This is a genomic window from Chitinophaga sancti, assembly GCF_034087045.1.
Lineage (GTDB): Bacteria > Bacteroidota > Bacteroidia > Chitinophagales > Chitinophagaceae > Chitinophaga > Chitinophaga sancti_B.
The window spans coordinates 6679913-6737583 of the sequence record NZ_CP139247.1 but is presented as its reverse complement, the minus strand read 5'-3'; the positions used below and the strand labels follow the sequence as shown (position 1 = coordinate 6737583).

Annotated in this window: 49 protein-coding genes (2 of these 49 running past the window's edge); 18 read left to right on the top strand and 31 right to left on the bottom strand. The window is 44.7% G+C overall.

Going from position 1 to position 57671, the window contains the following annotated elements; genetic code table 11:
- Positions 1-1570 carry the 5' portion of a glycoside hydrolase family 97 protein gene (locus SIO70_RS27010; protein ID WP_320576082.1) on the bottom strand. The gene continues 383 nt to the left of window position 1, outside the view, so 1570 of the gene's 1953 nt are visible here — the first part of the coding sequence; the start codon lies at positions 1568-1570; the stop codon falls past the left edge of the window.
- A 25-nt stretch (positions 1571-1595) separates the two neighbouring features.
- Positions 1596-2033, bottom strand: a complete 438-nt coding sequence (locus SIO70_RS27005) for a DUF1349 domain-containing protein (RefSeq protein WP_320576080.1) — start codon at positions 2031-2033, stop codon at positions 1596-1598.
- A gap of 68 nt (positions 2034-2101) precedes the next feature.
- On the opposite strand from SIO70_RS27005, the gene SIO70_RS27000 reads away from it, so the two are divergent.
- A complete protein-coding gene (locus tag SIO70_RS27000) occupies positions 2102-2893 on the top strand; it encodes an HAD family hydrolase (protein ID WP_320576077.1) in 792 nt (263 codons plus the stop codon).
- Between the two features lie 31 nt (positions 2894-2924).
- Here the strand turns inward: SIO70_RS27000 and SIO70_RS26995 are convergent, their stop codons facing one another.
- The 11 genes from SIO70_RS26995 to SIO70_RS26945 form a co-directional block, all read right to left on the bottom strand.
- Entirely contained in the window at positions 2925-3731 is an 807-nt protein-coding gene (locus SIO70_RS26995) for an AraC family transcriptional regulator (protein WP_320576076.1), read from the bottom strand.
- 17 nt (positions 3732-3748) lie between these two features.
- Positions 3749-4708 (bottom strand): aldo/keto reductase, encoded by a 960-nt coding sequence (locus tag SIO70_RS26990; RefSeq protein ID WP_320576074.1) that lies wholly within the window; start codon positions 4706-4708, stop codon positions 3749-3751.
- 92 nt (positions 4709-4800) lie between these two features.
- Positions 4801-5493 (bottom strand): siderophore-interacting protein, encoded by a 693-nt coding sequence (locus tag SIO70_RS26985; RefSeq protein ID WP_320576071.1) that lies wholly within the window; start codon positions 5491-5493, stop codon positions 4801-4803.
- Between the two features lie 3 nt (positions 5494-5496).
- Entirely contained in the window at positions 5497-6795 is a 1299-nt protein-coding gene (locus SIO70_RS26980; protein ID WP_320576069.1) for a TolC family protein, read from the bottom strand.
- A gap of 15 nt (positions 6796-6810) precedes the next feature.
- Positions 6811-8352, bottom strand: a complete 1542-nt coding sequence (locus tag SIO70_RS26975; RefSeq protein ID WP_320576067.1) for a DHA2 family efflux MFS transporter permease subunit — start codon at positions 8350-8352, stop codon at positions 6811-6813.
- 1 nt (position 8353) lies between these two features.
- Entirely contained in the window at positions 8354-9418 is a 1065-nt protein-coding gene (locus tag SIO70_RS26970) for an HlyD family secretion protein (RefSeq protein WP_320576065.1), read from the bottom strand.
- A gap of 78 nt (positions 9419-9496) precedes the next feature.
- Positions 9497-10333, bottom strand: a complete 837-nt coding sequence (locus tag SIO70_RS26965; protein WP_320576064.1) for an AraC family transcriptional regulator — start codon at positions 10331-10333, stop codon at positions 9497-9499.
- 198 nt (positions 10334-10531) lie between these two features.
- Positions 10532-11326 (bottom strand): Cof-type HAD-IIB family hydrolase, encoded by a 795-nt coding sequence (locus SIO70_RS26960; RefSeq protein ID WP_320576062.1) that lies wholly within the window; start codon positions 11324-11326, stop codon positions 10532-10534.
- Between the two features lie 86 nt (positions 11327-11412).
- Complete coding sequence (locus SIO70_RS26955; RefSeq protein ID WP_320576060.1) at positions 11413-12573, bottom strand: MFS transporter; 1161 nt, start codon at positions 12571-12573, stop codon at positions 11413-11415.
- A gap of 82 nt (positions 12574-12655) precedes the next feature.
- Positions 12656-12835, bottom strand: a complete 180-nt coding sequence (locus SIO70_RS26950; RefSeq protein ID WP_320576058.1) for a hypothetical protein — start codon at positions 12833-12835, stop codon at positions 12656-12658.
- A gap of 78 nt (positions 12836-12913) precedes the next feature.
- The gene (locus SIO70_RS26945) at positions 12914-13246 is read right to left on the bottom strand and encodes a cyclic nucleotide-binding domain-containing protein (RefSeq protein WP_320576056.1); all 333 of its coding nucleotides are present in this window, start codon (positions 13244-13246) and stop codon (positions 12914-12916) included.
- Between the two features lie 89 nt (positions 13247-13335).
- On the opposite strand from SIO70_RS26945, the gene SIO70_RS26940 reads away from it, so the two are divergent.
- Entirely contained in the window at positions 13336-15648 is a 2313-nt protein-coding gene (locus tag SIO70_RS26940) for an alpha-L-rhamnosidase C-terminal domain-containing protein (protein WP_320576055.1), read from the top strand.
- Positions 15649-15673: 25 nt separating this feature from the next.
- On the opposite strand, the gene SIO70_RS26935 is transcribed toward SIO70_RS26940, so the two are convergent.
- Positions 15674-17491 (bottom strand): hypothetical protein, encoded by a 1818-nt coding sequence (locus SIO70_RS26935; RefSeq protein WP_320576053.1) that lies wholly within the window; start codon positions 17489-17491, stop codon positions 15674-15676.
- Between the two features lie 156 nt (positions 17492-17647).
- On the opposite strand from SIO70_RS26935, the gene SIO70_RS26930 reads away from it, so the two are divergent.
- The 4 genes from SIO70_RS26930 to SIO70_RS26915 are packed head-to-tail and all read left to right on the top strand — an operon-like array spanning position 17648 to position 21199.
- A complete protein-coding gene (locus tag SIO70_RS26930) occupies positions 17648-17878 on the top strand; it encodes a WGR domain-containing protein (RefSeq protein ID WP_320576051.1) in 231 nt (76 codons plus the stop codon).
- 17 nt (positions 17879-17895) lie between these two features.
- A complete protein-coding gene (locus SIO70_RS26925) occupies positions 17896-18843 on the top strand; it encodes a helix-turn-helix domain-containing protein (RefSeq protein WP_320576049.1) in 948 nt (315 codons plus the stop codon).
- Positions 18844-18896: 53 nt separating this feature from the next.
- Positions 18897-19739, top strand: a complete 843-nt coding sequence (locus SIO70_RS26920) for an oxidoreductase (RefSeq protein ID WP_320576047.1) — start codon at positions 18897-18899, stop codon at positions 19737-19739.
- A gap of 56 nt (positions 19740-19795) precedes the next feature.
- Entirely contained in the window at positions 19796-21199 is a 1404-nt protein-coding gene (locus SIO70_RS26915; protein WP_320576045.1) for a serine hydrolase domain-containing protein, read from the top strand.
- A 141-nt stretch (positions 21200-21340) separates the two neighbouring features.
- On the opposite strand, the gene SIO70_RS26910 is transcribed toward SIO70_RS26915, so the two are convergent.
- The 7 genes from SIO70_RS26910 to SIO70_RS26880 form a co-directional block, all read right to left on the bottom strand.
- A complete protein-coding gene (locus SIO70_RS26910) occupies positions 21341-21682 on the bottom strand; it encodes a hypothetical protein (protein WP_320576043.1) in 342 nt (113 codons plus the stop codon).
- 306 nt (positions 21683-21988) lie between these two features.
- The gene (locus SIO70_RS26905) at positions 21989-23515 is read right to left on the bottom strand and encodes a RagB/SusD family nutrient uptake outer membrane protein (RefSeq protein WP_320576041.1); all 1527 of its coding nucleotides are present in this window, start codon (positions 23513-23515) and stop codon (positions 21989-21991) included.
- A gap of 11 nt (positions 23516-23526) precedes the next feature.
- Positions 23527-26754, bottom strand: a complete 3228-nt coding sequence (locus SIO70_RS26900) for a TonB-dependent receptor (RefSeq protein ID WP_320576039.1) — start codon at positions 26752-26754, stop codon at positions 23527-23529.
- Between the two features lie 93 nt (positions 26755-26847).
- Positions 26848-27897 (bottom strand): FecR family protein, encoded by a 1050-nt coding sequence (locus SIO70_RS26895; RefSeq protein ID WP_320576037.1) that lies wholly within the window; start codon positions 27895-27897, stop codon positions 26848-26850.
- A gap of 60 nt (positions 27898-27957) precedes the next feature.
- Positions 27958-28509: an RNA polymerase sigma-70 factor gene (locus SIO70_RS26890; protein ID WP_320576036.1), complete on the bottom strand. Its 552-nt coding sequence runs from the start codon at positions 28507-28509 to the stop codon at positions 27958-27960.
- Between the two features lie 147 nt (positions 28510-28656).
- Positions 28657-28890: a helix-turn-helix transcriptional regulator gene (locus SIO70_RS26885; protein WP_320576034.1), complete on the bottom strand. Its 234-nt coding sequence runs from the start codon at positions 28888-28890 to the stop codon at positions 28657-28659.
- A gap of 407 nt (positions 28891-29297) precedes the next feature.
- A complete protein-coding gene (locus SIO70_RS26880) occupies positions 29298-30017 on the bottom strand; it encodes a hypothetical protein (protein ID WP_320576032.1) in 720 nt (239 codons plus the stop codon).
- A gap of 176 nt (positions 30018-30193) precedes the next feature.
- Here SIO70_RS26880 and SIO70_RS26875 point away from each other — a divergent pair, with 176 nt between their 5' ends.
- Positions 30194-32083, top strand: coding sequence for an alpha-L-arabinofuranosidase C-terminal domain-containing protein (locus tag SIO70_RS26875; RefSeq protein WP_320576030.1), 1890 nt, complete (start codon positions 30194-30196; stop codon positions 32081-32083).
- A 116-nt stretch (positions 32084-32199) separates the two neighbouring features.
- On the opposite strand, the gene SIO70_RS26870 is transcribed toward SIO70_RS26875, so the two are convergent.
- The gene (locus SIO70_RS26870) at positions 32200-32970 is read right to left on the bottom strand and encodes an alpha/beta hydrolase (RefSeq protein ID WP_320576028.1); all 771 of its coding nucleotides are present in this window, start codon (positions 32968-32970) and stop codon (positions 32200-32202) included.
- A 478-nt stretch (positions 32971-33448) separates the two neighbouring features.
- On the opposite strand from SIO70_RS26870, the gene SIO70_RS26865 reads away from it, so the two are divergent.
- Positions 33449-34807, top strand: coding sequence for an acetylxylan esterase (locus tag SIO70_RS26865; RefSeq protein ID WP_320576026.1), 1359 nt, complete (start codon positions 33449-33451; stop codon positions 34805-34807).
- A 132-nt stretch (positions 34808-34939) separates the two neighbouring features.
- Here the strand turns inward: SIO70_RS26865 and SIO70_RS26860 are convergent, their stop codons facing one another.
- From SIO70_RS26860 to SIO70_RS26830, 7 genes are all read right to left on the bottom strand, one after another.
- Positions 34940-35347: a response regulator gene (locus tag SIO70_RS26860; RefSeq protein ID WP_320576024.1), complete on the bottom strand. Its 408-nt coding sequence runs from the start codon at positions 35345-35347 to the stop codon at positions 34940-34942.
- Between the two features lie 11 nt (positions 35348-35358).
- Entirely contained in the window at positions 35359-36990 is a 1632-nt protein-coding gene (locus SIO70_RS26855; RefSeq protein WP_320576022.1) for an ATP-binding protein, read from the bottom strand.
- 4 nt (positions 36991-36994) lie between these two features.
- Positions 36995-38002 (bottom strand): ATP-binding SpoIIE family protein phosphatase, encoded by a 1008-nt coding sequence (locus SIO70_RS26850; RefSeq protein ID WP_320576021.1) that lies wholly within the window; start codon positions 38000-38002, stop codon positions 36995-36997.
- Complete coding sequence (locus tag SIO70_RS26845) at positions 37995-38408, bottom strand: anti-sigma regulatory factor (protein ID WP_320576019.1); 414 nt, start codon at positions 38406-38408, stop codon at positions 37995-37997. Before SIO70_RS26845 ends, SIO70_RS26850 begins: the two co-directional genes overlap by 8 nt.
- Positions 38389-38790 (bottom strand): STAS domain-containing protein, encoded by a 402-nt coding sequence (locus tag SIO70_RS26840; RefSeq protein ID WP_320576017.1) that lies wholly within the window; start codon positions 38788-38790, stop codon positions 38389-38391. The genes SIO70_RS26845 and SIO70_RS26840 overlap by 20 nt, the downstream gene beginning before the upstream one ends.
- Positions 38791-38793: 3 nt before the next feature.
- On the bottom strand, positions 38794-39663 hold the full coding sequence (locus SIO70_RS26835; protein ID WP_320576015.1) for an STAS domain-containing protein: 870 nt from the start codon (positions 39661-39663) through the stop codon (positions 38794-38796).
- Between the two features lie 448 nt (positions 39664-40111).
- Positions 40112-40312, bottom strand: a complete 201-nt coding sequence (locus tag SIO70_RS26830) for a hypothetical protein (protein WP_320576013.1) — start codon at positions 40310-40312, stop codon at positions 40112-40114.
- Between the two features lie 257 nt (positions 40313-40569).
- Here SIO70_RS26830 and SIO70_RS26825 point away from each other — a divergent pair, with 257 nt between their 5' ends.
- The 4 genes from SIO70_RS26825 (at position 40570) to SIO70_RS26810 (ending at position 47534) form a co-directional block, all read left to right on the top strand.
- Positions 40570-43764: a carboxypeptidase regulatory-like domain-containing protein gene (locus SIO70_RS26825; protein WP_320576011.1), complete on the top strand. Its 3195-nt coding sequence runs from the start codon at positions 40570-40572 to the stop codon at positions 43762-43764.
- 159 nt (positions 43765-43923) lie between these two features.
- The gene (locus tag SIO70_RS26820; RefSeq protein WP_320576009.1) at positions 43924-45849 is read left to right on the top strand and encodes an alpha-L-fucosidase; all 1926 of its coding nucleotides are present in this window, start codon (positions 43924-43926) and stop codon (positions 45847-45849) included.
- 208 nt (positions 45850-46057) lie between these two features.
- Positions 46058-46594 (top strand): DUF1877 family protein, encoded by a 537-nt coding sequence (locus SIO70_RS26815; protein WP_320576006.1) that lies wholly within the window; start codon positions 46058-46060, stop codon positions 46592-46594.
- Positions 46595-46604: 10 nt separating this feature from the next.
- Complete coding sequence (locus tag SIO70_RS26810; RefSeq protein WP_320576005.1) at positions 46605-47534, top strand: AraC family transcriptional regulator; 930 nt, start codon at positions 46605-46607, stop codon at positions 47532-47534.
- A 62-nt stretch (positions 47535-47596) separates the two neighbouring features.
- Here the strand turns inward: SIO70_RS26810 and SIO70_RS26805 are convergent, their stop codons facing one another.
- Both SIO70_RS26805 and SIO70_RS26800 read right to left on the bottom strand, forming a co-directional pair.
- Complete coding sequence (locus SIO70_RS26805) at positions 47597-48091, bottom strand: DinB family protein (protein WP_320576003.1); 495 nt, start codon at positions 48089-48091, stop codon at positions 47597-47599.
- A 68-nt stretch (positions 48092-48159) separates the two neighbouring features.
- A complete protein-coding gene (locus SIO70_RS26800) occupies positions 48160-49206 on the bottom strand; it encodes an AI-2E family transporter (RefSeq protein WP_320576001.1) in 1047 nt (348 codons plus the stop codon).
- Between the two features lie 417 nt (positions 49207-49623).
- Here SIO70_RS26800 and SIO70_RS26795 point away from each other — a divergent pair, with 417 nt between their 5' ends.
- From SIO70_RS26795 to eutC, 6 genes are all read left to right on the top strand, one after another.
- Complete coding sequence (locus tag SIO70_RS26795; protein WP_320575999.1) at positions 49624-51084, top strand: amino acid permease; 1461 nt, start codon at positions 49624-49626, stop codon at positions 51082-51084.
- Positions 51056-51508: a GNAT family N-acetyltransferase gene (locus SIO70_RS26790; protein ID WP_320575997.1), complete on the top strand. Its 453-nt coding sequence runs from the start codon at positions 51056-51058 to the stop codon at positions 51506-51508. The genes SIO70_RS26795 and SIO70_RS26790 overlap by 29 nt, the downstream gene beginning before the upstream one ends.
- A gap of 90 nt (positions 51509-51598) precedes the next feature.
- On the top strand, positions 51599-54796 hold the full coding sequence (locus SIO70_RS26785) for an LpqB family beta-propeller domain-containing protein (protein WP_320575995.1): 3198 nt from the start codon (positions 51599-51601) through the stop codon (positions 54794-54796).
- 123 nt (positions 54797-54919) lie between these two features.
- Positions 54920-56236, top strand: a complete 1317-nt coding sequence (eat, locus tag SIO70_RS26780) for an ethanolamine permease (protein WP_320575993.1) — start codon at positions 54920-54922, stop codon at positions 56234-56236.
- Complete coding sequence (locus tag SIO70_RS26775) at positions 56233-57603, top strand: ethanolamine ammonia-lyase subunit EutB (RefSeq protein ID WP_320575991.1); 1371 nt, start codon at positions 56233-56235, stop codon at positions 57601-57603. The genes eat and SIO70_RS26775 overlap by 4 nt, the downstream gene beginning before the upstream one ends.
- Positions 57600-57671, top strand: the 5' portion of a protein-coding gene (gene eutC, locus SIO70_RS26770) for an ethanolamine ammonia-lyase subunit EutC (protein ID WP_320575989.1). Its footprint extends 702 nt past the window's final position; 72 of the gene's 774 nt are visible here — the first part of the coding sequence; the start codon lies at positions 57600-57602; its stop codon lies beyond the right edge, outside the window. Before SIO70_RS26775 ends, eutC begins: the two co-directional genes overlap by 4 nt.

Here is a 57671-nt window from a genome sequence, read left to right as displayed (position 1 = left end):
ATGCATCTGTAGTACGTCTGAAAGAGCCTTTTTGCTGGGTACGGCTTAAGCGTTTATTGAGGAATACCGGTCCAAAATCCATTGGCGCCACTGCATTGCGTGTGAATGGATAAATGGTAGCGGTTTGCGGATAGTTATCACAGAATGATTGCTGGAAGACGAGGTTTTCTGATGCCAGTACGGCTTCGCTGGTTACATAGTTCGGGTACATCCTTTCCCAGCCCCTTGGCAGGGTGGCGCCATGGAAGTTAATGACCAGACCGAAGTCAGCCGCATCCACTAAAATATCGTGGTACAATTGCATTGTTGCCTGTTTGTCTCCACCAAAGAAATCAACTTTTAATCCTTTAATACCTATTTTTTGTAACCATGCCATTTCTTCTCTGCGCACGTCTCTTTCATTCATGCGGTTCCTGGGCGTAAGCGGAGCATCATTCCATGATCCATTACTATTGTACCATAGTATCAACCCAACTCCTTTTGAGGCTGCGTAACGTGCTAATTCTTCCATTTTCTCCTTACCAATCTGTGTATCCCAGAATGCATCGATCAATACATATTCTGCTTTCAGTTGAACTGCCATATTGATATAAGTCACCTGGTCATTGTAATTGGCACTGCTATCCTGCCATACAATCCAGCTCCAGGCAGCACGTCCGGGAGTAAATATTTTTTTAGAACTGATCACCGGTTTTACGACATCAGTGGCTACTGTAGATTCAACAAGTGGTTTAAGGTCATTACCTACGGTAATGGTTTTCCAGGAAGTCTGTAAAGGTAGGGGCGCACTGGCGCTTACCGGGCCCTGTCCGTTGTTTTCACCGCTTTGGGGAAAAGCGATTGTATACAGACCGTCAGCTGTACCATCACTCAGGTGTGTACCTACATAATTGCCCGCTACGCCTGTTTCGGAAACCAATGCCCATTGCCGGCCGGCTACATGGAACAATGCAGGGAAGGTATATCCTGCTTTATATTGTGAGGCCGTGCCTATAGGCTCATCGAGGGTATAAGTTTCCTCGTAGGAGGGTTTTGTTCTCATCCAGCCGCTCATCGGCAATGCCTGTGGTGTGATAAATGTAGTCGTTGCAGCAGGGAAGTCAAAACCGGTTACTTCTTTTTCTACCGTACAGGCAAGGGCGCCTTTGCCGTTCTGAGGAATACGGTAGGAAAAGGCCAGGTCCCGGTTACTCACACGGAACAGCACCTCTATTGTATCTTTGCCGGCATTGGTAAAAGAACAACGCAGTTCATTCGCCTTGTAATCTACCTTGCTTACTTTTGATCTGTCAAGTGTGTAGTGTTCCTGCACGGGTTGCTTTTTGTTACCAGCCCATTGTAGTTGTTGGGAGAAATCCCCGATACTGCTCACCAGTCCTAATTGCGATGGTTCCAATACCTGTTTGCCGGCATAGGAAACGCTATAATAGATTTTTCCTTCCCGAAGCTGAACATTGACCAGTAGTTGGTTGTCCGGACTTTTAACAAGAACATCGTTTTTCTGAGAAAAGGCGTCAGTACCGGCAAAGGCGGTAGCTATGAGGCATAGTAGCAAAGTACGTTTTATCATATCATGGAAATTATTGACCTGTAATTTAGTTCCCCATTCTAAAATCACTTACACTTTTCTGATCGGGCCTGATGTCTTCAAAATTGCTTGTGGTGCTTTTATCCATTGGACATTGTGCGCTACTCCCCTCCCATATCGTTTGAGAGTAATCGTTTTTATACAATCGTACCATCAGCCAGTTTTGGTTATCCAGGGAGTAATAACTGGCCACCGTTTTGGTATCAGATAATATTTTCATGTAAACGAAACCCTGTTCCACAATGTCATTTTTATTATCGTCGGAAGTACCTTTTGTTCTTACAGTGACCAAACGGTGCTTTCCACGTTCGTACACTTCAAAGCATTGTTTTTGATAGAGACTATCATTGACGTAAATATACAAAACACCGGCATTATAAGTACCAGTTTGGATAAAATTAGGTGTGATTTTGACAGTTAATGTAAAAAAGTTTGGTATTATCAACCTGTGAAAGCATTAGAGTGACGGTAATGTTAAAACTGATTTCCAAATATAGATAGTAACTTTGCAGCATGATTAAGTTAGTAGTTACAGATCTGGATGGTACTTTGTTGAATGACCAGTATGAAGTACCTAAACGCTTTTGGGATATAGCCAACCGCCTGTTTAAGAAAGGAATCAAGCTCGGCATTGCCACTGGTAGACCACATTTCAGTATTACTGAAAATTTTCCTCCTTTGATGGCGCATGTGTATGCCGTATCAGACAATGGTAGTTTTATCATGCATGATAAAAGGGAAATTATGTCAAAACCATTGCCGCATTCTGAATTAGCTGCATTAGTGAATACATCGAGTGGTATTGCCAATACCTATCCTGTACTTTGCGGAAAGGATTATTGGTTCCTGGAAAGCGAGGATAAAGTATTGCTGGAAAAAGTACTGATCTACCAGAAGAATATAAAAATTGTGGAAGACCTGACAAAGGTGGAAGAGCCAATATTAAAAATGTCTGTACTCGATTTAAAAGGTGCTGATCAAAACAGCTATCCTCACTACGTACAATTTGCAGACCGGTTGAAAGTGGCATTGGGTGGATCTCTATGGGTCGATGTGACACGTATGGATGCCAATAAGGGAGAAGCTGTGCAGATGCTGCAGCAGGTGAATGGTATCACTCCTGATGAAACGCTGGTGTTTGGTGACTTTATGAATGATTATGAAATGATGAAGGCAGCCAAATATAGTTATGCAATGAAGAATGCATATCCAAAGATCCTCGAAGTGGCCAATTTTGTAACAGAGAAGGATAATAATGAGGAAGGGGTATTGGATGTGATAGAGGCATTGTGTCTCAATGATTAGTACTTCTTCATACTACGAAAAGTACAGTATTTCATATTTCGGAGGGTGATTTGCCAAACATCTTCTTGAAGGTGCGGGAGAAATGAGAAAGGCTTTCAAACCCTAAATCGAGATAGATGGCGGATGGCTTTTTATGCTTTTTCTCTATGAGATAGCGTGCTTCTGTGAGTCGTTTTTCAAGAAGCCATTGCCGGGGAGGTGCATCAAATGCTTTGTTGAAATCACGCTTAAATGCCGCCAGACTTCTTCCTGTCAACTGTGCAAATTTTTCTATGGGTACATTAATATGATAATTGCTAAGCATGTATTTTTTGAGATCGATCTTATGATGTACCGAAAAATCAAATAGCAAATTACGTAGTGAAGGGAGGGTATGCAATAACAATTGCACACCCTCTCTTACTTTTATCAAGCCCATGGCGTTGTTGATCTTTTCATCCTGATGACGCACGTATGGTATCACGGATTGAAAATACCCCCGCATAAAATCATTTGAAGGAATCAGCATATTTACCGGACCAGTGTATTTTTCAGTGATTTCTATTTGTTCTTCCAATGCTATTTTTCTCATTAGCTCTTCCTGCAGGATGATGACGATTGTTTCATAGCTGCCTTCCGCGGAAGGGGTTTTCCTGAGTTGTGCCAATTGGTTCTTACCAACCAGCAATATATCGCCTTTTTGAAGGGTCATTTTCTGGCTGGATGTTTCGAATGTCAATTGTCCGTTTACCATCAGGATAAGTTTATTATGTCCCAGGAATGCTGCTACTTCCTTTCGTGAAGCTGTCAGGTGAGAGTAAAAGATTACACCAGGAATTATTTCGATCGGGTTCAGCATGGCATGAAATTACAAAATTATCGTTGCAGATAGGTGCCGCCGGCGATCGCGCCTGGTGCAAATGTATTGTTCAGTGTCGTTATCTCTGCTGGAGTAAGCACAATCTCCATTGCCTGCATGTTCTCTGGCAGTCTTGATCTGCGGCTCATACTTACTAATGGCATGATGTAGTCTCCCTGTGCGTTTACCCAGGCAATGGCCAGTTGAGTAGGAGTACAACCTTTTTCGCTGGCTATCTGTCTGAATACTTCCACCTTTTCAAGGTTTTTTAGCAGGTTGTCTCCCTGAAAGCGGGTGAAGTGGTGGCGGTAATCATTATCAGCAAGGGGGGCTTTGAGTTCACCGGTTAGTAATCCTTCGGCAGTGTTGGCAAAGGCTACAACACCTATACCCAGTTCTCTGGCGGTTGGAAGCAGGTCGTTTTCGATCTGGCGGTCAGCGAGAGAGTAGCCTATTTCCAGGGCGGTGACAGGGTGTAGGCTATGAGCCAGACGGAGCTGATCTGCGGTGATTTCAGATACACCAAGATGACGAACTTTGCCTTCTTTGATCAGGTCGGCAATGGTGCCGATAATGTCTTCGATGGGAACGCTGTTATCCATTCTGCAGGGCTGGTACAGATCGATGGTATCTATTCCAAGGCGTACGAGCGAATAGTTGATGAAGTTTTTGATTGCTGCAGGGCGTAGATCCAGACCAATCCATTGACCGTTGTGCCAGAGGGCACCGAACTTTACGCTGACAAAGGCATCGTCTCTTCTGCCTTTGATGGCTTTGCCTACCAGTAGTTCGTTGGCGCCATGGCCATAGAAATCGCCGGTATTCAGGAAGTTGATGCCGCTGTCGAGTGCCTGTTGGATGGTAGCAATGCTTTCTTGTTCGTCGTTTGTGCCGCCCCAGGCTGTTGACATACGCATACAGCCAAGTCCCAGTTTTGATACCAGTGGACCATTATTACCTAAAGCTATTTGATTCATTATTTTCGTTTTTTGATGGTACAAAGCTCGGTGGTAATGGGGCATGGTATATTTCCCCGATGGCTCAAAAAACTTGACTGAATAGCTCATGTTTATAGCCCTACACTTCCTTCTGTCCAATACCCTTGTAACTTTATATTCCTGGAACTGATATCATGCTTTTTTAGCGCAGTTCTAAACCGTTGTACCGAAGCTACATTGCCTGTAAGGTAAAATATGGATTCCCTGTACTCATTTATGTATTTGTCTAATTCTGCCAGCGCTGCCTCTGGCGTTTTTGGAACAATTATGATATCATAAGGAGTGGGAAGATCTGGCTCATTCAACTCAAATAGGCCGAATGCCTTACCATTGTTTTTATTGATCTCCCTGAGCAGGCTGATATAGAACCCAAGACTTGTTTCATCTCCAAAAAAGAAGTGAGTGTGTTTACCCGGATCATATATTTTCCTGCCACCAGGAACTGATACTTTCAGATGATCACCGGGTGTAAGCTGATCTGCCAGATGGCTACCCGGGCCATTACCATGAATATGAAAGTAGATATCAAAGGTGCCGTTGGTCTTATTGAAATCAACAGGTGTGTAGTGTCTTATTTCCGTACCACTCACCCGAAAATTAATAGCACTACCCGGAAAGCAATCAATTTTAGAAAGATCGGTGTGAAAGGTGATCACTTTAATTTCCTTGCTGTATTGGGTAATTGCACCCACTTCGATATCCATAAATTTTGAAGGTAGCAGGTTCTCCATTTGGTCGGCTACCCATTTAGGTACATTTGGCATAACTCAAAAATTATTTGTTGCTTTTTGTAACTGAATCTGTGCCAGCATTAATTCATAAGCGCTTTGAATATAGTTTCGTTCGGTAGTGCTGAGGCTTTTCTCTGTGTCCAATAGTGCACTGTAGTCAAAGGCCCCAAGACGGTATTGCTCCTGTTGATTGTGAAAGATGGTCTTTGATAATTCATAACTATTCTTCGCATTTTTTTGATTCAGCAGGGCATTAGCCAGTAAGGTACGCGCCTGTTGTACTTCGTAATTGATATCTGCTTTTCGCTGTTGGAGCAGTAGTTCGTGTTGACTGATCTTTTGCCTGTACTCAGTTAAGACGGCTTTATTCTTAACATGAGCGGAAATAGGAATGTGCATATTGAGGGTAACATAGCTAAAGGGGCTCCACCATCTGCCAGTACCATAATTGAATTTATCCGAGAGGAATAGTTGCGAATAATTTGCACCCATCGATAAGGTAGGAAGCAGGTCCTGTTTATATTTCAGCAGGTTGATTTTATTTTCCTCCTGTTGCAAGGCTAGTTGTTTGATTTCTGTTCGCTCGCCATTTGTTTTGTCATTGGTAAGGGTGACCGCATCCAGTGAATCGCTGAGCAGTAGAGTTGTCTCATCTGGTACATTCAATTGGTAGCGAAGGTTCATTACACTCAGTTCATAATTCTGATCTGCCTGCTTGCTCAGCTGGTCCGCATTCTCGCGATCCAGTATGGCACGGAGATAATAGTTTTCAATCAGCGTACCATTATTGTACATACCCGTTGCAATCATTTCATATTCATGATTGCGTTCCGCGATATCTGCGGCTATGCGTTTTTGTAGGCCTTTTAATTGTACGTCAAGGTAAGCCCGGCTTATCTGCAGCATGATATCTATCTGCGCGGCGTGGTTCTTTTCTTCCTGTAAGGCGAGTTCAGTTTTTGCCAGTTTTGTTTCTGTTTTTAACGTTGGATTGAACAGTGGTTGGATTAGATTTAATCCAAAGACAGTTTCATTTTTAACCATGAGTGGTAAAAGTGTTGTTTCATCGTATCCAGGTAGTACCCCGCCTGGAATAACGGTATTCTGTAATTGCGGGCTATACTTTATGTATCCATCACCACTGAGTGTTGGTAACCACTTGTTGGTGGTTTGTTTAACTTTACTGGCCGCGATGGCTACATCATAGTGAATCGACTGGACGTCAAATCTGTTTTTTAGCCCCAGTTGAATCGCTTCACTGCGCGAAAGAGTCGTCTGTGCATAGCTCATCGCTGCCGTTGTCAGGAGAATTATTAGGAGAAAATTCTTTTTCATCGTTGTGATTGTTAATTAGTGTGCACCTTTGGGCGTTTTGATCAGCATGATGACTGGAATGCAAAGGGCAAAGGGAAATGCGAATGTGATAAAGCCATGGTTATAACTGAGCAGTGTTTGCTGGCTGATGATGCTGTGATCCAGCATCTGGTATGCGGCCGTTTTTGCTTCGTCAGTAGCATAACCTGAACTGATGAAGTTTTGTGTCAGCAAAGCTGTTCTTTCCTGTGTGGCGGTATTGTATTCTGTAATATGTCCGACAAGGTTACTACGCACAAATGCACTGTTCCTTGTAGTGTATATGCTGATGAGTGCCACACCAATGGCTCCGCCCAATTGCCGTGTCATCGTAGATAGTCCTGTTGCCTGGGCCAGGTCTTTACCGCGGAGTGTGCCTACAGCAATGCCAATCATATTAGGTGCTACCAAAGCCACTCCCACATTACGGATGATGAAGGGCCAGAAGAAATCATCTTTGGAAGCATCCGGAGAAATTAAGGCCATTGGCAAAAGGGAAATAATCACTATGATCAGTCCTGCTATCATCTGGATTTTTGGACTCACATTGACCAGTAATTTCTTACCTGCTATCATCCCGACTGCGCCAACTATACCGCCAGAGATAAGGAAGGCGCCAGTTTGCGTAGCGGTCCATCCAAGTGATACCTGTGCAAGGAGTGGGAAAATAAAAAGGGTACCATTCGCCATAATTCCATACATCATCCCTATCACATTGCCAAGTACCAGGTTGAAGTTCGAGTATAAGCGTAGTTCAACTGCGGGATGATCAGTAGTGAGTTCTCTCCATACAAAAGCAATGAATGAGCAGATAGAGATGGTAAAGAAGATGCGTATTTCTACACTATCGAACCAGTCATGAATAGAGCCTTCTTCGAGTACATACTGCAGGGAGCCTAATGCCATGGCGATAAAAGCAATGCCTGCCCAGTCTATCTTCGTAGGCCGGACAGCGTCGGGCAGGTCGGTTATATACTTCCATGACAGTACGGCGCCAACCACACCCAGAGGTACATTCACAAAGAAGATCCAGTGCCATGAAAGTGTATCGGTAATATAACCTCCCAGCACAGGACCGAAAATGGGGCCTATCATGATGCCGAGTGCAAAGGTGAGGAAACCGGTTTTGGCTTGTTCAGGAGGAAATGCCCCCAGTACAATGGACATTGCTGTTGACAACAATCCGCCGCCGGCCACGCCCTGAATAAACCGCCAGAGCACTAAGATCCACAGGTTGGATGATAGCCCACACAACAATGAAGTCAAGGTGAAAACTACTACAGAACTGGTGAAATACAACCTGCGGCCAATCAGGTTCGCCAGCATTCCGGAGAGTGGAATGACGATCACGTTTCCAATGCCGTAAGCGGTAGAGACCCACCCAATTTCAGTGACACTGGCACCGATATTTCCGCTGATTTCCCTGAGCGATACATTCACAATGGTGCTGTCTATCAGTTCCATCACTGCACAGGAAACACAGGTGAGTACGAGTATCCACTTCGCCGCGCCGGTAGGATATTGAGTTTCCGCAGTCATATCAGTTTACTTTTACTTTTACGAAAACACTGAGACCTGGATACAATTGTTCCTTTACTGTTTGTGGATCCAGTTTGATCCGTACAGGAAAGCGCTGGGCGATTTTAATAAAGTTTCCCGTGGCATTATCTGGTGGTACCAGCGCAAAGCGCGCACCTGTGGCACCGCCATAAGAATCTATTGTTCCTGTTAATTGTATTTTTTCATAAGCATCTACAGAAATACTGACTGGCTGTCCGGCTTTAATCCTGCTCATCTGTGTTTCTTTGAAGTTGGCAGTGACCCAGAATTCCCTGTGATTGATAACCGCGCAGAGTGCCTGCCCTGCATTAATAAACTGACCCGTCTGCACATTACGTTTGGTAACGATGCCATCAAATGGTGCGATTACATAAGCATGACGAAGACGTTCCTTTGCAGCGTCCAGTGCTGCCTGTTTCTGAAGGATGACATTTTGTGCGAGAGAAACCTGTTTTTCTTCCGTCAATGCACGGGTTTTCAGGCTAACGCTGCTGCTTGCAGAAGACTGTTCCATTGCTTTGGCTTTTAGATAAGCCGCTTTGGTCACATCTACCTGTGTGGAGTAGTGTTCGTAATCAGTTTGAGTAATGGCTTTAATTGCCAGCAGTTGTTTGGCGCGATTAAAGTCCGTAACGGCTTTGTCGTAAGTGGCTTTTGCAGATTCTATACCCTGTGTATCAGACTGCGATTCAAACATTGCTGCATTTGCATTCTGGAGACTTGCGGCCGCCATGCCTTGCGAAACGGCAACATTTAGCCTCGCGTTTTCCAGTTCAGCGCTAATCCGGCTTGTATCTGCTTTTAACTCAGCTGTCTCGAATACGATCAGGGTATCCCCTTTTTTTACTTCCTGGTTGTCCCTGAAACGGATGTCAGAAATGTAACCTGTAATACCTGCTCTGACAGGTAAGAGGTCTCCATCCAGCTGCGCATTGTCGGTGGTTTCATAAGCTTTGCCAGCGATATATGCATTGATGCCATAGCCGAGGGCGAGGAGGGCAACCGATGCTCCGATGACCCATTTGGACCTATTCTTTTTTCCCATTTTTTGTCTTGATTTATCAACACAAAGGACGGAAGGAAGTGAGGGCGAAACAATGAACCAATGCAGGGAATGTCTGGACTATTTACGGGAACTGATGCGGAATTGAAGTGGTGGCATACCGGCGGTCTTTGTAAATAGCCGGGTAAAATAAAAGGTATCCGTATAACCGAGCAGATGGGAAATCTCTTTTACGGTGTTGTTGGTGTAGAAGAGCATGCGTTTTGCTTCCAGCATAATTTCCTGGTGAATCCAGTAACTCACAGGATGACCAGTGGTATCTTTTACCGCTTCATTGAGGTAAGAAGGAGAGATGTTGAGCGCTGATGCGTATTCCGATGGACTTTTCATATCCCGGTAGCTCACCATCAACAGACTTCTGAACTGTCTGGTAATGAGAAGGGGACGGAGGGTAGCCTGTTCTGAAAAAAGATAATCTCTTTGGCAGGCGGTTACAAACTGCTTGATACAGACTTCCAGCATAGCGGTATCTTCAGGATATTCATCGCTCAATTTTCTTAGCAGGAGCAGACTGTCTCTGAGTAATTTTCCTTTTGAAGGATGTAGTGCTACTGCTTGATTCCGAATGGCAAATTCAGTCAGTATGGCCCGATGGTTTTCACTGATGCGAACGGAATCCATGGCCAGTACCCATGCAGTGGCATTCACCATAGAGAGACCATAATGTACCTGGCCCGGTACCAGGCAATAGACCGCGCAGCCGTGTATATTGATTTCCTGAAAATCAACTATTAGTTTGGTATTGCCTTCCATTTGAAAATATAGCAGATAGTTATCGTCACGATGGGCCTGGTTCCAGTGAGTGATGTGGTTCAGATCGGAAAGTGATGACATCTCAAAAGTTTGATTTGCTCTTTCACGGAAGTGATATACAGGTATGGCTGGTTTCTGTTTCATGATCATAAAGCTACATAGCCCTGGTATATTTAGATATAGACAAATCCGGGGTAAGTATGGACTATTCACGGGAGTATAAGAAAAGCTACCGGTACCTTAAATTGCTTATCAAAATGTTCGTCACTCACATGTACCAAAGGGGCTCACAATCATTCAGTAAATTGTTTAAAGCAAAGACAACGCTATCACCCTTGGAATTCAGGAAGTCATTTTAAAATACACTAGCGCATTCCAGATACCATCATTGTCGATATCATCTGTCACATAATCTGCAATTGCTTTTACATCATCCGTAGCATTTCCCATAGCAATGCCGATACCTGTATGTTTTAACATCTCAATATCATTCCCGCCATCTCCAAAGGCCATGGTCTCTGATATATCAAATCCGAAGTGCTGACAAAAGACTTCGATCCCCACTTTTTTACTGATCCCTTTTGGATTGATATCGGCAGAGTGCGGTGCCCATCTGGTTGCGATACTATTGGGCATAATATTGCTCATAAAATCCAGTTCATCTTCGGGATTCAGTAAGATGTTCGCCTGCAGGATATTGGCAATATCCGGATTGTTCCTGTCTACCAGCGGTGGTACTGGCAGGTTCAGGTAAGCGTACATATTGATAATCTCAGGTGTTGCCTCATTGACATAGTGGCAATCCTCATACATCAGTGAAAAATTCAGTGGCTGATTGCTGGTATATTTCAGTAATTGCTGAATATCCTGCGGATCCAGTGTTTGTTTAAACAGAACACTTTTGTCTCTTGCTACGCAACAACCTCCGTTGAATGTGATATAACCGTCAAATTCCAGGTGTTGAATATGGCTGATGGCATTGATGGAGCGGCCGGTGGCTATAAAAACCCTGATTCCTTTTTCCCGCAGGTGCGCAAGTGCACGTGTGGTAGAATCCGGAATGGTCTTCGTTTTGAAACTGACGAGTGTGCCATCAATATCAAAAAATACGGCTTTAACAGTTGTAGCATTATCCATGAGCCTTGTTTCAGGTTGAATCGGCAAAATTAGATAAATAGTCTTTCATTTTAATAGTCCAAAGTGAAAAAAAGAGGGTAGTCCAATTATATAGCAACGGTTTTCGCTCTTGTTACATTGACAATCGCAATCACAGACAGTAAGATCATAAAAGTGGTGGAAAATGCCCAGCCGCCGTAGTTGTACACCTGTATGGCAATGAAAGTGCCCAGTGCGCCGCCGATAAAGTAACTGGTCATGTAAACCGTATTGATCCGGCTATTGGCAGTATGATCTAAAGAATAGATAATTGCGATATTAGTGACTTGTGTGGCCTGTACCCCAATGTCAAGAAGGATGACCGTTACCCAGATGGCGATAATAAACCCTGCAAATACTTTTAATACGATCATACTGATCAGTGTCAAAACTGTAGAGAACAGGAGGGAATGGTAAGGTGAACCTTTGTCGGCTAATTTTCCAAATACTGGAGCGATCAGGGCACCAGCTGCTGCCAGTAATCCGAATAAGCCGATTTGTGAGGCGGAATATTGAAATGGAGTATCGCTTAAATAAAATGTCAATGTGACCCAGAATGCGCTCAAAGTGCCAAATGCGAGCATCCCTGTAAAGGCTGTTCTGCGGAGCAGAGGGAATCTCACCAATTGTTCAATCGTAGATCTTAACAACCGTATATAGGAGCCATTGAACCGTTCCGTTGTATTTGGGAAATCGGCCTGCATCAGCACAGTGGTGCCAAGTACCAGGGCAGCAGAAATGATGTATACATACTGCCAGCCGAGCAGGTTGGTGATGAAACCGCTAAAGACCCTGGCCACCAGGATACCTACTAATAACCCCGTAAAGATCTGTGCTACTACTTTACCCCGGTTTTCCCTGACCAGGCTGGCGGCCATAGGGAGTATCACCTGTGCCACCACAGAAAACACCCCGATTAGTAAACTACCGGTGAAGAGCATAAATTGATTGGGGGCAAATCCAACAATTATGAGGGAGGCGATTAACCCGATCTGCAGGTACAGGATCAGTTTTTTGCGTTCAATCATATCGCCGATAGGGGTGAGGAAGAATAATCCGATACCATAACCGACCTGAGACAGTACAGCGATACTGCCCGCCTTTTGTATTGTTATGCCAAAGGTTTGTGCAATGGCATTCAGGATAGGCTGACTGTAGTACACATTGGCTACAGAGATGCCGGCGGTAGCTGCCATAATGAGGATCTGTGTGCGTGTTAATGTTTTCATTTGTATGATTTTAACACTACAAAGTTCCTGCTACAGCGGGCCGGATCCAATGAACTGGTTTAGGAAATCAGGTTGAACTGGTTCAAGATTTCTTAGGTATGCGTTTGTTTCGCAATTTAGAAAGGTATTCTGTCGTCATGCCAAGAAAAGACGCCAGGGCATACTGGGGTACCCTGTTCACGATCAGGGGGTAGCGCTCCAGGAAGCTCTCATATCGCTGTTCTGCTGTTTGAGTCAGGTTGGTGATGACCCTTCTGGCCATGTAAGCAGCGGTGCCTTCTGCAAGGATCCGGAAGTAGGTTTCAAATACGTGCCTTGCTTTTTTTAATGCCTGCTCTGTTTAATAATCGATCTGTAATACAATGCTATCTTCCAGTGCCATGACAAACATAGAGGCTGGTTGCTGAAAAATATAACTGTTGTAGTCAGAAATCCACCAGTCGTCGATAGCGAATTGAATGGTATGTTCCTGCCCTTCGTCACCGATCACATATGCACGAAAGCTGCCTTCTACAACATAATAACGGTGTTTGGCTACAAATTCAGGCTGGATGATGAACTGCCGCTTCTTTACTTTTACCGGTTTAAATGCATCGGAAAATTCTCTCAGTTCATCTTCTGATAAGGTGACACGTTTTAGAAGGTGTTGCTGTAATTGATCTAGTGGATTCATTGGTATAAAGGTAAGAATTTAAGCTACTATGAAAGACCAGGACACCCACTAAATAATTTTTTGCTAAATTGATTCAGCAAATTCACGTTATGAAGTTACTTTATACCTTATTCTCCCTTACTGTACTATGCAGTCAGCTCTGTTCCGGTCAGCATATACGTCCCTGGAACTCCCAATGGATAGGCCTGAGAGCACCATTTGATAATGGCAAAGGCTATGGGGTTTATTACTTCAGAAAGTCTGTCGATCTGCCTGAAAGGCCGCAAAGTTTCATTATTCACGCTTCCGCCGATAATAGGTACAAGTTGTACGTAAACGGCCAACTTGTATCCATCGGGCCTGCCAAAGGGGATTTTTATAACTGGAACTATGAAACCATCGATCTGGCGCCTTACCTTACCAAAGGTAAAAACAGCATTGCCGCCATCGTCTGGAACGAAGCCGAATTCCGCCCGGAATGGCAAATGACCTTAAGAACCGCATTTATTATACAGGGGAATACACCTGCTGAAGACATCTTAAATACCAACGACACCTGGAAATGCGTGCAGGACAAGGCATTCTCGCCACTATGGGGCTTCTTTGCCGCTACCAACGGTGAAAATGTCGATATGAACAAAACCATCCCCAACTGGCAGGCAAAAGACTTTGATGACAGTGCCTGGCCACCGGCGGGCAACTTATTCCAGGGCCAGTTAAAAGGGGCGGGCGATGGTTTTGGCTATATGCTTGTACCCAGTACCATCCCGGCGAGGGAACTGACCTACCAGCCTGTCACCGTTATTCGCAAAGGAGCCGCTCTTCCGGCCACCATCCCTGCCAATACAGAAACTACCATCTTACTCGATCAGACCTACGAAACCAACGCATATCCTACTATCTGTTTTAGTGGCGGCAAAGATGCCGGTATCTCTCTTAGTTATGCCGAGGCGCTTTATGATCATCAGGCGCCTTATGGTTCCCACAAAAGCAATAGAAATGATGTAGAGGGGAAAGACTTCTTCGGTGTCAAAGACAGCCTGACCAGCAATGGGAGCAAAGGCCAGACTTTTACTCCTTTTAACTTCCGTACTTTCCGGTACATCCGGTTATCTGTACATACCAAAGATGCGCCTTTGGTTATCGATAGTCTGTATGGTACCTTCACGGGGTATCCATTTAAACAAACTGCTTTCTTTAAATCAGAAGATACCGTTATTCCAAAAATTCTCGACATCGGGTGGCGTACTGCCCGGCTCAATGCTTTCGAAACGTATACAGACTGCCCTTTCTACGAGCAGTTACAATACATCGGAGATACCCGTATTCAGGCCATGATCTCTTATTACTATAGCGGTGATGACCGATTGGCCCGTCATGCCCTTGACCTGATGGATCAATCCCGGTTGCCCGAAGGTGTGACGCTTAGCCGTTATCCCAGTCATACCACACAGGTTATTTCAACTTTCTCCTTATGGTATATTGGCATGCTGCATGATTTCTTCATGTACAGGCATGATAATGATTTTATTAAAGATAAGCTTCCGGGTGTAAGAGGTATCCTGGACTTCTTCAGCAAATACCAACAGGCAGATGGCTCTCTCGCCAATACTCCTTATTGGAACTTTGTAGACTGGGCTTCCGGAAAAGACTGGAATGGAGGAGCACCTCCCAAAGGTAGCGATGGCAGTTCTGCTATTGTAGATATGCAATTATTATGGGCCTATCAATGGGCGGCACAAATGGAAACTACACCTACCAATATTGCATTGTACAATCAAAAAGCAGCACAGTTAACCAAGACCATCAAACAGAAATATTGGGATGCAGGTAAAGGCATTTTTGCGGACACAAAAGAGAAGGATCATTTTTCCCAACACGCTAATTCATTGGCTATTCTGACTGGCCTTGTAAATAAAGCGGATATGCCAGCATTCAGCAAAAAGCTACTGGGTGATGCTACGCTCACTCAGTGCTCTATCTACTTTAAATATTACCTGCATCTGGCACTTGTAAAGGCGGGTATGGGTGATGACTATATCAACTGGCTGGGTATCTGGAAAGAGAATATTGCTATGGGATTGACTACCTGGGCAGAATATTCTGATGTAGGGTATTCCCGTTCTGACTGTCATGCATGGGGAAGTAGTCCTAATATTGAATTCTTCAGGACTGTACTCGGTATAGACAGCGATGCTCCGGGTTTCAGCAAAATAAAGATCGAACCACACTTAGGTAACCTGAAGGATGTAAATGGCGAAATGCCACACCCTTTTGGTAAGATCAGTGTGAGCTATGTATACAAAGCAGGCCAATGGAACCTGGATGTGCAGTTGCCCGCCAATACTGCTGGTGTATTCATCTGGAAAGGCAGGTCCTATGTGATCAAAGCCGGGAATAATAAAATCAGGTTGCAGGCATAGTCTATGACGTGAGAATAAAAAATTCTTACAGAGAACGGATATATTCATCCAGTTCTTCTTCTTTGCCAAGGCCTAGTTTTAATTTGATACGATACCGCGACATCAGTATACTCTTTGGTGCAATGCCCAGCCGCTGGGATACTTCTTTGTTGGTAAGGCCTATGTAGATGTAAGCACAATGTTTCAGGTCCAGTCTGGAAAGCGTGTTATCAGATCGCTCTTTCAGTTTGTCAAATACTTCCTGGCTCACATTGTCAAAATCCGCTTTGTCTTCTGCAAGAGAATCATCCAGTCGTTTATCGTGATCAATGATCCTGTTAATCTGCGTCAACACCGTTTTATTGTTGGTATGCTCAGCAATCTTCTTTTGTAAAGTTTGCACCAGCGCATTTTTCTGCTCTACCTGTAGTGTACCTGCCAACAGGTCTTTTTGCATACGCTCCTGTCTTTCCTGCATGAGTTGTTGCTCGGCAATGAGGCGCATGGCTGCTTCATCTTTCAGGCGTGCCTGCATGCCCAGTTGTTTGAGCCGGAAATGATAGGATCGGAACAGGAAGATGGCGGCAGTCAGCAATGCCAATGCCAGTCCGATATACAGATAGCCAAGTGTCTTGTGCAGGCTGGCGGTCTGTTGCAGGTTTTTGAGAGCAATCGCCGTTTTCTCTGCCTGATATTTGGCTTCCAGTTCTTTGGTGATGTTTAGCTTTTCTTCATTGTAGAGTTCAGTATACAAAGTTGCAAATTGCTGTTGGTATTGCAGGGCTTCTTTATAATTGCCCCGTTTCTCTGCCAGGGATGAAAGGGCAGACATGAACTGTATTTTCGTCGCCAGGTTTTTGGTACTGTCTTTATTTACAATAGCCAATCCTTTTTGCAGCAGGTCTTCTGCCTGTGCATAGTGGCCGGCAGCAGCTTCAAAATCACTCTTCATGCCATAGCAATTGGAAATCACTTCCAGGTGGTGGGTTTCAAAACCGATCTTCTGTGCAAAATCCAGGTAATGAAACACCGTATCTCTGTAAGACGCAGGGAAGTTTTGCGCATAGAGATCAGCCAGGTTCAGCGCTATGATCGCCATAGTGCTATGGAATATGATGCGGTCTTTATTATTTAAATAAGTAATAAGCGCGATCTTATTATAATAAATAGCGGAGTCCAACGAGTTTTTGTCCTGTGTATGCGCCATGTGGTAATATTGCCAGTAGGTACCCAACGTTTGATAGGCAAGAAGGATATTATCGTAGTCCTTACTTACCAATGAGGCCTGTAGAGACAGCTGTGCATATTTCTTATGCAGGGGGCTATCTTCCTGGTTGGCATAGATGCTGGCAATTTCATAATATACTGCCGCCTCATAATAGGCCGATCCCGCTTTCTCCAGGTATTTTAATGCCTGCTGGGCACTGAGCAGTGCTTCTTTAGTATTCCCTTTAATATCTTCCATCCAGGATTTACGGTACCAGGCGATCCCTTTTGCCAGTTGGCTTTCTGTTTTTCCTGCATAATACACTGCACTATCCACTACCATTGCAGTTTGCGAGGGGTCATTTGCCTGGATATAGATCTGTGCCAATATGGCATATGAAATGGACGTGTACTGTGCATCAGGAAGGGTACGGCTCAGGGCCACAGCCTGTAGTCCGATGTCTATCGCATGCTTATTTTCTGTAATGGATATTGCCCTTGCAAGTAGGCCAAGGGTGATCACTTTTTGTTCAGGTGTAATATTTTTTTGAGCTAATACTGCACTGAGAGAATCAGCGGGGGTACGTGCTGCACATGAAAGAACCTGTAAGGCGATAACAATAACGGATATGGCTATTTTATTGATTAACTGCAACATATGTCTTCTGTAGGGTGTTTGTAGTTGACATTTTTTAGCCCATGTAGAGCATTTGTAGATACTAGATTTTCATTTTCGCTGCCCACTATAACTATTTTTGAGGACATACAAGTGGGTATAAATATAATATAAGAAGATAAAATCACGAGGGTAAAAATGATGCAATATTTTGAATTTCAGGAAGAGAATGTATCGTGCTTTATAGAAATTACTTTGGAGGACACAATAGTGAGAACAAGGTCAGGACAAAAAGGCACACAAGGTTTTGCGACAGAAAAAGTATTCAGGGATGCCGGCACGGCTGCCGAAGAATTCGACCGGTTAATCCAGGAGAAGAAAGAAGATGCTGCTTTTTATTTCCGGTTAGGAGATGAGTACAGGCTGTAACCTGTACCTTTGTATTTATGGGAAAAACGAATATTCCTCGTTTAGAGTTAACAACTTTCACACAGGTAAATTTCAAAGAACCATTTCTGAATGTTGAAAATTATCCTGTAGATGCAAACCTCTTTACAATCAAAGACCGGAAGACCACGCCGGTGAAGGATTATATTTCTCCTAACCGCAGACAGTTTTACAAAATATTCCATATTACAGCTGGTACAGGTATTCTTACGGTCGGCTTACATCAATATCTCATGAACCCGGGCGATATTTCATTTTTGCACCCGGATGAGATCATGTCATGGCAAACGACATCTGTAGAAACAGAGGGACATTTCTGCCTCATACACCCTGATTACTTTGAAGGGGCCAGTCACCTGGTGCAGTTATTTAGAAATTATCCTTACTTCCAGCCAGCGAAAGCAGTCGTCCAGTTATTGCCGGCACAGTCTGAAAAGACGGACCAGTACTTCAAGGTCATATTGGAAGAAGTGGAGGGGAACAATGAAGATAAGCAGCAAGCCATCTTCCTGCACTTACAGTTAATTCTGCTAGAGGCACAGCGTGCCGGAAAAAACCTGGCCGATGAAGCGGTGCCTGATAGTTATCGTTATATCCATGGTTTCCTCTCACTGCTGGAAGCCACCTTCCAGATACAGCATCCGGACGATGTGGTAAAAATGAAAACGGCGACTGAGTTTGCCGAACAACTCCATGTTCACCCCAATTACCTCAATACCCTTGTAAAGAACCAGACTGGTAAAACCGTGAGAGAGCACATACAGGAAAGACTCCTTTACGAAGCCAAAGTATTGCTGAAGCAAACCGATTGGGATATCAGGGCCATTAGTTATGTACTGGGTTTTTCTGAACAGGCTGCTTTTACAGCGTTATTTAATAAGAAAGAACAGCTCTCCCCCTCTAAATTCAGAGAAAATTTGAAACGCACAACTATCCCTGTTGTTTGAATAAATACAAGCCGGACCAATGTTAGTTCTTTTGTACCATAAAATTTTAAACAATGGGCAATCAAAGAAAAACATGGTTTATTACCGGCGCATCACAGGGCATTGGCTTGATACTGGCTAAGCAATTATTAGCTGCCGGTTATAATGTAGCCGCTACTGCACGCAATATTGACACCCTCAGAAAGGCGGTAGATAATGATACGCCTCAATTCCTGCCCTTACAGGTCAATCTTGTAGATGAAAAAAGTGTAGGGGAAGCGGTCAATCAAGCAATCGCACAATTCAGCGGCATCGATTATTTAGTAAATAATGCAGGTTTTGGCCTCATTGGCGGCATCGAAGAGACTTCTGATGCAGAAGTCAGGAACAGCTTCGATGTGAACGTATTTGGGCTTTTAAATGTCACCCGCGCTGTATTGCCACATATGCGGGCAGCTCAATCCGGTCATATCTTCAATATGTCTTCTGTATTTGGTTTGATCTCCGGTGGGGGATGGGGCGTATATTGCGGTACCAAGTTCGCCGTGGAAGGAATTACTGAAGCACTGGCACAGGAAGTAAAACCATTCGGTATTCATGTAACCATTGCAGAGCCGGGGTATGTACGTACGAACTTCCTGAGCAGCGGTTCTATTGCACATCCTGCACATCCTATCCCTGCATATGTAGCACTGGAAGAAGAGCGTCGTAAGCACAGGGAAGATGTACCCGGTACACAGGTAGGTGATCCTGAAAAGGTAGCGGCAGCTATTATCAGTCTGAGCCAGATGAGCGAACCACCATTGCGGGTGTTAATGGGCTCTGATGCATTGCAGTTCGCAAATTATAAAATACAGCTATTGCAGGAAGGTATTGCTGCGAATAAGACCATGACCTTATCGACTGACTTTAGTTAGTATACAACCAGGGGTGTGACCTTTTATATTCTCATAAAAAGTACTAAGTTAGCTTTATGAGACACACCCCTTTTTACCTGTTTCTATTACTGTTGTTCTCCCGGTCCGTTTCCGCCCAGACAACCCAAACAGAAAAACAAACAGACAGTATCACAAGACTGATGATACGCTACCTAAATGAATCCAAACCAGACAGTGCTTATGCCTACTGGGGAGAAGCCGCAAGGAAACAATTTACACCTGAGTCATGGCGGAATGTATACAAAGGCAACCTTTCGCCTTACCTGCCATTTTCGGACCTCACTTTTACCGGTAGTCATGATGGAATGAACATCTATAGGATGAAAGGTGTAATGCCCCTAAATCTATATGCAAAGCTGGATGTTTCGGGCAAACTGGAAACGTTCTTTTTTCAGCCGGTAAAGGTGAATCTACCGCAAAAAACTACTACAGTCCTTTCTGACAATCCGTTAAATAGCCACCTGGATAGCATCGTTGAATCAGCCGTAAGATCCTACATCAGCCTGACCGGGAATGTGGGGCTGAGTGCTGGCGTACGCTATAACGGGCAGGACTATTTTTATAACTATGGTACTGTCAGACTGAATACAGATACACTGCCGGACAATCATACCATTTATGAAATAGGCTCTATTACTAAAACATTCACCGGCACCTTGCTGGCCCTGGCTGTCATCCAGAAAAAAGTTACGCTGGATCAGCCGGTCACTAAATTCCTTCCTGATTCTGTTGCAAAGAATCCTGCATTGAAAGGTATCACCCTGAAACAACTGGCCAATCATACAGCCGGATTTCCCAGTCTGCCATCCAATCTGTCTACATCAAGAGCTGAACAACCTTATGAAAACTATGACCAGGCACACCTGTTTAGTTATCTGAAGACGGTAGCACCAGACAACCCACCGGGGAAAGTACATTCCTATAGTAACTTTGGATTCGGATTACTGGGTGTGATACTGGAGCGGATCTATGGAATGAACTATGCAGCATTGCTGTCAAAATACATCACAGGTCCACAGGGATTGAAACACACAGGTATCAGCGTGTATGGCAAAATTGCCCAGGGATATGATGGAGGGTTGAGCCCTGTAGCTATGTGGGATCTGAATGAAATGAAGAGTGCCGGCGCCATTAAATCAGATGCAGCAGATCTGTTGAAGTATGCGAGCCTTCAGTTACAACAGGGGAAAGACCCCTTGCAGCAGGCATGTGCATTGGCACATCAGGCTACATATGATGACGGTGCTACTAAAATCGGACTTGCGTGGGTACGCTTCCAGCACCAGGATGAATACTTATTCCACAATGGTGCGACAGGTGGTTACCGCTCATTTTTGCTGGCTGACACATCGAACAATACTGCTGTAGTGATACTGGTGAATTCAGTCAATGGTGTGGAGGCTGTAGGTGCACAGATCGTACACAACCTGAAAAAATAAGAGGTTATAAACTATTTCAAAATTACTTAAAGGACGACCTGACTCCATCAGGTACCCGGATTAAAAGAGGCCGTATCTTATTGATAATACGGCCTCTTAAAAAAGAACTTGGCGGGGCACGTTAGGATAAACAGGCGTACTTTATTTTGGAAGACGTGTATCAGTAGCTTTCAGCTTTGCTAATGTGTCTTCAAAAACCTGCACGTAAATAGCTTTAATGCTGGCTAATTCCGCGCTGCTTACGCCACGTACCTTACCATCGTTTCCTTCCGGAGGTCGGGTCGCCGCCCTCAGTTTTCTGTAAAATGTGGGAATACTCCAATCACATTGTTTACAGATTAATTCCCTCGCTTCGACAGGAATGTTATTCACCTTCCAGAACATTTCTGCAAAGGGATTCGGAAACAGGCCATTCGCTGTGGCCTTCTTAATGCCCATTTCGGGTTGCTCAAGGTGGATCTGTTTTGATCGTTTTCGATTCATAATGGAATCTGGTTTTAATTGAACAATAACGTTTTTTGGTTAGGAAATATGAGTTTTTTGAATGTTAATGGGGAAACGTTTCGTTCAATTCATGGTGAAAAATTAGGACTCCTTTTGAATATAACGATAGAAAAAAGCAACTTTTTTTCTCCGGCCAAAAAATGATGGTCGCTTTTTTAAATAATTTCCAATGTTGCAGGTACTGTAGCAATGAAAAATAGTTTTGAAATTGTTTGGATTGCAATATGAAATGGAAAGTATTAACATGATATGTTTGCAAATCATGTTAATACTTTCCATTACTATTTAGTTGTACCCATTGTTCTGTGTATACAGCCCTGGTGCTATATCCAGCTGTGATTTTGGAACAGGATAAATAATGTAGTCCGGTGTGAACGCCTGAATCTTATTTTGGACGTCTTCGGACGTGATCCATGCCGAAATTATCGAGGTGATTAACCCACTTCTTACGAGGTCATGCCACCTGGTTCCCTCGGCGGCGAACTCTTTTCTTCTCTCTTCCATCAGTTCTGCGAGGGTCACATTTGCCTTATCGCCTGTCAACCCTGCTCTTACCCTCACCTGGTTCACGATCGCGTCTACATCCGCCCCCTGTGAACCCGAAGCGCCATGTAAAACACATTCTGCCTTCAGCAGCAGTAAATCTGTATACCGCAGCACGATAAAGTTGATGGACCAGTCCTGTGTCACTGTAGGCACCTTTGTAATGTCTACATACTTTTTCAGGAAGGAGCGGGTCTCTACCTGTCCGTTGGTATTGGTATACCCTGTCTGGATGGTAAAGGTCTTCCGGATATCGCCTGCCTCAAAACTATTCAGCAGGTCTGTTGACACCGGACGAATGGTGAGCCCTCCCTGTGTGTTCTTTGAAATAGCCGAAAAATAGGTGTCAGGAACCAAAATGCCGGGATATGAGGCGCCGACTGAAGGAGAGGCTCCGGAAGTATAGTCGATGTTGTAAACGACCTCTTTGTTGTATTCGTTGCTATACGAAAAGATATCGGTGAAGGACGGGAGGAAGGTATAATTTCCACTGTTGATGATCTCATTGAGCAGATCAGCTGCCTGCTGCCATTCATTCAGTCCCAGTCCCGGGCCTTCTATACTATAGGTAGGAGCGGAGCGGGTCATGTATACGAGGGCTAAGATTCCTTTGGCTGCATATTTTGTAGGCCGGCCCCTGTCTGCCGTAGTATAGGTATCTGCTGAGGAGGTGGTGCCATTTGTGGATGGTAAATGATCGGCGGCGTATTTCAGATCACTGATGATGAGGTCATAGATGGCGGAGACCGGACTTCTGCCAATCGTGGCAGCTTCTGCGGCCAGTACTGTCTTGTTTATGAGCGGTACCTTACCAAACAGTCTTACCAGGTCAAAGTAGAAAAAGGCACGGAGAAACTTTGCCTCTGCCTGCAAACGGGTGCGCAGAATGGTGTCTGTAACAAGGTTACCTCTGTCCGCCAGGTTTTCTAATACGAGGTTCGCCCGAAAAATACCATTGTAATTTGTGACCCATGCCTCAGACATATATGCATTGGTAGAGAGGTCATTGTAAAAGTCATTCACGCCTTCCCAGTCCCTTACTCCGCCATCTGATACGGCATATAAATTGTCAGAGCGGGTTTCTGACAGGTTGTAAAGTCTGTCAGGATACCTGAGCAGGTCGTTGTATATAGCGTTCGTCCCCTGTACAAAGTCATTTGAATTAGCGAAGAAGTTATCTGTCGTTACGGACGAAACAGGTTGTAAATCCAGGTCGGTCTTACAGGAAGAAATGATGAATATCGCCAGTATTATCAGTATGTTTCTCATGTGGAATGTGATTAAAAGGTGATGTTTAAGCCGAATATCAGTGATTTGGGCAGTGGTAGACCGCCATAGTCGCCCGCTTCGGGGAAGGAGGTGCTTCCGCTTACATCGGTGTTGGCAGCTTCAGGGTTAAATCCACCATAGTATCTGTCATGACCAAAGTAGTTTTCGGCCGTGATGTATATCCTGGCGGCATTGATCTGTTTTGCTTTCAATGCATTGCCAAGGTTATAACCCAGCGTGATGCTGCGTACTCTCCAATAGTTGGAGGAATATAACCAGTCGGTATTAGCGATGTAGGTCGTACTGGTCACTGCCTTACTGGTAATGCCATTACCCGGTTCTTCGGCAGAGCGCCAGCGATCCCGCATAATGCCCAGGGTATTTTCCAGAGAGCTCATACCGACACGGTTGATGGCCCTGCCCAGTAAAGAGTAAATGGCGCCACCGCTTTGTCCCTGTACCAGCAATCCGAAGTCAAAGTTTTTGTACCGGAAGGTACTGTTGACGCCCCATATCTTATCAGGACTGGGCTTGCCTGCTATCACACGGTCACTACTGTTGATCACACCGTCGCCGTTGGCATCAAAATACTTTGGATCGCCAGCTGTTTCACTGGTGTACAGGGGTACGCCTTTGTCAATATCTTCCTGGCTCAATACACCAATCCTTTTTAATACATAGATGCTGTAAATCGGCTCACCTACTTTCAGTATGCTATGTACTGCTGCATCGCCCAGTCTGGATGGAATTACGATTTGTGTTTGTCCGTTTGGCAATGCTACCAGTTTGTTTTTAGTGAGGGTCAGGTTCCCGCCCAGGTTCCAGCTAAAGTCTTTCGTGCTGATGACTTTCGCATTTAGTTCGAACTCCCATCCATTGTTTTTCACTTTTCCTGCATTGCTCAGGTAGGTCTGAAAACCTGTGGTGGCAAGAATGGGCACATTCAGCAGCAGACTGGATGTAATTTTGTTATAGTAATCGATGGAACCTGTGAGACGGTTATTGAAGAAACCAAAATCAATACCTCCATCGATGGTCTGACTCTTCTCCCATGTAAGATCAGGATTCACAATTGAGCCCTGTGTTTGACCTGCTACCGATGTATTGTTCAGTGATGCATTGGCGGCCGTGAGCAATGCTATGCTGGCATAATCCCCGATATTGTAGTTGCCGGTCTGACCATAGCTCACACGGAGTTTCAGGTTATTCAATGGTTTTACATTGCGCAGAAATGGTTCGTCTGTTACATTCCATCCTACAGAAGCAGCGGGGAATAAGGCCCATTTGGTATTGTTACCAAAGCGGGAGGAACCATCGCGACGCAAGCTGGCAGACAACAGGTATTTCCCTTTGTATGCATATTGTGCCCTGCCAAAGAAGGAGAGCAGTTTGTTCTGCGTTTCTGTACTATTACCTGTGATCGCTACAGCGCCATTGAGTGTGGTGATGTTACTATAGTTGAAGCCACCTGAAGATCTTTCCAGATTGGCGTAGAGGTAATCACTGTTGTAAGAGAAACCTGCCAGCAATGATACGTCATGCGCTTGCCCAAAGTTGTGATTGTAGTTAAAAGTATTCTCATTGACGAATGTCTGACGACGGTATTGTGACAGTGCTCCATACGTACCGGCATTGGGAGATGCAAGCCTTGTAGAATAAGAGGATACAGTGACACCATTGGGTTGGTAAGTCTTTGATGTGTTATCCGTATTGTCGAGGTTTACGGTCGTCTTAAATTGTAGATCTTTCATTATTTCATAATCACCATACAGACTGGTCAATGTTCTGAAACGCCTGGTTGCGCCAATAAAATACAGCAGCTTAGCTACCGGGCTATTGTTGGAAACGGACCATGGATAACGGTCGTAGGTGAATACGTTTACATTTTCTGCATCGAATAGCTGCACGGGGGTAGCTGATACCAGTTGATGCAGGATATTGTCTTTCCCTTCTACACCGGGATCATTGGTGATAGAGTAGGAGGGGTTGATGTTCAATCCCAGTTTGAGTCTGTCATTCGCCTTTACTTCGAAGTTGGCCCGTACGGAATACAAGGTATAATCCGTCTTTTTCACCAGGCCATCCGTTTTGGTATAATTACCGGAAAGGAAATAATTCAGCGTGCCTGTACCACCTCTGGCAGATAACTGGTAGTTCTGTAAAGAAGCTTGTCTGAATGCTTCATCCTGCCAGTCGATGAATTTCAAACCACCGTAGTTGGGTTGTGTCCAGCGATCATCCGTCATATAGTTGATGTCAATACCACCGGCAGGTAAGCCAAGGAGTGTTCTTCTCTCATCGTTGCGCTGTGCCGCAGTCCTGTTAGCGCCTGAGTTCACCCATTGTTGATTGATCATTTCAGTTGCTCTGTCTATCCATTCTTTACCACTGAGCACATCCAGTTTTTTTACAGCTTTTGAATAACCTGCGTTGGCATTGAAACTGATTTCTGCCTTACCGGTTTTCCCTCTTTTGGTAGTGATGAGCACTACCCCATTGCCGCCTCTGGATCCGTAGATGGCAGAAGAAGCGGCGTCTTTTAAGACCTGTATGGATTCGATATCATCAGGGTTGATATTATCCAGTGGATTTCCACTGCCAAAGCTGCCCGCAGAGCCGGGAGCCGCAGTAGACAATGGAAAACCATCTATCACATACAAAGGCTCATTGCCGGCAGAGATAGAAGCAGCACCTCTTACCTGTACGCTGAAAGCCTTGCCGGGGGTACCAGTTGTTTGTTTCACCGAGATACCGGCCATCTGGCCAATGAGTGCCTGATCTACCCGGGTCACAGGTCGTTGCTGCAGGTTCTCTGTATTGAGAGAGGCCACAGCACCGGTCAGACTGGATTTGCGCTGGGTGCCATAACCTACTACCACCACCTGGTCCAGCGAGCCGACAGCAGCCTTGAGTGATACGTCCAGCGTAAAGGTAGTACCGGGTCTGAGCTGATAACCGGAATAATTCTTTGGCTCAAAACCGATACTGGTAATGGTAAAAAGGTATGGGCCACCGGCAGGTACGCTGGCATTGAACAGACCAGCGGTGTCAGTCTTTGCGCCGGTGGTGAAATTGCTTTTTGTGTTGCGGATCACAACGGTGGCGCCTATTACGGGATGATTATCTTCACTGTGAACGATCCCTTTTACGTCGCTCATTTTTGTTTGCGCAAAGGTCCATAAGGGTAGGAAGATCAGGGCTATCATGGAAGCCCGGGTCCAGGGTTGCTTACATTTCATACAGCATTGTAGTTTTATCAGGAAACAACAGCCCTGTTATCAATCGGTATGACTGATACGGTGGGCTATACGTGGAAAATATGTATACGGGTTTTACTTTCTAATTATCATAACGCTATCATTGTCGGTAATCTTAAAGTTGTTCAATTTTGCAATTCGTGCTAAGATTGATGCAAGTGATTCTGTTCTTTCATATCTGGCCGTGAAATAGATATCCTTTATATCGGATCTATTATAAATAATTCTCACCTTATAGAGCGCTTCGAGTTGATTCAGCACTTCTTCCAGTGATTGGTTGTTGAACATATACCAGTTGTTCTCATCGCCATTAACGATGTACGGATCTTCTGCAGGATGATTGTCTCTCGTAGCAGAAGCGGCGTTCTGCAGGAAAGAGCGCACGATGATCCGGTTGCCATAAATAAATTCTTGTCCGGGAGAGAGGTATACTTTGTTCTTCATTCTTCCTGTGTTGGAAGAAGTGATCATCACCTTGCCAGTGTATAATCTGACCCTGATATCATGAAATGTATTGACCTCGAAACCCGTTCCCAATACTGTCGTAGCAATGTCTCCACTGATCACTGTGAATGGATGCTGGTCGTCTTTTGTTACCTGGAAAAATGCCTTTCCTGTCATACTGATCGCGCGGTTGTGGGTGAATGGTTCCCGCCAGGTAAGTGCGCTTTGATCAGCCAGCAGGATGTCGGTACCATCTCCCATAGTGAGTTTCATGGGTATACCGGTGGTGTTCGTAGCATGATGCAGGCTGTCATGCAAAACAGGTCTGGTTGACAGCGCAATATTGGTAGGTGGTCTTTTATCGATCCATTGCCAGTTAACGACAATGAGTAGACAGATGGCAGCGGCGGCGGCCAATATAGCGACCGGTCTTTTGGATGATACTCTTTTCCCCTTTGACTGTTTGAACTGTGTCCATTTTTCGTCCATGTTCATTTCATCCAGCACATAATCGAGTGTCTGCCTGGCATCAGCGAGTTCCCATGCCTGGCGGAGGGTATCCAGGTATTGGCGGTTTTCCCAGCTGAGTGCTATCCAGCGCTCGACGAGGGCTTTTTCGGAGGCGGTGGCCTCATTTGCCAGGTACCTGGTCAGGAGTTTATCGTTGATTGTATTTTCCATGCGCTCGGGTATTAATACAAGTGAGAGCAATTTTACCCCTACAAGGAGTAAAAATATTTTTTAGTGGATAAAGGCGGCCAGTTTTTTCCTGAGTTTTAGTAGTGCCCGGCTCATCTGGGTTTCTACAGTTTTGACAGATAAATGCAGTAGTGCTGCTATTTCGGAGTATTTAAGTCCGTCGTGGCGGTTGAGTTCAAATATTTTTCGCATCTGGTCAGGTAGTTCGGCAATGGCTATGTCGATGGCATCGCGGAGTTGTTTGAGGTCGAGATCGTCCGTGGCGGTCAAAGGATCAGCTGCATTGAGCTGGGCCTGGGTATACTGATCCTGTACCTTTTGGTGTTTGAGGGTGTTAAGGCATTGGTTGTTAACTATTTTGAATAGATATGCTTTGGCAGAGAGGGTCGGGTTGAGGGTATGGCGGGCTTCCCATAGTTTGGAGAAGGAGGTATTTACGATGTCTTCGGCGAGGTGCATGTTGAAGTTGTATTTGATTTTGCAGTATACACAGAGTTGAGGGTAAAGTACCCTGAAGAAGGTTTCAAAGTTGGATTCCAGGCGGAGGTCATGGAATGAAAGGTCTTGCTGGCGGCTTTCGGGTAGTAAAGTCATATCATTACGTGGCTGACCAAATGTAATAAAAAGCTGAGTGAAATGAGAAACCCCGCTGTTGTCATTGACAACAGCAGGGTTTCGCGATCGCGGAGCGATCGTTTGAGGGAAAAGGCTTAATAATTTAAGAACTTGTCAGCCAGACAATTAATATTCACTCCTCTTGATAGGATAAAATTCATTCAGCTCAACTTCGAGTGCAGCAGCTAATTTGATGAGCGTAGTTGCAGCTGGATTTTTCATGCCATTTTCTATTTTCGAAATATCTCCGGCATGTACACCGGAAGAAACTTCGAGATCCAGCTGGGTCATTCTTTTCTGCTTACGAATTGCTTTGATCTTTCCGCCGAGCTCTTTTAATATTACTTTTAGTTCAGACATTCCAGGTGAAAAATGGTCACATTTTGGAGAATAAAAAGTTGTCGATCGACTACTTTCGTGAAAAAAATGAAAACGCTCGTTGGCTGTGAGCAAGCCACCCGCGCAGTTAGGGGTAATCCGGGGTGCGGAGTACTCCTAACTGACACAAGTGAGGTGATGGCATAGCTATAGCTGCTGCACACAGTGAGTGCAGACTTGTCGTTTAGAAACAATGCACGCTGATCATCCTTCTGCGTTGGCATGGATGCAGCTCAAAAATGAGCTTACGATGAAGATGTTGAATGGTTCATGTTGAATGAGATTGCGTGGTTATTTTGAGATATACAGCCTGAGGGTGCTGCAAAGTTCTTTATTACCGGTCGTTTGTTTTATTCCCTTTGTTATTTTGAGTTTGTCCCCGTTGTTGCTTAAGAAAAATTCACTTCATTTCCTATCAGATGGTCCAGCAGCCACTTCCCTGCTTTTGCCGTCTCCTCTTCGGTGACGGTTTTACCTGCTGCCAGTTGGAGGCCCCAGGGTTTGCCGTCATGCACGAAGAGTGGCGGACTTTCTACTACTTCCCAGATGGCGTATCCCAATCGTTTGGACCGGATCAGCAACCGCATGTCGGAAGTGAGGTAGTACAATTCATCCGGCACAGGCTCCAGGATTGCTTTCCTGGAATAGCCTTTTTTTATGCGCGGATGATTGGCTTCTACTACTATTGAGCCAACCTGGTGCTGAGGTTTATAGTAGTAGGTTTTTTTCGCAGATTTGCCAGTGGGTACTTCATCACTGGGATACCTGAGTTGTTCTTCAAAGAGGGAAAAGAAGAGCCGTTGTAGCTGATGAATGTAGTAGATGTAAGCAGAAGTCAGGACTTCGTCTACACCTACAAACCATTTTCCTCCCATGCCAGGCTTCAGCCAAAACTTATTACCAAGCGCTGTTGAACGGAGAATTGTGCCGGTACTTCTATCCATAGTGGAGAAGCGGAAAAGCGACAATTCAGCGCGTTCGATCAATATTGGTTCCAGCGTATCGATAACCTGCAGGATATTTGGTAGATCTGTACCCTTTATCCTAATCTTTTTTCCCTGTTGTAAGAAATAAGCACCTTCGAAAACCTGTTCTAATTCTATTGACACAAAACTAAATAATTTAGCACAAAATACTAAAAATGTTAGTAAATAAATATAGGTTTTAGGGCAGAATAATTACTTGAAAAGTAGACTGTATTCAAAAAGAAAATGATATTTAAAGATTTTTATACTCATTAATAAATCGTAGTTGTATATTAACACTAACGCAGATTACAATTTATATGCAACGTTCATTATTTACATTTATCATCGCCCTTTATTCCACGGCTGTCTTTGCCCAACGACAGAAGGTTATCAGCCCTGACCTATTCGGTATCTTCTTTGAAGACATCAGCTATGCTGCTGACGGGGGATTGTATGCAGAACTCATCCAGAACCGTTCTTTTGAATATACAGGATCGGATCACAGGGGATGGAATCCAATGACTGCATGGGAGTATACACCCAAAGGATTTGCTTACGGCAAAATATCGGTGGAAACAAAATCACCGCTCAATGAAAACAATCCGCATTATGTAGTACTGGATATCCAGGATGCAGGAAAGGAAGGTCTTGGATTAACTAACTACGGTTTTAATGGCATCTCTGTAAAAGAAGGCGAACAGTACGATGTATCGTTCTTCGCAAATAAACTTGCTGGCAATGCCATGCCTGTCACAGTAAGTCTCCGCAACAAAAAAGGAGATATTTACGGCGAAACCACTTTCGATATAAAAGATAAAAACTGGCAGAAATATGCCGCCAGTATTACAGTGAATAAAAGCGATGACAGCGCCTGTCTGGTGATCATCGCAAAAGGTATTGGCGAACTGGCATTGGACCAGGTGTCGCTTTTTCCAAAGAAAACATTCAAAAACAGGCCAAACGGGATGAGGGCTGACCTGGCACAGGCGATTGCAGATCTGCACCCGAAATTTATGCGCTTTCCCGGTGGATGCCTGGTACATGGAGATGGTATCGCAAACATGTACAACTGGAAAAATACCATTGGTCCTTTAGAAGCACGTGTTGATCAGCGCAACATCTGGAACTATCACCAGTCAATGGGATTGGGTTATTTTGAATATTTCCGGTTCTGTGAAGACATCGGTGCTAAACCCGTACCTATCCTGGCCGCGGCTGTGAGTTGCCAGAATTCCGGTGGCACCTGGGCGATTGGTGGCACAGGTCAGAAAGGTATTCCTATGCAGGATATGCAGGCCTATATCCAGGATGTATTGGATCTGATAGAATTTGCAAATGGTCCCGCTACTTCTGCCTGGGGAGCCAGGCGTGCTGCTGCAGGTCATCCGGAGCCATTCCACCTTGAATACCTCGGTATTGGTAATGAAGATAAAATGACCCCCGGTTTTGAAGAACGCTTCACCATGATTTATAATGTTGTGAAAGCAAAACATCCGGAAATTACAGTCATTGGTACAGCTGGTCCTTTCTCTGAAGGGGAAGATTATGAGAAAGGATGGGAGATCGTGAACAAACTGAAAGTACCGGTAGTAGATGAGCATTATTATAATGACCCTGAATGGTTCCTGAAGAATAATTTCCGCTATGATAAGTATGACAGGAAAAAAGCAAAAGTGTATGTTGGCGAATATGCTTCTAAAGGCAACAGGTTTATCAATGCTATCTCTGAAGCTGCTTATATGACCAGCCTGGAAAGAAACGGTGATGTGGTACACATGGCTTCCTATGCGCCACTGCTTGCAAAGAAAGGAAATGCCAACTGGAATCCGGACCTGATCTACTTTGACAATACAGGTGTATATCCAACGGTGAATTACTATGTACAACAGCTGTTTTCCATGAATACAGGAGATGTATATATCAGTGATGTGGTGACTTTTGACCGTAAGAAAGATTCTACACTGGCAGCATCCTGTGTAAAGGATACAAAGACAGGAGATATCATTGTAAAGATTATAAATGCGGGTAGTACAGACGCTAAAGTAAATGTCAACCTGAAAGCTTTTGGTGCATTGCAATCAATGGCAAATGTGACAATATTAAAAGAAGAAAGGGGCGTACCTGTTTCTATTGAAACAGAATTAACAAAAGGAAGTATGACGCTGGATGCACTGAGTATGCAGGTAATACGACTCCACAGGAAATAATTAAACGAGGCTGTATCATCAATAACATACGGCCTCGTTTAATTCGGGTACCTGATGGAGGTAGTCCATTAAGTAATTTTGAAAAGGTTTATTTATTATTGAGTTCTTTTTTATTATTAGATATTTGCGTGAATCCATTGATACGCATATGTTGCCACTTCCTGCCATCCGGGCTCCCCGCAAATGAAGTGCCCCCTGTGCGCAAATTCCTTGAATGTTGTAATACTCTTATCATCTGTATAAGCCTTCGCATTCTTCTTATTCAGTTCCGCAGGAATGATCTGGTCATCGCTGCCGCCAATAAATAATAAAGGGAAATGCGGCAGATCCAGGTCTACGTGTCCGGCACGGCCCAGACAATCTCTTAATACATTCCGGCTGTCATGCGTTGCAAAAGCACGAAAGGCAGCATTAGAGCTTTCATCCGTCATTGTATTAGCAAATGATTCATGGAAGGATTGTTCGTCCATTATAAAAGGATGATCGCCTTTAAATGGATTGGCAATGAGCGTACTGTTTTTGAAAAATCCCCAGTCAAAAGCCAGCATGGCATTGGGGGCTACAGAATCGATACATACACCGCCTGCAATCATATTTTTCTCTGATAGTAACTGTACAATCAGACCACCTACAGAATGCCCGATGGCAATAGGTTTTTCCGATAGTGTTGCAACTACCCTTTCCATTGCTGCAACAACGGTGTCGAGACTCAGTTCGCCAAGTCCTGCAGGTGGCTGCTCGCGTAATGATACGGGATCACCTTCATGCAACGGCCATGCAGGCGCTAAACAGGTGTATCCTCTTTCAGTAAAGAAGTCTACCCAATGAGACCAGCTTTTAGGGTTTTGAAACATCCCATGAATAAATAATATCGTTTTAGATGCCATAAATTTCATTTTATAATTAATAGTAATAACAAAAACCTTGCAGGTAGAGCGGCCTGATTAGAGGAGAGTGAATACTGTAAAAGAAATATCAATAAATGGGTGAAGTATACATGGGGAGCCCTTCCGTGACTGTAATTCCCACTATTCATTTTATTGTCTTATTTTACCTCATTTGCGGGCCTGAATTTCTCATTTCCTGGAAAAGATATACGCTGAGTCGATTTTAAACGGAATGGGCCTTATAGGGCCTGCGAAAACCGTTTAAACGGTACCCGCCTGGGTAGCTGGTAGAAAGATTATAATGGTATGAAAAGAGGGGAGCGCCCAATGGGCATGAAAAATATATTTTACGACTATGAAAAAGATCCGGCGCAGGCATTACAACTTACCCTGTAATTTGATTTTTCAGGCAAATAAAATATATTTGTTTGATTGACACTTAATTTCATCGTTGTGACTACGTTATTAATGTTTTCCCATGATAAGATTGCTATTCTGCCTGTTACTGGTACAGTTTGCCTACGCACAGCAAAACTCTGACAGTGGATATAAGAAACCCTTGCAGGATGTACTACTCGATATCCAGCACCGCTATGGTATCAAAATCCGGTACACGGAGGCAGAGGTAGCAGGTAAGTATGTGACTTATGCGGACTGGCGGTATCGCCCCGATGCAGAGGCGACGGTCGAGCGTGTACTCGCACCACTCGATCTGAAAGTAAGAAAGGAAAAGGATAAACAATACCGCCTCACCAGTTATGAATACTACCGCTGGCCTGTTGCCGATGGTTGGGCTGAGCTGGATCGGATCGCTTCGCAGTATCATAACGAACAGGAATGGGAAAGCAGAAAAGCAACATTACAACCCTGTATCCTGCAGGCATTACAATTGTCTCCATTACCACCTAAACCTGCATCTGCCCCCATCGTTACTGCGGAAAGAAAGTTTGATGGATACACTGTACGTAACATTGCCATAGAGATATTGCCAGGTGTATATATGAATGGTTCATTGTACGCTCCTGCTAAAAGCAAAGGAAAGATCCCTGTGATCCTCAACCCCGACGGGCATTGGAAAGATCAGCGATACAGACCTGACTGTCAATATCGCTGTGCTGCCTTAGCACGCATGGGGGCTATGGCTTTCAGCTACGATCTGTTCGCATGGGGTGAATCTCAGTTGCAATTTGAAGAAGCCGATCATCGTCGTAGTCTGGCCATGAGTGTACAGGCGCTTGGCACCATCAGGATACTTGATTATTTATTGTCTCTTAAAAATGCAGATACCAGCAGAGTAGGTATTACAGGTGGTTCAGGGGCGGGTAGTCATACGGTATTGATGACAGCCATTGATGACCGTATCAAAGTGAGTGCACCTGTAGTGGCCATCAGTTCTTATTTTTATGGTGGTTGCCCCTGCGAAAGTGGGATGCCCGTACATGGTTGCGGCAATAGAACAGACAATGTAGAAATTGCTGCTATGGCAGCTCCCAGACCACAGTTGTTAGTCAGCGATGGTGGCGACTGGACAGATAAAATGCCCGAACACGATTTCCCTTACCTGCAAAAGATCTACGGCTACTACGGCCAGACAGGCAAAGTATCCAATGTACACCTGCCTGCAGAAGGTCATGACTTTGGCCGCAACAAGCGCAAAGCAGTATATGAATTTATGGCTAAATATCTACAACTTAATATCGCCGCCGCAGACGAAACCAGAATAACTATTGAACAACCCGCCGCGATGTATGTGTTTGGAGAAAAAGGAGAGAAATTGCCCGCACATGCTATTCACGGATTTGCACAACTTGAAAAGCTATGGAATGCGCCACGTTAAGACACTCACATTGGCACAATCCTCTGAATAATAACTCTAAACCACTTACGATAAAGCTGATACTTATTTTGCCTGGGCAAGCAGAGGAAAGAGTGATAAGAGAGAGTGTGGCTGCCAGTGTCGCAATAACAATCAATCTGCCTGGCAGAAATTCAGAAACACCTGCGCTGTTTCCAGGCTTTCTTTGACAGATACAGGTTTGGTAATATATGCATGTGCACCTAAGGTGACACATTTCGCTTTTTCAAAAGGATTGATAGAGGTAGAGTAGATGATAACAGGAATATTCCTGAAGCGGTCATCTGCCTTCAGGTTTGCCAGTGTCTGTGTACCGTTCATTTTTGGCATGTTCAGGTCCAGTACAATCAGACAAGGAACTACCTGTTCTGCGCTAAAGCGCGTTTCCAGCAATTGCAGGGCCTTTTCGCCACCTTCGGCAAACATCATCACATTATCAGCATTGATCATTTCCATGGCTTCTCTGATAATAACCATATCTTCAGAGTCGTCGTCAATAACCAGTATTTTTCCACATTTCATAAAGCAAGCAATTAAATAACCGGATGTGTAGGCAAAGAAACGAAAAAAGTTGCACCTGATCCCTCTTCTGAGGTCGCCCATATTTTACCCTGGTGCATTTCTACGATCTTCCTGCATATGGCCAGTCCCAATCCTGTGCCTTCATACGTCTGTCGCGTATGTAAGCGCTGAAAGAGGGTGAACATTTTAGGCAGGTATTTTTCATCAAATCCAATCCCGTTGTCCCTGAATATAAGTTCTATATGCCCGTTCTCCTGCTTGTAAGAAATATCTACCTGCGGTGCCTGGGCATCCTTGCTATACTTCAATGAATTGCTGATGATATTGCCAAACAGCTGCCGCATCATTCTTTCGTCACAATAGAGTTTTGGCAGTGAATGAATATTGAGTGCAGCCTTCTTTTCTTCAATAGCTATTTCCAGGTCCTGGCAGGCATCTGTCGCTACCGCATTCAGGTCAACTTCCTGGAACTGAATCTGTTCTTTATTGATTTGTGAGAAGAGTAACAGGTCCTGTATCAACGATCGCATTCTGCGGGAAGCGCCCTGTATGCTGTTCAGGAAATGCAGGCTTTTCTCGTCAAAAGAAGCCTGGTATTTATTCAGCAGGTAGTCACTATAAAATAACAATTTTCGTACCGGCTCCTGCAGATCATGAGACGCGACAAAAGCAAATTGCTGTAGCTCCTGGTTACTGCGGTTCAGTTCTTCAATATACTGTTCCAGTGTATGCTGGTTATCTTTCAGTTTCTTTTCCGCCTGCTTTAATTCATAATTATCTTTCAGTGTTTCTTCTACCGTTTTCTGCGCATGGATGTCTACCATAAACCCGATACGGTAACTGGGCTCGTCTTTATCTCCATTGAGTGGTGACAGTGAGATCTGGTGCCAGAGATAATCGCTGGTACTTTTGTTCATCAGCCTTGCCTGTATCTTGATGGTGGTGGCACCCCGTGTAATATCATTTTGCAACAGCAGACAAAAAGCGTCATAATCATCTTCATGCACGATGGTTTTCCATTTACTGTTGTTGAGACTATTCAGGTTTTGACCTGTGTAGTGTAACAGCCAGTAATTGGCATAGAGCAGTTGCCCGTGATCGTCGAGTGAGAAGATCATAAGCGGGAGAGAATTGGTGAGCACTTTGTACTGGTCTTCACTTTTCTTCACTCTTTCCGACAGTTCCTGCAGCTGTTCATTCTTCCTTTTCAGTTCCTCGTAAGGGGAGATGGAAGGTTCATTGCGAAAGAGGCTCCGCCACTCATCCAGCTTTTGTATATCTATGCGGAAAGCGGGAGAGATGGTATAGAACAGTTCTATGCTGGTCTCCGGACCATTTGTAGAAACTTTATATTTATTAACGAGTTTTTTTGCATGTTCAAGACCTTCCCGGGCGTTGTTTTGCTGCTCATTTTTCAGGCAGGCCACGATGAATTTTTCACGCAGATCGCTTTCTACGCTTAAAATGAGACAACCACTTTTGCCGCTGTCGATGGCGTTTCTTGACACCTCGGACACGGCAGTAGCAAAAGTTGTTTGTGCCGACAGGGAGAGACCGGCCAGTTCTGCCAGTTTCATAGAGCGCTTATGCGCAAGTATGAGATCCATTTCATTCTCAAGGGTCACCCGGGCAAGTTCGTGCATGAGATTACAAGTTTATTTTGCACGCCACTACCGACATATCGTCTGTGAGGCGTGCAAAGTCTTTAATGAGAGACGCGCATAGAATAGAAAGATCGAATCGCGTTATGGATGTATACTTTGAAGTATCCCATCGGGTTTTGAGACCATCGCTGGACATCAGGATATACTGACCATCTTCGTAAGGAATTTCCTGGACATTGAGTGTATTGGGAACATTGAGCCCAATAATACCATTGTACGCCAGGTAGCTTTTATTGCTCTCCGGATTGAACACTTTTGTGATAATATTTCCCACTCCGCAAATGCGCCATTTCCTGGCGGGATGGTCAAAAACTGCGACAGTACCTACCATTCCCCTTGTTCTTTTCACAGCCAGGTTAATATACCTGATGATTTCTACGGGGTCAGTATGATTGCATGCCATAAATGCTTCTCCGGCTACCCGCATGGCTTTCGCCGCTTCGGGGCCATGGCCCAGACCATCTCCCAGGAATAATTTCACATGGTTATTGTCTACTATAGAGTACAAATTATCTCCGCTTTCAGTTTCACCTGGTTTAGGAATGATTACGGATCTGATCTCTGTTTTAAAGGCTTTGGCTGGTGGCTTATTGAAAACCCTGATCAGGATGACGGTGCCCCAGTTCTTATTAGAATAGATCTGGAATACATCGGAGAGCCTTTTCATGGCACCCAGACCATTCCCCAGTGTTTTTTTTGTAGATACACCGTCTGCTACCATCCGGGTTACATCCGTCATACCGGGGCCGTTGTCAATACTGATCAGTTCTATGCCTTGTTCGCCGTTTTCCTCGATGAGTTTAGCCAGTACCTGACCACCACCTGCATGTTTGACAAGATTGGTTACTATTTCCGCCACAATAATATCTATCTCTGCAACCCGCTTTTCAGAAAGTCCGCCAGCGATTGCCATGGCATGGATTTCTTTTTTTAATATGGCAAAATAGCTTCGCTCAGATGCGTTGAGCGCCAGGTGTATGTTTTTATCCATTCTTCCACTTAATAATTGTAACAGTCGTGCCTTCGCCGACTATACTTTTGATTTCAAATTCATTGACCAGCCGTTTGGTACCGGGTAGGCCAATCCCCAGGCTTTTGCCGGAGGAATAGCCATCTTGCATAGCCAGTGGGATATCTTTAATTCCCGGACCTTTGTCGGTAAAGACAAGCCGGATCCCACTATCTCTGCCCTGGGTGAGTACCTCAATCAACACAATTCCACCATTGGCATATTTCAGCATATTGCGGACAAGTTCACTGGCTGCGGTGATCAGTTTGGTTTGATTCACAAGACTCATTCCAATTTTCACAGCATACTCCTTCACACGATTCCTGAATGGAACCACATCCTGTTCTCTTTCGATTAGCATACGGTCCTTATTCAGTACTATCTTCATCGTCTTCTGTTAGGTCGTCTTCATAATTACCAATTTTTTCCTTTAACAATTCCATTCCCTTTTCTACATTCAAAGCCGTATGTACGCCCCTGAGTTCCAACCCAAGTTCAATCAGGGTAATAGCGACCGCTGGCTGCATACCAACAACAACGGTTTCGGCATCCATAATTTTGGACATAGAACCAATGTTACCAAGAATACGGCCCATAAAAGAATCGACGATGGATAATGCGGAGATATCAATTAATACACCTTTCGCTTCGGTTTTATTTACCATTTGTACCAGATCTGTCTCCAGATTGGTCGCTAACCTGTCGTACAGATCTATCTGTATGGTCACCAGTAACAGGTTCCCCATACGAAGTATAGGAATACGATCCATATATTAATTGCCTGTTTTATTTGTGAATTCCAATTTTTTCACACTCAGTCTCAACATACCAAACGCCTGTTTAAGCGCACTGGCGAGTGTTGCCTTGGTAATAATATTGGAAAGATCAATACCCAGGTGAACCACTGTTTGCGCTATTTCCGGACGGATACCGCTAATGATACACTCTGCACCCATCAGACGGGTAGCCGCAACAGTTTTGATCAGGTGCTGTGCTACCAGTGAGTCTACAGCAGCCACACCTGAAATATCCAGTATGGCAATTGTACTGCCACTTTCCACAATTTCCTGCAATAGGCTCTCCATTACTACCTGCGTACGGGCACTATCCAGGGTGCCAATAATAGGCAGGGCGAGAATACCATCCCATACACGGATCACAGGAGTGGAGATTTCTGCAATCTCATCTGTCTGACGCAGAATAACTTCTTCTCTTCCCTTGATAAAAGTTTCAAACGCTACTACACTGAGATAGTCCATCAGCTTACCTATTCTGATCACACCATCTACCAGGGTAGCCGGATCATCCTTCAAATCAGTGAGTAAGGTTGATAGCAGGGCATCTTTCAGACTAAATATGTAAACACCAGTTTCGGAAGGGGTAAATCCTTGTTGAGCACGGGAAAGAGATACCCCGGCCAGGAGTTCATGAACAGGTTCAAATTCAGTAGATTCAAAATTGTTGAGATTTTTCTCAGATAATACTTTTAAAAGTGTCTCTAATAGTTCAGTAGATTGTTCTCTAAGGTCCTCGTTACTCATTAGGTCTTCCCTAAGGCTGACGTTGGAAAGCTGAGCGGTCATCCAGTTTTCCAGAATCTTTTTCTGCTTCTTCTGAAGCAGCTTCGCTATGTCTGTTGCCATTGTTGATGTTTAGAAAATTTAAATGTAGATATTATTTATAGCACTGCCAATCCTAATAGTTAACAGTTATAAGTTCGTTGCGGTGTCATTTTTATTTTGTTCGCGTAATTCATGTACATAGCAATAGGCATGCTAATTGATATGGGAATATTGGATTCCACACGAATAAATCAAAAATCTCATCAATAAATACTACAGAGCGGATCGCATGTTTGTATTTTTAGTCATCACGGAATATTTAGATACAGCCACCATAGAGCGATTTAATAAATGTTGGCTGGCTGTGGCATATGCAATTTTGTATTTAATTGCCACCCCCGATGGTAGAAAAAATTATTCCGGCAAAGGCGATTTGCATACCCGTGCTGCTGTGTTTTACCAATTTTGGGGAATCCAGGTGTGGACCTTACTGCACAGTTGTGTGCATTATTGGTACAGCTGCCAGACATTATTTATGGGCAAAATGCAACTTCCTCACGGCAATGATTATAGGATAGAAACCGTCCAAAACAGGCCCCGCATCTGCATCAAACGCAATTGCTTTACAATGCCTCCATGCCTCATTCAGAAAATGAATCGCATCCGGTTCATCCTGCAAAGCAATCACATTATCCGCTCCCCCCGGTACATATACTGCATCATATAACACAGATGCACTCGTCAGAAACTCTTATCCACTTTGATCGCATCTCCTTCTGCTGTTTGAATGAACCCTTGCCGGGCGCAATACTTTCTACTAGCCCCTGCCTGAACAATTTGCAGAAAACGCGGTGGAATTATGCACTTTTTATGGTAAATTGTATAGTATGTTTATCCGAATGGTGCTGTAGTTGTTCTTTGAATGTTAGCCATTACTTACTCACCAATATCTTAAAGATGTATCAACCAAATCTAAACAAGCTCCTTTTGAGCTTATTAATTGCCTGTATTTCATTAAGTAGTGTGTTTGCCCAGGTAACGACCGCCAGCCTGAGCGGTGTAATAAAAACCGAGGCCGGGGAGGCTTTACCCGGCGCTACTGTACAGGTAACATGGTCAGATGCCGGTATCAACAAGGGTTTGATTACCAAATCAGATGGAAGTTTTCTTGTACCCAACCTCCGTGTAGGAGGTCCTTACACTGTAGTCGTGTCTTTTACCGGTTACGCGACTAAAACTGCTTCCGGGGTTTTCCTGAACCTGGGCCAAACGACCTCACTGGATCTGCGTCTTTCTGAAGCCGCAGGTACCCTCAGCGAAGTTGTGGTGAGTGGTCGCTCTACCATTTTTAATGACCAGCGCACGGGTGCATCTACAAACATTTCCAACACCCAGATCCGCCAGCTGCCTACCATTTCCCGTTCGGCGGACGACTACCTGCGCCTTACACCATCTGCTTCTCCTACTTACAATGGAATTTCCTTTGCAGGCAGGAACGGGCAGTACAACAATTTCTCCCTGGATGGAGCGGTTTTCAATAACCCTTTCGGTCTGGATGCTCCTACTCCCGGCGGGCAAACCAATGCCACGCCTATTTCTATCGATGCGATCGATCAGATCCAGATCAACATCGCACCTTATGATGTAACCCAGTCAGGGTTTACCGGCGCTGGTGTAAACACAGTGACCAAAAGCGGTAGCAACAAATTCAGTGGTACCGTTTACGCTTTCTATCGTAATGATGCATTGTCCGGCAGCAAAATAGACGGACAAAAATTTTCTGTGCCTACCCTGGAATCCTTTCAGGCAGGGTTTTCATTAGGTGGAGCTATCAAAAAGAACAAACTGTTTTATTTCGTCAACTTCGAATCCGAACAGCGCAAGGATGAAGCCAGTGCATATGTTGCGCAAACTGCGGATAATGCCGGCGACATCACCACTTCCCGCGTACTGGCATCTGACCTGCAGGCGGTGAGTGACCTGCTGAGTTCAAAGTATGGTTATAACACAGGACCTTACGAACATTATAACCTGAAACGGAGCAACTATAAATGGCTGGCAAAAATTGACTGGGTGATCAATAATAAACATTCACTGGCCTTTACTTATAATGGCCTGGATGCTTCCCAGGAAAAAACGGCTCACCCCAATGCCATCAACCGTCGCGGACCTGATGCCATTACCCTGCAATTTAGAAACTCAGGATATGAAATGGTCAATAAACTGCACTCATTCGGACTGGAATTGAAGTCTAACTTCAATGATACCTACGCCAATAAATTCAGGGCAGTTTATACCATCTTCAGAGATAACCGTAATCCATTCTCAACCCCTTTCCCTGCTTTGAATATTACGAAGTATGGCGTGCCTTATATCGTAGCTGGGTATGAACCATTCTCTATTAATAATGTACTGAACCAGGATGCACTACAGCTGACAGATAACTTCAACATCATTCTGCCTAAGCATACCATCACAATTGGTGGTTCGTACGAACAGTTCAAATTTGGGAACTCTTTTAACCTGACAGGGTTTGGGTTTACCCTCTTCTCAGGGGTAGACATCAATGACTTCCTCACCTCTGCTGCCGCTGGCGGATATGATGCAAATGTATCCTATGCAAAGAACCGCGCAGCTGCTGATCAGTGGACCTGGTATTACCTCACTGTAGGGCAGGCTTCTGCTTATGTACAGGATGAATGGAACCCGGTATCCAACTTCAAATTAACCTATGGTGTACGCTTTGACAAGGCATTGTATTATCCTTCCAAAGCAAGTTATAAGAGCCCGAACGTCAATGCAGACGGCACCTTTGCAGGTACATTTGTAGAAGGCTCCCCCACAGTGGCGAATACAGATGATCTCACATTATTTGATGAAAACGGGAACCCCGTAAAGAATGGTCCCGGTCAGACAATCGATAATACCCGCATGCCCAGTGGTAAGATCTTAGTATCTCCAAGATTAGGTTTTAACTGGGATATCAATGGTGATAAGACCGTACAGTTACGTGGTGGTACCGGTTTGTTTACCGGCCGTTTCCCGTTTGTATGGGTAGGTAACCAGATTGGTAATCCTTTCACCGGTTATTATGATGTGACTGCGCGCAACTTTAAGTGGCCACAGATCTGGCGTTCCAATATCGGGTTGGATTATAAATTACCAATTGGTACGATCCTGACAGGTGACCTGGCTTATTCAAAAGATCTGAACGCTATGATGGTAAGAGATTATGGTTTGGGTACCCCAACAGGTGTGTTGAACTCAGGAACAGGTGATACACGCGAGGTATACCAGGCAAGCGATAAAGGCAATACTGCTACATATGTGTTTACCAATACAAAGATTGGTTACTCATTCAATGCCTCTTTCCAGGCGCAGCAAACATTTGGCAAAGGTTATTTCCTCATGTTAGGATATAACTATCTGATAGCAAAAGATGCAAGCTCAATCTCCGCAGAGATTTCCGGAGATGCATTTGACCGTAACCTGGTATTGGGCAATGCGAACAAGGCGAGAGAATCGAACTCACTGTATGGTAACACCCACCGTATCACACTGGCAGGAATCAGGAAGTTTGAATACAGCAAAGGAAAATATGCAACCACCATTTCCTTCTTTAGCAATTGGACAAGCGGCAACCGCTACTCCTATGTATATGGTGGCGATGTAAACAATGATGGCTCTGCAGCAAACGACCTCCTGTATGTACCTACGCAGTCAGAGATCAGCAAAATGAATTTTGCAACATTGACAGATGCAAATGGTACGGTACAGGATGCGGCAGCGCAGGGAGCAGCATTGGAAAGATTTATCCAGCAGGATAAATACCTTAGTTCACACAGAGGTCAGTATACCGGAAAATATGATGGTACCACACCCTGGTTTAGTCAGCTGGACCTGCGTTTGTTGCAGGATTTTAACTTCAAAGGGAAAGATCAGACCAGCACCATTCAGGTGAGCCTGGACATCGTGAACCTCGGAAACCTGATCAGCAGTAAATGGGGATTGCGTAAATACGCCAGTACCACAGGTTATTACCAGCCATTGGCCTATACTGGCAAGGATACCGATGGCAAGGCTATTTACCAGTTTGACCCCGGGCAAACACAGACCTTTACCACCAGCCCTGACCTGCCATCCAGGTGGCAGATGCAGCTGGGGCTTAGATATATCTTTTAACTGATAAGGATTTGAATTGTAATGAGGGCCTGCATATGTGGGCCCTCATATTATTTTGAGTATAGGTAATACTATTTTCCGTATAGTTCCATTCCTTGATAAAACGACCTATTTTTATAGCTCATGTGAACACAGGTCTAACAAAAAACACAATACTACATGAAGAAATTTATAGGTGGCGCAAGTCTGGCATTTGCCATGCTGATGCTGGGGCCCAGCTGTAGCAATGCACAGGTAAGTGCACCTGCACCTTACGGCGTATTGCCTTCCGCACCACAGGTGGAATGGCAGGCTATGGATATGTACGCGTTTGTACATTTCACTGTTAATACTTTCACCAACAAGGAATGGGGCTATGGCGACGAAGACGAGAAAATATTTAATCCTACCAGCTTCGATGCCGATCAGATCGTATCGAGCATTAAGGCGGCAGGGCTCACAGGTTTGATCCTGACCTGTAAACACCACGATGGTTTTTGCCTCTGGCCAACCAAAACCACTTTCCACAACATTACCAAAAGCCCCTGGAAAAACGGCCAGGGTGATATGGTAAAAGAATTTGCTGATGCCTGTAAAAAACAGGGGATCAAATTTGGGGTATACCTCTCTCCATGGGACAGGAACAATGCCGCTTACGGCACCCAGGAGTATGTACGCATCTACCGTGCACAGATGAAGGAACTACTGACCAACTATGGCCCGGTATTCGAAATCTGGCATGATGGCGCAAATGGTGGTGATGGTTATTATGGTGGTGCACGCAAAGAAGTAAAGATCGATCGTTACACTTATTATAACTGGCCTGAAACCTGGAGACAGGAAAAAGAACTGCAGCCAAATGCAGTGGCCATGAGCGATGTAGGTCCAGATGTACGCTGGGTAGGTACCGAAACCGGTTTCTCCGGCGACCCTTGCTGGGCTACTTACACCCCCATCGGTGATAAGGATTCAGCGGTGGCATCACCGGGACAGGTATTGTATGAACTGGGGCTGAATGGTACCCGCAATGGTAAGCAATGGATGCCGGCAGAAACAAACTTCTCCATTCGGCCAGGATGGTTTTACCACGCTACTGAGGATGGCAAAGTGAAAACACCGGAGGATCTGCTAAACCATTACTTCGCTTCAGTAGGTCATGGTACTACCATGCTGCTGAACGTACCTCCTGATCAACGAGGTCTGGTAAATGAAATTGACGTTGCTTCGCTGAAAGGCTTTGGCGATATCATTAAAGAAATGTACAAAGTGAACTTCGCGGCAGGCGCAACCGTGCAGGCCAGTGATGTAAGAAGCGGGGATAAGGCATATGCTGCTGAGAATGTACTGGACAATGATCCATACACCTACTGGGGTACAAAAGATGGTGTGAACACCGGTGAGCTGGTACTGAACCTGGCAGGTACAAAAACATTCAACGTCATCCGTCTCCGTGAGAACATTAAATTAGGTCAGCGTATAGACGACTGGGCAGTGGATGTTTGGGAAAATAACCAGTGGACAGAACTGAAAAAAGGTACTGCAATTGGTTATTGCCGCCTGATCCGTAGCGAGCGTATGGTAACGACCGATAAGGTAAGGATCCGTATCACAAAGGGTGCTGCGAGTATCTGTCTCAGTGATGTGGCCCTGTTCAAAGCCCCTGAAGTAAAGGTTGCCGCTACGAACAAAAATACCATTGTTGATAAAACACAGTGGAAATCACAGAATACGAAGTTCTCTGCCGCTATTGACGGGGATGCAACGAGTGCTGTACAGATGGATATGTCTACCTTTAAGAAGATTGCTCCTAAAGGCATGATCGTAGATATGCAGTTCCCGCTAAAGATGATCGGCTTTAACTACCTGCCGTTAAAAGATAAAGGCCTGGTAGACAAGTATAAGATCTACACCAGTGAGGATGGTAAGACCTGGGAATTGCAGAAAGAAGGAGAGTTTTCTAATATTAAAGCAAACCCGATCGAACAACGGATTGACCTGGAAAAACCAGTCACTGCAAGATACTTCAGGTTTGAGCCTTTACATGTACTGCCAGCTAAGGATGGCAAACAATATGTAGGTATCGCCGAAATAGGCATTATAAAATAGTGCTGGCTTGCTTTCAAATGTTGCCGGATCTACTTAACCGGCCGCAGGCCCACCTCCCAAAGACAAACGCTTCTGCCGAAGGCAGAAGCGTTTGTCTTTGGTTAAGCCCACAAAATGCCATAAAAGCCCCCGCTCAAATATCCTTTTTTGCTTTTTTTGGCAGATGTTAATATCTTCAAATAAATTTGCGGAATCTTTAAACGCTCTTATGGGACAAAGTGCTACACTATTTCTCGTAGACAGGAACGAATTTTCCAAAATAGGAGACGATCCTGAATACCCAGTGGCCAACATTGCCAGGGAAAAAACAACTTTTGAGAAATCCTTCGAAGGATTATTATTTCTGATTACCAAAGGTAGCAGACCTGAGGATATCTCTATCGTAAGGCAGATCTTTTACCCTGAAGCATATGTAGGAGAGGAGATCGACTTTGAAAATATCGATATCGACGAACTCCCTGACGATTTTGACTTCGACAGGCAACCGTTATATTTCAATGATCCGGCTACCGTAGTTGAGATTGCAGACCTGCTGTCAACTATTGAACCAGGCAACATTATCGCGCTGTTTGACCATACAGAGCTGAATGAACATGACATAGAACCTGGCCAGGTATGGACAGACGATGAAAAAGAAGGCGTTACATTCAATGCCCAGCATATGGCTACAGAATTGATGGCGCTGAAAGCTATCTATGAAAAGGCGAAGGAGCAGGATGCTTATATCGTGAGCTACGTGGACTAAATCGCAACCCATGAAAAAGGATATAGAAAGGCATGTTTTTAACTCCTTAAAAGAACAATACCTTTTTCAGAATTTGCCCACCGATCTTATTGATGATCAAACCGACTTTACGATTCATAATATCAGGGACATACATCCGGTATTGCCCTATACTTCTATTGTATACCGTGTCAATTTCTTCTCTTTTGTATTTGTAAAGAGTGGAACGGGCCGTTATACAACAGATGAGCAGATATACACTACCCGGCCGGGTACCATTTACTTCACCAACCCGGGGCATTTTAAGTCATTCGAATGGCAGGAGCTGGATGAGGTGTATCTCATTACCCTCAGCGAATCCTTCCTGAAAGAAAATGTTCATGCGGACATTTTCGAGGAGTTCCCTTTCTTACTGGCAGAGACGGTGGCACCACGAGTGCTGCCTCCTGAAGAGTTTGCGGTATTTGAACAGTTATATCTCCTCCTAAAAAAGGAATACGAATCCACTTCTTTCTATCGGAATAAAGTGATCGGCAACCTTTTCGTCGTACTGCTGTTAAAGATCAAGGAGTTTTTCTGGAAGGATTACAACCCGATCTATGAGGGTAACCGCAGTTCCCAGATCGTAAAGACCTTCAAAAGAGGATTAGAAAAGCATTACCGGGATATGAGCAGGGGGGTGATTGATAAGCCTTTTCGGGTACAGGAATATGCCGCATCGCAGGGATTGCATCCGAATTACCTCAGTAATGTGATCAAGACCAAGACCGGCAAATCGATCAGTACCTGGGTGTCAGAAAAGACGATTGCCGAAGCAAAGTCCCTCTTACAAAATTCTACGAAGTCTATTAAGGAAATTGCTTACTTGCTGGGATTTGGGGAAAGCACCCATTTCAGTAATTATTTTAAAAAGCATACCCGGCAATCTCCCGTCGTCTATAGAAAAGAACTAAAATCTTAATAAGAAGCCCCTGCTGTACGGCAGGGGCTTCTTATTAAGATTTTAGAATGGGGCGTATACTACTACTCTCTGTCCCAGAAATATGGTGGTTCAATACCCAGTGAACGCAGGTACACATAGCCTTGAGCACGATGATGTATTTCATTATCAACTACATACATTACCAACAGGTTTACCGGCATTTCCCATTGACCAAAGGCTAATACAACATCGTTAAACCTTTCAGCAGGAATTTTTGGCCATAAGGTGTCAATAATTTCCGTCTGCTCATCCCACAATTCCAGCAATGCCTGTTTCGTATCAGGTGCTTCATCATGCTTGAATTTTTCCCATTTTTCAGTGATAATGCCTGTCAGGGTAGGTACGGCCATACCTATGAATTCCATTGCCAGTTCAGCAAAAGGACGCATGCCACCTACAGAATAACTAAAGAGTTTATCTTCAGGGAATGCATTGATCGTTTTGCGGGTCAGGTTACGGTGCAACTGCCAGTGTTTCAGCAGTTGAGCCGGGGTCATAAATGTTTCCGTAGTGACAGTGGTGGTCATTTCTTTCATGTGAGGTTTGTTTTGTTATCACAAAGTAAAAACGGGCAGGTGACAACAGTATGTCAGTAGCCCCCAAATTATTTTTCCTCTCCCATTAAAATTGCCCAGGGTTGCAATGATTCTACCTTTTCACTGATAATCCGGATAATGGCCGCCAGCGGTATAAACAGGAACATACCCGGTATACCCCAAATCAGCTTGCCCGTGAGTACGGCGATAATAGTGATGAGGGGATTGAGCTTTACATTACCACCTACCACCCGGGGCAGAATAACATTTGCATCCAGGAAATGCGCCACGATAAAAACAATACCAACAGTTACCGCCTGTGAAGGTTCCCCATTGGCAAAAGTGATGAACATACTGATGGCCATCGCTGTATAAATTCCCAGATAGGGTATTACGTTCAACAGTGCTGCCATTACACTGATCAGCAGGGCATATTTGATCCCTAATATGGCCAGCGTAGAAAGCAATAAGATGATCAGGATAAACATTTCAGTAAGCAACCCGATAATATATCTGTTGATCATGCTGCGGGCACTTACCAGTACTTCCTCTACCTTGGGCAGCTCTTCTTTTGGAAACAGGGCTACCACAAAGCGCTTGAACAACCGGCGGTGGTACAGCATGAAGAAGGTAAAGATGAGGAAGAAGATAAAGAGAATAAAGACCTCTGCTACCCCAATAAAGGTGGCACCCAGTGAACTCATAGCCGTAGACTGCAAACCGCTGGTAGACCGCTTCAGATAGTCTGTTTGCTGTTGATAATCGATATGATAGGTGTTAAAAAGCCAGGCCCTGAGATCTGTCAGACTTTCAGTAAACCGCTTTTGCAGTTCAGGCAGATTATGGGTGAAGTTCACCACCTGGTGACTCAGAACATCAATGAAAGAACCGATCAGTACCACAAAGAGCAGTACTGAAATAGCGGCCGCAATGCCACGATGCAATCCCCATTTTTCCAGTTGCCGGCATACAGGCAGTAAAGCAAAGGAGATCAGCAAGGCAAAGAACAGTGGAATAATCACCGTCTTGCCCAGATGCATAATTAGCATGGACAGGATAAGCGCATGTAAGATCAGGGCCAGGCGGGCATAGAAGGCCAGTTTAACGCTTTTCATAATATTTACTTTTGGGATATAGTGAACATAATGAATGCCAAACTATGCCGCACCGCAGTACGTTTGTTATTTATAATCATAGTTAACCATCCAGTGAATGCCATACTTTGCAGGAGTCCTTGAAACTGAGATAAGGATTGAGTGTAGCCATGATGATGTAACAGTTAAAATCAACAATGGTTTAAAAAATAAAAGCCACCCTTAAAAGAGCAGCTGTCTGATATCCCTATACCTATGAAATAATAATTTTATAGTCCGGCTAAGGTACAACTCAACCAATTCACATCGGTTAATGCGATGTTAAAGAATGCGGAAACTTTATAAACGGCAAATACGATCGTGGTGATGGTGTTAAGTCTAGTTGTTTTGTAGAGTAATATCAATCCCTTACCTTTGCACCCAATCTAAATCTTACCTGTGATAAGAAAATCAATTGCCAGCCTGCAACAGGAAGCTGCTCAAAGTGGCAGTAATACATTAAAACGTAGTCTCGGAGGTTTCAATCTCATCGCCATCGGTATTGGCGTGATCATCGGTGCAGGGCTCTTTTCCCTCACTGGCATTGCAGCTGCGAATAACACTGGTCCTGCAGTTATTTTATCATTTATACTGGCGGCAGTTGGCTGTGCTTTCAGCGCACTCTGCTACGCAGAAATGGCAAGCATGGTACCCGTAGCGGGTAGTGCGTATACATACGCCTATGCTACACTCGGTGAACTGTGGGCCTGGATCATCGGCTGGGACCTGGTACTGGAATATTCCGTAGGCGCCTCTACTGTAGCCATCAGCTGGTCACGTTATCTTGTAAAGTTTCTCGCCACTTACAATATTCATATACCTCCCCAACTGGTCGCGTCTCCATTTGAAAAAATAGAACTGGCAGATCATACATTCGTACATGGGTTTATCAATCTGCCTGCTGTATTGATCATTGTTGCTATTACTTCTATTATCATACGTGGTACTAAAAGTTCGGCATTGTTCAACGCTATCGTTGTAGCACTGAAAGTAGGTGTGGTACTGGTATTTATTGCATTGGGCTGGAAATATATTCATCCTGAAAACTATCACCCGTTCATTCCTGCGAACACCGGCGAATTTGGTTCCTTTGGCTGGAGCGGTATTCTGAGAGGTGCGGGCGTAGTATTTTTTGTATTCATTGGTTTCGACATTGTCGCCACTATGGCGCAGGAAACCCGAAATCCAAAAAAGAATATGCCGATAGGGATCTTAGGTTCTCTCATCGTATGTACCATTCTCTTTGTATTGTTTGGTTACGTGATGACTGGTATGGCGCATTATACAGAGTTTAAGGACAACCCTGCACCCGTTGCAGTGGCCATAGCACATACACCTTATAAAGGTTTGTTCCTGGCAGTGATAGGCGCCATCCTCATAGGATATACTTCAGTGATACTAGTAGACCTGCTGGGGCAATCCAGGGTATTCTATTCAATGAGTAAAGACGGGTTATTGCCACCCGTATTTGCGCAACTGCATCAGCGCTTTGCCACACCATTCAAATCTAATATCGTACTCTGTATCTTCATCAGTCTCTTTGCTGGTCTGGTGCCTATTTCTGTAGTAGGAGAGATGTGTAGCATCGGTACATTGCTGGCGTTTGTAATGGTATGCTTAGGTATCCTCATTCTCCGCAAAAAGCAACCGGATATTCCCCGTGCTTTCAAAACACCATGGGTGCCGGTAGTGCCGGTTTTAGGAATTTTGACTTGCCTGGTAATGATGTTCTCCCTGCCACTGGATACGTGGATCCGCCTCATTGTATGGTTGCTGTTAGGTTTTATCGTATACTTTACATATGGTAAAAAAAATAGTAAATTAGGGGTCTATGCTAAGACTCAAAAGAACGAACAGTGATGATCCTCATTTTCAGGAGCTGATAATTGCCCTTGACAAAGATCTATGGATCAGGTACCCTGAAATACAACAGGATTACGAAGTCCTCGATAAAGTTAAAAACATACCTACCGTTGTAGTCGCGTATGTAGATGCGTTGCCGGTAGGTTGTGCCTGTTTTCGCCAGTTTGACTCAAAAACAGTCGAAATCAAGCGCATGTTCGTACACAATGCCCATCGTGGTCAGGGCATTGCGTACGCCATCTTAAAAGAGCTGGAAACCTGGGCCATCACTGAGGGCTTTTCCCGTGCCGTACTGGAAACCGGCATTCGTCAACCGGAAGCCATCGCCCTCTATCAAAAATCCGGTTATACATTCATGGATAATTACCCGCCCTACGAGCAGATGGAGAACAGTGTATGCCTGCAGAAACCCTTGCTGTAGGCTTGTTGCCTTTTATCCAGTTATTTAATGGCGCCAGCACATCATTTGTTACCTTTAAAGGATAAACAACAATCTGAATCGCCATTTTATATGAAAAAATTACTGCTTGCTTTTTCAGCCTGCTGTATGACCCTGGCTACCTATGCCCAGGACAATGCACTATGGCTGCGTTATCCCGCCATCTCTCCCGATGGTAAGACCATTGCATTTGGGTACAAAGGAGATATTTACAGGGTGGATGTCAAAGGGGGCATTGCTGTACCACTCACCATTCACGAAGCACACGACATGATGCCGGTATGGAGTCATGATGGTAAGCAAATCGCCTTTGCCAGCGACCGGAATGGGAACTTCGACGTATACGTAATGCCAGCCATGGGTGGCAATCCCGTACGCCTTACTTACAACAGCACCGCTGATTATCCTTACGATTTTACGCCTGACAATAAACAGGTATTATTTGGTAGCCCCCGCAATGCGCCTGCTTCAGATATCCGCTTTAGTGTCAGGTTGTTCAATAACCTATATACTGTACCCGTAACCGGTGGCCGGGCAATATTGGTGACCTCTGCGGGTGCGGACAATGCACATTATTCTGCCAAAGGTGACCAGATCGTATTCCAGGACCGAAAAGGATACGAAGACCCTTTGCGCAAACACCACACCAGCAGCGTAACCCGCGATATATGGGTGTATGATTTAAAGAATAAGTCATACACCCAGCTTTCTGCTTACGAAGGTGAAGACAGGGAACCTGTACTGGGTCCAAATGACCAGCTATACTACCTGAGCGAGAAAGGCGGCATTTCACAAAACCTGTTCAAAGCTTCTTTGACCACCAAAGGTGAAATGAAACAACTGACGCATTTTGACAAACATCCTGTACGTCATTTATCCATCGCTGATAATAGCACCCTTTGCTTTTCTTACAATGGTGAGATCTATACCCTGAAAGAAGGGCAGGAGCCTAAGAAACTTTCTATCCAGGTACTGAATGATGGCCGTGCAGCAGTGGTAAAACACCTGCCTGTCAATGGCAATGTCACACAATTCAGAATGAGTCCTGATGGCAAACAGATGGCCTTCATAGCAAGAGGTGAAGTATTTGTAAGCAGCGTAGAAAATAATATGACCCGCCGTATTACCAATACGCCTACACAGGAGCGTGGCCTTAGCTGGTCACCTGATGGCAAAACACTGGTATATGCCGCAGAGCGTAATGGCAACTGGGATCTGTACAAAGCAACCCTGACAAAACCAGAAGAAAATTATTTCTTCAGTGCACCACTGGTGAACGAAGAACCGCTGGTAGCCACTGCTGCTGCAGAGTTCCAGCCGGTATTCTCCCCTGATGGAAAAGAAGTGGCTTATGTAGAAGATAGAAATATCCTGAAGGTATACAACCTCGCTGCTAAAAAGAGCCGCACCATCTTACCGAAAGGCCGCAACCATTCTTACTCTGACGAAGACTGGGATTTTGCATGGAGCCCTGATGGTAAATATATCGTGACCGAAGATCAGCAGGGTTATTTTGATGTAAGCAATGCTGCGATGATCCCTGCCGATGGCAATGGTAAAGCTATCTACCCTGTGATAAGCGGTTTCGGTGAAGAAGGTAATAAGTTCTCTCAAGACGGTAAGATGCTGCTATACCTGAGTAACGCAAATGGTCGTCGTTCTCTTGCCAGACAAGGTAGCAAGGAGAAAGATATTTATGCTGTGTTCCTGGATCAGGCAGCATACGATCGTTTCAAATTATCCAAAGATCAGTTCAATCTGCTGAAGGATGATACAGCTGCTACAAAGAAGGATTCTGTTTCTAAAACTCCTTTCAAACCTGACTTCGAAAACCTGGAAAACAGGAAAGTTCGCCTCACGATCAACAGTGCCAGTATCAGTGATTATGTGCTGAACAAAGATGCCAGCAAACTGTATTACATGGCCTCTTTTGAAAAGGGATACGACCTGTGGGTAACAGAACCACGTACCGGCGAAACAAAGATCCTCGCTAAACTCGGTGGTACATCCGGCGATATCGTATTGAGCAAAGATGGTAATACCCTGTTCGTAAGCAACAGAGGTAGCGTGGTAAAAGTAGATGCCTCCTCCGGAAAGATCACACCAGTGAGCATCAGCACAGAGTTCAACTGGAACCCTGCCAGCGAAAGAGCATATATCTATGAACACGCATGGAAGGAAGTAAAAGATAAATTTTACGATCCAAAACTGCATAACGTAGACTGGGAAATGTATGCAAAGAACTATGCGCGTTTCCTGCCACACATCAGCGATAACTACGACTTCCAGGAAATTCTGAGCGAACTGCTGGGAGAACTGAATGCGTCGCACACAGGTGGTCGTTATTATCCATCTGCACCAGAGGGCGATGCAACAGCATCTCTTGGATTGCTGTACGACGAAACCTTTACAGGCACCGGTCTGAAGATAGATGAAGTAATACCTGGTGGTCCTTCTGATAAGGCTAAGAGCAGGATCAAAAAAGGTGTGGTGATCGAAAAGATCGATGGCGAAACGGTTACGCCTGATGTAGACTGGGCAACTTTCCTGAACCGCAAAACAGGAGATAATGTGCTGTTAAGCCTGTACAACCCTGCTTCACAGGAGCGTTGGGAAGAAACTGTCATCCCATTTGCAGCAGGTGAAGAAACTGAGCTGATGTACAAACGCTGGGTCACCAGGATGCAGGATATGGTAGACAAACTGAGTGATGGCAAAGTAGGCTATGTGCATGTACAGTCTATGAATGATGCCAGCTACCGTTCTGTATACGATGCAGTAATGGGCCGTAACAGAGGCAAGAAAGCATTGATCGTCGACACCCGTTTCAATGGGGGTGGATGGTTGCACAATGACCTGAATACCTTCCTGAGTGGTAAGCAATACCTGACCTTCGCTCCGCAGATGGAAAAGGTAGAAGGTGCTGAACCGCTGGACAGATGGACACGCCCCAGCTGTGTGATCATGAGTGAAGGCAACTATAGCGATGCCTTTATCTTCCCATATGTCTATAAACAGAATGGTTTGGGTAAACTGGTAGGTATGCCTGTAGCTGGTACCGGTACCGCTGTATGGTGGGAAAGACAGATAGACCCGACCATCATTTTTGGTATACCGATGATTGCCACTATTGGTAAAGAAGGCCGTCCTACCGAGAACTTACAGGTAGAGCCTGATATCAGGGTGCCATTGAAATATGAAGAAGAAATGAGTGGCAGGGATGCTCAATTGGAAGCAGCTGTGAAAGAAATGCTGCTGGAAATAAAATAAGTCGTCGTTTTTTTATTTAAGTATAATGGGGCCGGGTATACCTGGTCCCATTTTTATTTGTATCTTAAGCGCACTTCAGGGATTTGGGAACATTCTTTTTTCATCAAAAGGTAGTGTTCTGTTATGTCGTCTTCGCATTCGTTAAAAAAAGTGATCAGGCCCATTCATTTGTGGGCTATTGGTGTTGGATTAGTGATATCCGGAGAGTACTTCGGGTGGAATTATGGCTGGGGGGTAGCCGGTACCATTGGCTTTCTCATTGCAACGCTGGTCATTACCCTGCTCTATATTACGTTTATATTCAGTTTTACGGAATTGACCACCTCCATCCCGCAGGCAGGCGGGCCTTTTACCTATACGCATAGGGCCATGGGGCCTATTGGCGGACTGATAGCGGGCTATGCGACAGCAGTGGAGTTTTTGCTGGCCACACCGGCCATTGCATTGGCGCTGGGAAACTACCTGCATTTTTTACATCCTGCATTGCCGGTGTTGGGGAGTGGGGTGGCTTTTTATATACTTTTGACGGTGGTCAATTTATTAGGGATCAAGGAGTCAGCCTTATTTTCTTTGATAATCACCTTATTGGCGGTGGTAGAATTACTGATCTACCTTGGGATTGTAGGCCCCCATTTCAAGACATCCAATTTTCTCCATGATGCCATGCCTTTTGGCTGGAAGGGGGTGTTCAATGCCCTGCCATTTGCCATCTGGCTGTATGTATGTATCGAAGGGATTGCGATGGTGGCGGAGGAGGTAAAGGACCCGCACCGGAATATCCCGAAAGGGTACATTTCTGCGATCCTGACCCTGATGTTGCTGGCGATAGCAGTGATGGTGTTTACCGGGGGCATCACAGACTGGAAATTATTGTCTGCCATAGATTATCCATTGCCGGAGGCAATCGGGATAGTGTTAGGCAAACAAAATGGAATCACGAAACTCTTTGCAGGCATCGGTTTATTTGGCCTGATTGCTTCATTCAATGGCATCATCATCAGCTATTCCAGGCAATTGTTTGCATTGGGCCGTGCAGGGTATTTACCGGCTTTTATGTCCACCTTAAGTCCGCGTAGGAAAGCGCCTTATATATCCCTGATAATAGGTGGGCTGTTAGGTGTGTGCGCATTGTATATGGGGAAAACGGATCAGTTGGTTATATTGTCCGTAATGGGTGCCCTGGTGATGTACATCCTGAGTATGATCAGCCTGTTTATATTAAGAGATAAAGAACCTGCTTTAGAACGCCCTTACAAAGCACCATTATATCCCTGGTTTCCGGGTATTGCATTGTTCCTTTCGATTGTTTCTTTGGTTGCCATCATTTACACTTATCCAATGTTAAGTTTGATCTTTTTCGCCGGTTTGGTGGTGGCATTACTTATATTTATAGGGATGGGCAGACATAAACATCAAGCCGTCATAAACCTGATTTCATGAGTTACCGGCATACGATTCAGCATACAAATTACGCGTTCAGTGATTTGCGCACCTTATTGGCGAGGGCAACGCCTTTCCGTTCCGGCGATGCGCTGGCAGGATTGTGTGCAGATAGTGCGGAGGAGCGGGTAGCGGCACAGATGGCATTGGCAGATGTACCATTGAAGACATTCCTGCAGGAGGCTGTGATTCCTTATGAGAAAGATGAAATCACCCGTTTGATCATCGATTCGTATGATGCGGATGCATTTGCACTGGTAAGCCATTTTACGGTAGGGCAGTTTCGCGATTGGCTACTGAGTGATTATGCGGATACATTCACCTTACAGCAATTAGCGCCTGGGATTACCCCAGAAATGGTGGCGGCTGTGTCGAAGTTGATGCGGAACCAGGATCTGATCAGTGTGGCAAAGAAGTGTGAGGTGGTGACTAAATTCAGAAATACGATCGGGTTGAAAGGCCATCTCTCTGTGCGCTTACAACCCAACCATAATACAGATGATCCCAAAGGAATAGCGGCCAGTATCATAGATGGATTATTATATGGAAGTGGGGATGCGGTGATAGGTATCAACCCGGCTACGGATAGTCCGCAGGCAGTGATCACCTTATTGAAAATGCTGGATCAGTTGCGGCAGCAATTTGAAATCCCTACGCAATCCTGTGTACTTTGCCATGTGACGACGGCATTGCAAATCATGCAAAGTGCACCTGTGGACCTGGTGTTTCAGTCAATCGGTGGTACGGAACAGACGAATAGTAGTTTTGGTATCAATCTTTCATTATTGCAGGAAGCATATGAAGCAGGATTATCATTGCAGAGAGGAACAGCGGGCAATAACCTCATGTATTTTGAAACCGGGCAGGGGAGTGCCTTATCTGCAAATGCGCATGGTGGAGTGGATCAGCAAACCTGCGAAGTAAGAGCATATGCGGTGGCGCGTAAATTTTCGCCGTTGTTGGTAAATACAGTGGTCGGCTTTATCGGACCTGAATATTTATTTGATGGGAAACAGATCATTCGTGCGGCATTGGAAGATCATTTTTGCGGTAAGTTGTTGGGATTGCCGATGGGTGTAGATATTTGTTATACAAATCATGCAGAGGCGGATCAGGATGATATGGATAACCTGCTTACATTATTAGGGGTAGCAGGTTGTAACTTCATCATGGGGGTGCCCGGAGCGGATGATATCATGTTGAACTATCAGTCTACCTCCTTTCATGATGCATTGTATGCGAGGAAGGTATTAGGGCTGAAGCCTGCACCGGAGTTTGATCAGTGGTTGCAGCAACAGGGAATTATGAATCAGGATGGTAGGTTATTACCGGTAGGAAGTGCACATAAATTACTGAAATACGTATGAGTGAGGAAATAATAGAACAGGATCCATGGGCTTCGCTGAAGGCTTTTACAACAGCCCGGATTGCATTG

Bases quoted from the DNA above. Each gene is read 5' to 3' on its own strand.
- SIO70_RS27000 (WP_320576077.1), top strand. From the start codon at position 2,102: ATGATTAAGTTAGTAGTTACAGATCTGGATGGTACTTTGTTGAATGAC.
- SIO70_RS26995 (WP_320576076.1), bottom strand. From the start codon at position 3,731: ATGCTGAACCCGATCGAAATAATTCCTGGTGTAATCTTTTACTCTCAC.
- SIO70_RS26990 (WP_320576074.1), bottom strand. From the start codon at position 4,708: ATGAATCAAATAGCTTTAGGTAATAATGGTCCACTGGTATCAAAACTG.
- SIO70_RS26985 (WP_320576071.1), bottom strand. From the start codon at position 5,493: ATGCCAAATGTACCTAAATGGGTAGCCGACCAAATGGAGAACCTGCTA.
- SIO70_RS26980 (WP_320576069.1), bottom strand. From the start codon at position 6,795: ATGAAAAAGAATTTTCTCCTAATAATTCTCCTGACAACGGCAGCGATG.
- SIO70_RS26975 (WP_320576067.1), bottom strand. From the start codon at position 8,352: ATGACTGCGGAAACTCAATATCCTACCGGCGCGGCGAAGTGGATACTC.
- SIO70_RS26970 (WP_320576065.1), bottom strand. From the start codon at position 9,418: ATGGGAAAAAAGAATAGGTCCAAATGGGTCATCGGAGCATCGGTTGCC.
- SIO70_RS26965 (WP_320576064.1), bottom strand. From the start codon at position 10,333: ATGAAACAGAAACCAGCCATACCTGTATATCACTTCCGTGAAAGAGCA.
- SIO70_RS26960 (WP_320576062.1), bottom strand. From the start codon at position 11,326: ATGGATAATGCTACAACTGTTAAAGCCGTATTTTTTGATATTGATGGC.
- SIO70_RS26955 (WP_320576060.1), bottom strand. From the start codon at position 12,573: ATGAAAACATTAACACGCACACAGATCCTCATTATGGCAGCTACCGCC.
- SIO70_RS26950 (WP_320576058.1), bottom strand. From the start codon at position 12,835: ATGGCCAGAAGGGTCATCACCAACCTGACTCAAACAGCAGAACAGCGA.
- SIO70_RS26945 (WP_320576056.1), bottom strand. From the start codon at position 13,246: ATGAATCCACTAGATCAATTACAGCAACACCTTCTAAAACGTGTCACC.
- SIO70_RS26940 (WP_320576055.1), top strand. From the start codon at position 13,336: ATGAAGTTACTTTATACCTTATTCTCCCTTACTGTACTATGCAGTCAG.
- SIO70_RS26935 (WP_320576053.1), bottom strand. From the start codon at position 17,491: ATGTTGCAGTTAATCAATAAAATAGCCATATCCGTTATTGTTATCGCC.
- SIO70_RS26930 (WP_320576051.1), top strand. From the start codon at position 17,648: ATGATGCAATATTTTGAATTTCAGGAAGAGAATGTATCGTGCTTTATA.
- SIO70_RS26925 (WP_320576049.1), top strand. From the start codon at position 17,896: ATGGGAAAAACGAATATTCCTCGTTTAGAGTTAACAACTTTCACACAG.
- SIO70_RS26920 (WP_320576047.1), top strand. From the start codon at position 18,897: ATGGGCAATCAAAGAAAAACATGGTTTATTACCGGCGCATCACAGGGC.
- SIO70_RS26915 (WP_320576045.1), top strand. From the start codon at position 19,796: ATGAGACACACCCCTTTTTACCTGTTTCTATTACTGTTGTTCTCCCGG.
- SIO70_RS26910 (WP_320576043.1), bottom strand. From the start codon at position 21,682: ATGAATCGAAAACGATCAAAACAGATCCACCTTGAGCAACCCGAAATG.
- SIO70_RS26905 (WP_320576041.1), bottom strand. From the start codon at position 23,515: ATGAGAAACATACTGATAATACTGGCGATATTCATCATTTCTTCCTGT.
- SIO70_RS26900 (WP_320576039.1), bottom strand. From the start codon at position 26,754: ATGAAATGTAAGCAACCCTGGACCCGGGCTTCCATGATAGCCCTGATC.
- SIO70_RS26895 (WP_320576037.1), bottom strand. From the start codon at position 27,897: ATGGAAAATACAATCAACGATAAACTCCTGACCAGGTACCTGGCAAAT.
- SIO70_RS26890 (WP_320576036.1), bottom strand. From the start codon at position 28,509: ATGACTTTACTACCCGAAAGCCGCCAGCAAGACCTTTCATTCCATGAC.
- SIO70_RS26885 (WP_320576034.1), bottom strand. From the start codon at position 28,890: ATGTCTGAACTAAAAGTAATATTAAAAGAGCTCGGCGGAAAGATCAAA.
- SIO70_RS26875 (WP_320576030.1), top strand. From the start codon at position 30,194: ATGCAACGTTCATTATTTACATTTATCATCGCCCTTTATTCCACGGCT.
- SIO70_RS26870 (WP_320576028.1), bottom strand. From the start codon at position 32,970: ATGGCATCTAAAACGATATTATTTATTCATGGGATGTTTCAAAACCCT.
- SIO70_RS26865 (WP_320576026.1), top strand. From the start codon at position 33,449: ATGATAAGATTGCTATTCTGCCTGTTACTGGTACAGTTTGCCTACGCA.
- SIO70_RS26860 (WP_320576024.1), bottom strand. From the start codon at position 35,347: ATGAAATGTGGAAAAATACTGGTTATTGACGACGACTCTGAAGATATG.
- SIO70_RS26855 (WP_320576022.1), bottom strand. From the start codon at position 36,990: ATGCACGAACTTGCCCGGGTGACCCTTGAGAATGAAATGGATCTCATA.
- SIO70_RS26850 (WP_320576021.1), bottom strand. From the start codon at position 38,002: ATGGATAAAAACATACACCTGGCGCTCAACGCATCTGAGCGAAGCTAT.
- SIO70_RS26845 (WP_320576019.1), bottom strand. From the start codon at position 38,408: ATGAAGATAGTACTGAATAAGGACCGTATGCTAATCGAAAGAGAACAG.
- SIO70_RS26840 (WP_320576017.1), bottom strand. From the start codon at position 38,790: ATGGATCGTATTCCTATACTTCGTATGGGGAACCTGTTACTGGTGACC.
- SIO70_RS26835 (WP_320576015.1), bottom strand. From the start codon at position 39,663: ATGGCAACAGACATAGCGAAGCTGCTTCAGAAGAAGCAGAAAAAGATT.
- SIO70_RS26820 (WP_320576009.1), top strand. From the start codon at position 43,924: ATGAAGAAATTTATAGGTGGCGCAAGTCTGGCATTTGCCATGCTGATG.
- SIO70_RS26815 (WP_320576006.1), top strand. From the start codon at position 46,058: ATGGGACAAAGTGCTACACTATTTCTCGTAGACAGGAACGAATTTTCC.
- SIO70_RS26810 (WP_320576005.1), top strand. From the start codon at position 46,605: ATGAAAAAGGATATAGAAAGGCATGTTTTTAACTCCTTAAAAGAACAA.
- SIO70_RS26805 (WP_320576003.1), bottom strand. From the start codon at position 48,091: ATGAAAGAAATGACCACCACTGTCACTACGGAAACATTTATGACCCCG.
- SIO70_RS26800 (WP_320576001.1), bottom strand. From the start codon at position 49,206: ATGAAAAGCGTTAAACTGGCCTTCTATGCCCGCCTGGCCCTGATCTTA.
- SIO70_RS26790 (WP_320575997.1), top strand. From the start codon at position 51,056: ATGCTAAGACTCAAAAGAACGAACAGTGATGATCCTCATTTTCAGGAG.
- SIO70_RS26785 (WP_320575995.1), top strand. From the start codon at position 51,599: ATGAAAAAATTACTGCTTGCTTTTTCAGCCTGCTGTATGACCCTGGCT.
- eat (WP_320575993.1), top strand. From the start codon at position 54,920: ATGTCGTCTTCGCATTCGTTAAAAAAAGTGATCAGGCCCATTCATTTG.
- SIO70_RS26775 (WP_320575991.1), top strand. From the start codon at position 56,233: ATGAGTTACCGGCATACGATTCAGCATACAAATTACGCGTTCAGTGAT.